Annotated in this window: 40 protein-coding genes and 1 pseudogene (1 of these 41 only partly in view); 19 read left to right on the top strand and 22 right to left on the bottom strand. The window is 62.8% G+C overall.

The features are described from left to right. Window positions 1-136: 136 nt before the first annotated feature. Window positions 137-1,930, bottom strand: coding sequence for a potassium/proton antiporter (locus JQ641_RS24030; RefSeq protein WP_211998366.1), 1,794 nt, complete (start codon window positions 1,928-1,930; stop codon window positions 137-139). Between the two features lie 274 nt (window positions 1,931-2,204). On the opposite strand from JQ641_RS24030, the gene JQ641_RS24025 reads away from it, so the two are divergent. From JQ641_RS24025 to JQ641_RS23995, 7 genes and pseudogenes are all read left to right on the top strand, one after another. After that, window positions 2,205-3,521 (top strand): mechanosensitive ion channel domain-containing protein, encoded by a 1,317-nt coding sequence (locus JQ641_RS24025; RefSeq protein WP_211998365.1) that lies wholly within the window; start codon window positions 2,205-2,207, stop codon window positions 3,519-3,521. Window positions 3,522-3,639: 118 nt separating this feature from the next. After that, window positions 3,640-4,464, top strand: a complete 825-nt coding sequence (gene map, locus JQ641_RS24020; RefSeq protein ID WP_211998364.1) for a type I methionyl aminopeptidase — start codon at window positions 3,640-3,642, stop codon at window positions 4,462-4,464. Continuing rightward, a complete protein-coding gene (locus tag JQ641_RS24015) occupies window positions 4,465-5,154 on the top strand; it encodes an HAD family hydrolase (protein ID WP_211998363.1) in 690 nt (229 codons plus the stop codon). It begins immediately after the preceding gene. A gap of 231 nt (window positions 5,155-5,385) precedes the next feature. Beyond that, window positions 5,386-6,345 carry an MBL fold metallo-hydrolase gene (locus JQ641_RS24010; protein ID WP_211998362.1) on the top strand — a complete coding sequence of 320 codons (960 nt, stop codon included), beginning with the start codon at window positions 5,386-5,388 and terminating at the stop codon, window positions 6,343-6,345. A gap of 124 nt (window positions 6,346-6,469) precedes the next feature. Then, complete coding sequence (gene radC, locus JQ641_RS24005) at window positions 6,470-7,183, top strand: RadC family protein (RefSeq protein ID WP_211998378.1); 714 nt, start codon at window positions 6,470-6,472, stop codon at window positions 7,181-7,183. 561 nt (window positions 7,184-7,744) lie between these two features. Next, window positions 7,745-8,914 (top strand): Y4kA family protein, encoded by a 1,170-nt coding sequence (locus tag JQ641_RS24000; RefSeq protein ID WP_211998361.1) that lies wholly within the window; start codon window positions 7,745-7,747, stop codon window positions 8,912-8,914. Window positions 8,915-9,043: 129 nt separating this feature from the next. Further along, window positions 9,044-9,343: pseudogene (locus JQ641_RS23995) on the top strand (JAB domain-containing protein). 59 nt (window positions 9,344-9,402) lie between these two features. Here the strand turns inward: JQ641_RS23995 and JQ641_RS23990 are convergent. Together JQ641_RS23990 and JQ641_RS23985 are read right to left on the bottom strand one after the other, a co-directional pair. After that, window positions 9,403-11,313, bottom strand: a complete 1,911-nt coding sequence (locus JQ641_RS23990; protein WP_211998360.1) for a serine hydrolase domain-containing protein — start codon at window positions 11,311-11,313, stop codon at window positions 9,403-9,405. Window positions 11,314-11,438: 125 nt separating this feature from the next. Beyond that, window positions 11,439-12,563 carry a helix-turn-helix domain-containing protein gene (locus tag JQ641_RS23985; protein WP_249150631.1) on the bottom strand — a complete coding sequence of 375 codons (1,125 nt, stop codon included), beginning with the start codon at window positions 12,561-12,563 and terminating at the stop codon, window positions 11,439-11,441. 144 nt (window positions 12,564-12,707) lie between these two features. On the opposite strand from JQ641_RS23985, the gene JQ641_RS23980 reads away from it, so the two are divergent. Beyond that, the gene (locus JQ641_RS23980) at window positions 12,708-13,040 is read left to right on the top strand and encodes a helix-turn-helix transcriptional regulator (RefSeq protein ID WP_211998359.1); all 333 of its coding nucleotides are present in this window, start codon (window positions 12,708-12,710) and stop codon (window positions 13,038-13,040) included. Here the strand turns inward: JQ641_RS23980 and JQ641_RS23975 are convergent. Continuing rightward, window positions 13,037-13,930, bottom strand: coding sequence for a substrate-binding domain-containing protein (locus JQ641_RS23975; RefSeq protein WP_211998358.1), 894 nt, complete (start codon window positions 13,928-13,930; stop codon window positions 13,037-13,039). The genes JQ641_RS23980 and JQ641_RS23975 overlap by 4 nt on opposite strands. A 95-nt stretch (window positions 13,931-14,025) precedes the next feature. Here JQ641_RS23975 and JQ641_RS23970 point away from each other — a divergent pair, with 95 nt between their 5' ends. Genes JQ641_RS23970 through JQ641_RS23955 form a run of 4 tightly spaced genes read left to right on the top strand, consistent with a single transcriptional unit; the run spans window position 14,026 to window position 17,099 of the window. Then, a complete protein-coding gene (locus JQ641_RS23970) occupies window positions 14,026-14,718 on the top strand; it encodes an ABC transporter permease (RefSeq protein ID WP_211998357.1) in 693 nt (230 codons plus the stop codon). Window positions 14,719-14,720: 2 nt separating this feature from the next. Then, a complete protein-coding gene (locus JQ641_RS23965) occupies window positions 14,721-15,443 on the top strand; it encodes an ABC transporter ATP-binding protein (RefSeq protein ID WP_211998356.1) in 723 nt (240 codons plus the stop codon). Between the two features lie 22 nt (window positions 15,444-15,465). Further along, window positions 15,466-16,293 (top strand): extracellular solute-binding protein, encoded by an 828-nt coding sequence (locus tag JQ641_RS23960; RefSeq protein WP_211998355.1) that lies wholly within the window; start codon window positions 15,466-15,468, stop codon window positions 16,291-16,293. After that, entirely contained in the window at window positions 16,293-17,099 is an 807-nt protein-coding gene (locus JQ641_RS23955; protein ID WP_283815212.1) for a molybdate ABC transporter substrate-binding protein, read from the top strand. Before JQ641_RS23960 ends, JQ641_RS23955 begins: the two co-directional genes overlap by 1 nt. 13 nt (window positions 17,100-17,112) lie before the next feature. On the opposite strand, the gene JQ641_RS23950 is transcribed toward JQ641_RS23955, so the two are convergent. The 4 genes from JQ641_RS23950 to JQ641_RS23935 all read right to left on the bottom strand — a co-directional run bounded on the left by JQ641_RS23950 (window position 17,113) and on the right by JQ641_RS23935 (window position 20,438). Further along, the gene (locus JQ641_RS23950; protein ID WP_211998353.1) at window positions 17,113-18,513 is read right to left on the bottom strand and encodes a serine hydrolase domain-containing protein; all 1,401 of its coding nucleotides are present in this window, start codon (window positions 18,511-18,513) and stop codon (window positions 17,113-17,115) included. Window positions 18,514-18,687: 174 nt separating this feature from the next. Further along, a complete protein-coding gene (locus JQ641_RS23945) occupies window positions 18,688-19,404 on the bottom strand; it encodes an aquaporin (protein WP_349628609.1) in 717 nt (238 codons plus the stop codon). 12 nt (window positions 19,405-19,416) lie between these two features. Continuing rightward, the gene (locus tag JQ641_RS23940; RefSeq protein ID WP_211998351.1) at window positions 19,417-19,911 is read right to left on the bottom strand and encodes a DUF3237 domain-containing protein; all 495 of its coding nucleotides are present in this window, start codon (window positions 19,909-19,911) and stop codon (window positions 19,417-19,419) included. 56 nt (window positions 19,912-19,967) lie between these two features. Continuing rightward, the gene (locus JQ641_RS23935) at window positions 19,968-20,438 is read right to left on the bottom strand and encodes an ester cyclase (protein ID WP_211998350.1); all 471 of its coding nucleotides are present in this window, start codon (window positions 20,436-20,438) and stop codon (window positions 19,968-19,970) included. Between the two features lie 139 nt (window positions 20,439-20,577). On the opposite strand from JQ641_RS23935, the gene JQ641_RS23930 reads away from it, so the two are divergent. The 5 genes from JQ641_RS23930 (at window position 20,578) to JQ641_RS23910 (ending at window position 23,781) form a co-directional block, all read left to right on the top strand. Continuing rightward, on the top strand, window positions 20,578-21,186 hold the full coding sequence (locus tag JQ641_RS23930; protein ID WP_211998349.1) for a TetR/AcrR family transcriptional regulator: 609 nt from the start codon (window positions 20,578-20,580) through the stop codon (window positions 21,184-21,186). A 12-nt stretch (window positions 21,187-21,198) separates the two neighbouring features. After that, window positions 21,199-22,167 carry a LysR family transcriptional regulator gene (locus JQ641_RS23925; RefSeq protein ID WP_211998348.1) on the top strand — a complete coding sequence of 323 codons (969 nt, stop codon included), beginning with the start codon at window positions 21,199-21,201 and terminating at the stop codon, window positions 22,165-22,167. A 103-nt stretch (window positions 22,168-22,270) separates the two neighbouring features. Further along, on the top strand, window positions 22,271-22,981 hold the full coding sequence (locus JQ641_RS23920; RefSeq protein ID WP_211998347.1) for an SDR family NAD(P)-dependent oxidoreductase: 711 nt from the start codon (window positions 22,271-22,273) through the stop codon (window positions 22,979-22,981). Window positions 22,982-23,016: 35 nt separating this feature from the next. After that, window positions 23,017-23,310, top strand: coding sequence for a tautomerase family protein (locus tag JQ641_RS23915; RefSeq protein ID WP_211998346.1), 294 nt, complete (start codon window positions 23,017-23,019; stop codon window positions 23,308-23,310). Window positions 23,311-23,469: 159 nt separating this feature from the next. After that, window positions 23,470-23,781: a putative quinol monooxygenase gene (locus JQ641_RS23910; RefSeq protein WP_211998345.1), complete on the top strand. Its 312-nt coding sequence runs from the start codon at window positions 23,470-23,472 to the stop codon at window positions 23,779-23,781. Window positions 23,782-23,783: 2 nt separating this feature from the next. Here the strand turns inward: JQ641_RS23910 and JQ641_RS23905 are convergent, their stop codons facing one another. The 9 genes from JQ641_RS23905 to JQ641_RS23865 form a co-directional block, all read right to left on the bottom strand. Next, the gene (locus JQ641_RS23905; RefSeq protein WP_211998376.1) at window positions 23,784-25,055 is read right to left on the bottom strand and encodes an RNA polymerase sigma factor; all 1,272 of its coding nucleotides are present in this window, start codon (window positions 25,053-25,055) and stop codon (window positions 23,784-23,786) included. 31 nt (window positions 25,056-25,086) lie between these two features. Continuing rightward, window positions 25,087-25,479, bottom strand: a complete 393-nt coding sequence (locus tag JQ641_RS23900) for a YciI family protein (RefSeq protein ID WP_192739250.1) — start codon at window positions 25,477-25,479, stop codon at window positions 25,087-25,089. A gap of 72 nt (window positions 25,480-25,551) precedes the next feature. Then, complete coding sequence (locus JQ641_RS23895; protein WP_192739251.1) at window positions 25,552-25,923, bottom strand: YciI family protein; 372 nt, start codon at window positions 25,921-25,923, stop codon at window positions 25,552-25,554. A gap of 191 nt (window positions 25,924-26,114) precedes the next feature. Then, a complete protein-coding gene (locus JQ641_RS23890) occupies window positions 26,115-27,188 on the bottom strand; it encodes a hypothetical protein (RefSeq protein WP_211998344.1) in 1,074 nt (357 codons plus the stop codon). A gap of 177 nt (window positions 27,189-27,365) precedes the next feature. Continuing rightward, on the bottom strand, window positions 27,366-28,037 hold the full coding sequence (locus tag JQ641_RS23885) for an AprI/Inh family metalloprotease inhibitor (RefSeq protein WP_249150643.1): 672 nt from the start codon (window positions 28,035-28,037) through the stop codon (window positions 27,366-27,368). 146 nt (window positions 28,038-28,183) lie between these two features. Further along, a complete protein-coding gene (locus tag JQ641_RS23880) occupies window positions 28,184-29,173 on the bottom strand; it encodes a 2-hydroxyacid dehydrogenase (protein ID WP_211998342.1) in 990 nt (329 codons plus the stop codon). Next, window positions 29,173-29,961 carry an ABC transporter permease gene (locus JQ641_RS23875; protein WP_211998341.1) on the bottom strand — a complete coding sequence of 263 codons (789 nt, stop codon included), beginning with the start codon at window positions 29,959-29,961 and terminating at the stop codon, window positions 29,173-29,175. The genes JQ641_RS23880 and JQ641_RS23875 overlap by 1 nt, the downstream gene beginning before the upstream one ends. After that, a complete protein-coding gene (locus JQ641_RS23870; protein WP_211998340.1) occupies window positions 29,958-30,758 on the bottom strand; it encodes an ABC transporter ATP-binding protein in 801 nt (266 codons plus the stop codon). The genes JQ641_RS23875 and JQ641_RS23870 overlap by 4 nt, the downstream gene beginning before the upstream one ends. Before the next feature lie 5 nt (window positions 30,759-30,763). Beyond that, window positions 30,764-31,783, bottom strand: coding sequence for an ABC transporter substrate-binding protein (locus JQ641_RS23865; protein WP_211998339.1), 1,020 nt, complete (start codon window positions 31,781-31,783; stop codon window positions 30,764-30,766). Window positions 31,784-31,918: 135 nt separating this feature from the next. Between JQ641_RS23865 and JQ641_RS23860 the strand changes: the two genes are divergently transcribed. After that, window positions 31,919-32,740: a creatininase family protein gene (locus JQ641_RS23860; RefSeq protein ID WP_211998338.1), complete on the top strand. Its 822-nt coding sequence runs from the start codon at window positions 31,919-31,921 to the stop codon at window positions 32,738-32,740. Window positions 32,741-32,957: 217 nt separating this feature from the next. On the opposite strand, the gene JQ641_RS23855 is transcribed toward JQ641_RS23860, so the two are convergent. Beyond that, complete coding sequence (locus JQ641_RS23855; protein ID WP_211998337.1) at window positions 32,958-33,845, bottom strand: DUF1194 domain-containing protein; 888 nt, start codon at window positions 33,843-33,845, stop codon at window positions 32,958-32,960. A 340-nt stretch (window positions 33,846-34,185) separates the two neighbouring features. Here JQ641_RS23855 and JQ641_RS23850 point away from each other — a divergent pair, with 340 nt between their 5' ends. Beyond that, window positions 34,186-36,186, top strand: a complete 2,001-nt coding sequence (locus JQ641_RS23850; protein WP_211998336.1) for a carbohydrate porin — start codon at window positions 34,186-34,188, stop codon at window positions 36,184-36,186. Between the two features lie 32 nt (window positions 36,187-36,218). On the opposite strand, the gene JQ641_RS23845 is transcribed toward JQ641_RS23850, so the two are convergent. The 4 genes from JQ641_RS23845 to JQ641_RS23830 form a co-directional block, all read right to left on the bottom strand. Further along, complete coding sequence (locus JQ641_RS23845; RefSeq protein WP_211998335.1) at window positions 36,219-37,523, bottom strand: hemolysin family protein; 1,305 nt, start codon at window positions 37,521-37,523, stop codon at window positions 36,219-36,221. Between the two features lie 112 nt (window positions 37,524-37,635). Continuing rightward, window positions 37,636-39,267 carry an FMN-binding glutamate synthase family protein gene (locus tag JQ641_RS23840; RefSeq protein ID WP_211998334.1) on the bottom strand — a complete coding sequence of 544 codons (1,632 nt, stop codon included), beginning with the start codon at window positions 39,265-39,267 and terminating at the stop codon, window positions 37,636-37,638. A gap of 201 nt (window positions 39,268-39,468) precedes the next feature. Then, window positions 39,469-40,341 carry a patatin-like phospholipase family protein gene (locus tag JQ641_RS23835; protein ID WP_249150630.1) on the bottom strand — a complete coding sequence of 291 codons (873 nt, stop codon included), beginning with the start codon at window positions 40,339-40,341 and terminating at the stop codon, window positions 39,469-39,471. A 216-nt stretch (window positions 40,342-40,557) separates the two neighbouring features. Further along, window positions 40,558-41,254, bottom strand: partial view of a ferredoxin--NADP reductase gene (locus JQ641_RS23830; RefSeq protein ID WP_192739262.1) — the 3' portion only. 77 nt of this gene lie beyond the right edge of the window; the window shows 697 of its 774 coding nt (coding positions 78-774); the start codon falls outside the window, past its right edge; the stop codon is at window positions 40,558-40,560.

Here is a 41,254-nt window from a genome sequence, read left to right as displayed (position 1 = left end):
CCGGCGTAAAATCAAGCGCGCCGGTTGGGACGACGCCTTCCTCTTGGCTACCCTCAGCCATATGCGATAGCCCTGCCCGCAAGCGGGAGAGGGAGCGCACCTGCGCCTGAGCAAATCGATTCAATCTCATTGGATCCTACACCCCCGCGACCTGCGACCATATCTCGGCAAGCTTGCGCCTGAACGCCTGCATGCGCGTCAGGGGCACGGCCACCTCGTCATCCTCGGGCAGTCGCAGGCCGATGACACTGACCCGGCCGCCACTGATGCTGCGCGCGACCAGGACGATGGGATCCAGCACCAGTTCGGCGCCTTCCTTTGGCGCGTGGTCGAGATGGATGTCGAAATGATCCGCCAGCGTCAGCTTGGCCTGCTCTTCACCGACCGCAACGCCGTAGATCGCAGCGAGTTCGCCCAGCGTGTGCTCGCCCGACACCGTGAAATCGCCGAGCAGATGCGGATCGGGCGCCGAACTCGGCGCCATGTCGACAAAGAATCGATCCAGCGCTTCGGCCTTTTCCGGCGGCGCCAGCAGGTAGATGTAATCACCGGGTGCGATCGGATCGGCCTCGGTGGGCGAGAGGATCCGCTCGTCGCGGATCACCAGCGTCGGCTTCGACCACGACGGAATCAGCCCGCGTCGGAAATACAGGCTCTTTGAGCGCACGGGATAGCCGACCAGCTGCTGCTCGAGCTGGCCGGGCAGATCCAGTTCAACACGCCGCGGGCCACGGTCCGCGCGGGGCAGCGCCACATGCAGCAGCCGCGCCGCCGGCGCCAGCGTCCAGCCCTGCAGCAGCAGCGAGATGAAGACGACGACAAAGGCGACGTCGAAATAGAGATAGGCTTTCGACAGCCCTACCAGCATCGGGATCGATGCCAGGAAGATCGCCACTGCGCCGCGCAGGCCGGTCCAGGCGATGAAGAGCTTTTCCCGCCAGTTGAAGCGAAACGGCGCGAGACAGAGAAACACCGCCAGCGGCCGCGCCAGCAGCATCAGCACCAGCGCCACCAGCACGGCCGGACCGATGCTGCTCACCAGCCGTTGCGGCGACACCAGCAGGCCGAGCATGACGAACATCACGATCTGCGCCAGCCAGGTCGCGGCATCGAGGAACGTCACCACCGAATTATGCGCGCGCGTCGGCCGGTTGCCGATGATGATGCCGGCGAGATAGACCGCCAGAAAGCCGCTGGCGTGCGCGATCTGCGCCGCCCCGAAGATCACCAGCGCCGCGGTGGCGACAAAGGGCGCATGCAGGCCTTGCGGCAGCGCCACGCGATTGAGCCCCACCACCACCAGACGGCCGCCGATCACGCCAACGACAGCGCCGAGCCCGGCTTCACGGACGAATTCCAGCGCGATATGCGCGGCCGAACTTTGACCGAGCGAAATATACTGGACCAGCATCAGCGTGAGGAAGACCGCGAAGGGATCGTTGGTGCCGGACTCGGCTTCGAGCGTCGCGCCGACACGTGGGCGCAGCCGCAGGCCCTGCGCATGCACCAGCAGGAACACCGCCGCCGCATCGGTCGAGGCGACGACGGCGCCGACCAGCAGCGATTCGCTCCAGTTCAGATCGAGCACGTATTTGGCGAACGGCGCCGTGACCAGGGCGGTGAGCAACACGCCGACCGTCGCCAGCACCGTGGACGGCGCCAGCACCGCACGGATGCTTTGAAACCGCGTTTTCAGACCGCCGTCGAACAGGATCAGCGCCAGCGCCACCGATCCCACCAGATAGGTCGAGCGCACGTCGTCGAAGCTCAGCTGGCCGGGCCCGGAATCGCCCGCCAGCATGCCGATCATCAGGAAGACCAGCAACAACGGAGCGCCAAAGCGCAGCGCCAGCAGGCTCGAGAGAATTCCGGCCATGATCAGGACGGCTCCGAGCAAAATCGCCAGACTTACTGAATCGAGAGAAGCCATGAATTGAGGGAAGCCTCGAATCTAGAGAAGATTTGCAGCCCTGCAACGTTGGGCAAATACTTGCAATTGCATCCTTATCGTCGCCACAGTTGAACGCCAACCCATTTCTCCAGATAGCGGCAATGTGCCCGGTTTATCGGCCTAACTTGCCCTTGCGGACGTCCGGTATCGATGGCATCCGCAGCGTGCTTGTGGGAATCTGCCTGCGCTTCGAATCAATTTTGCATGATGGGGCGGCTTGATAGGCAAGCTGGCCCCGAACGAGATTTTGCCGATGGATCCGAAAGAGATTATCGAGTTGCTGCACACCACCGCGCGGTCGCTCGGCGCGGAAGTCACCTCACCCTGGTTCTATCTGCAATTTGGCCTGATCCTCGCCGGCGCAGGCATCGCCTATGCAAGCGACGCGGCGATTCGTTCGCGGGTCGACATGACCTCGTTCGCGATGGGCTTGCCGCTGCCGCTCAGACACTTCGCCCGCGTGCTGGTCTTCAGTGCTTCCACCGCGGTGTTCGCCGTCCTGATGATCGCCGCCCGCATCACGATGTACCATTCGACCTGGCCGAGCCGCAGCTATCTGCTGGCGGTCTCCGCCAAGCTGGCGCTGGCCTGGCTGGTCATTCGCCTCGTGACATCGGTCATTCGCAACGAGTTCATCGTCCGCCTGGTGTCGCTGTCGGCGTGGCTGGTCGCAGCGCTCAGCGTCGTCGGCCAGCTGCAACCGACGCTGGACTTGCTGGATTCGGATGCGGCCTCAATCGTGCTCGGCGGATTGCGGCTGACGCCGCTGGTCCTGATCAAGCTCGGCGCCCTGCTGATCGTGGCGCTGTGGCTGACCAACATCGCCAGCAATTTCGTCGAAAGCCGCATCACCCGTTCCGCGGACCTGACGCCGTCGATCCAGGTGCTGCTGGTGAAGATGATCCGCATGGGCCTGATGGTGCTGGCGATCATCATCGCGCTCAGCACCGTCGGCATCAATTTGTCCGCGCTCGCGGTATTCTCCGGTGCGGTCGGCGTCGGTATCGGTATCGGCCTGCAGAAGATCGTCGCCAACTTCATCTCGGGCATCATCCTGCTGGCGGACAAGTCGGTAAAACCCGGCGATCTCGTCACCATCGGCGACAGCTCGGGCCGGATCAGTGCGATGAAGACGCGCTACATCTCGGTCGCCGCCGGCGACGGCCGCGAATTCCTGATCCCGAACGAGGATCTCGTGACGCAGAAGGTCGTGAACTGGACCTATACCGACAAGAACACGCTGGTGAAGGTGCTGTTCGGGACCAATTACGACGCCGATCCGCGGCTGGTCTGCAAGCTGGCCATCGAGATCGCCTCGGCCGCGCCCCGCGCCATCAAGAACAAGCCGCCGAACTGCATCCTGACCGAATTCGCCGAGGCCGGGATGAAATTCTCCCTGACCTTCTGGATCGCGGACCCCGACGGCATGGACACCGTGAAGAGCGACGTGATGCTGGCGCTGTGGGACGCCTTCAAGCGCGAGGGCATCCGGGTTCCCTATCCGGTGCGTGAAATCCGGGTCCGGGGCGGCGCGCTGCCGGTCGAATCCGTGGTGGAGGTTTCCAGCTGAAATCAAGCGTTTAGATGCCCTCCAGCCCTCCAACCTTGGCTTGCACTGCTGGCTGCGATCATTAAATTAGGCTGCAAATCAGCCTTTGACGCCCTCAATTCCGAAGCATGACCCGCCCATGAGCTATATCGAAGCAACAGATACCTCCTTGCGAAAGACCGGACAGATCAAGCTGCATGGCGCGAGCGGTTTCGCCGGCATGCGCAAGGCGGGCGCCCTGGTCGCCAAATGCCTCGACGAGCTCACCGACATCGTCAAGGAAGGTATTCCCACCTCGCGGATCGACGAATTCGTCCGCGATTTTGCTTTCAGCCATGGCGCCTATCCGGCGACGCTGATGTATCGCGGCTACCGCTATTCGACCTGCACCTCGATCAATCACGTGGTCTGCCACGGCATGCCCGGCGACCGCGCGCTGAAGGAAGGCGACATCGTCAATATCGACGTCACCTTCATCGTCGACGGCTGGTATGGCGATTCCAGCCGCATGTATGTGATCGGCCCGATCGCCCGCAAGGCCGAGCGGCTGATCGAGGTCACCTATGAGGCGATGATGCGCGGCATTGCCGCCGTAAAACCCGGCGCCACCACCGGCGACATCGGCCACGCCATCCAGAGTTTTGTGGAGCCGCAAGGCATGAGCGTGGTGCGCGATTTCTGCGGCCATGGCTTGGGGCGCATGTTCCACGACGAGCCGAACATCATCCATATCGGCCGGCCCGGCGAAGGCGTGGCGCTGAAGCCCGGCATGTTCTTCACCATCGAGCCGATGATCAATCTCGGCAAGCCGCATGTGAAGATCCTGTCCGACGGCTGGACCGCTGTCACGCGCGACCGCTCGCTGTCGGCGCAGTTCGAGCATTCGGTCGGCGTAACCGCTGATGGCGTCGAAATTTTCACGCTGTCGCAACGCCACGCCGAGAAGCCTTTAGCCAAGGCATAATTGGACCGGCGCGTAACCTTACCCCGCAGGCCGAAGGCCGTCGTCTTCGATATGGACGGCCTGCTGATCGACACCATTCCCGCCTATGTCAGCGCCATGGTCGAGGCCGGCCGTGATGTCGGACACGTCGTCTCGAAAGACTATGTGCTGTCGCTGGTCGGGCTGCTCGGCGCGGAGTTGGAGACGCAGCTTCGTGCCGACCATGGCGCGGCGTTTCCGCTCCCTGCCTATATGGCGGCAGTCTCGGCACGGCTTGGCCCGATACTGAACGCCGGCGTTCCCTTGAAGGCCGGCGCTTCAGAATTGCTGAAAGCGCTGGCACGGGCGGACATGCCGATGGCAGTCGGGACCTCGATGACGCGGAAGGAAGCGCTTCATCATCTGAACCACTGCGAGATCGAGCATTTCTTCCGCAGCGTCGCCACGCGAGACGACGTGGCCCGCGGCAAGCCGCATCCGGACGTTCACCTGAAGGCGATGTCGGCGCTGGGGTTCGAGGTCAGCGATTGCCTGATCCTCGAAGATTCCTTCAACGGCGTGCGCGCGGCGCACGCCAGCGGCGCCATGGTGATCATGGTGCCGGATGTGGTAGCGCCGACGCCGGAGATTGCGGCGCTTTGCATCGGCGTGGCCATCGACCTGCATCAGGTCGAGGAGATCATCGGGTGGATGGAAACCCCGGCCAACTGATTTCCTACCGTTGCGGCAATTCATGATTGCAACGGCACGAAATACTGGATGCCGACGCCATGAGGACGATGGCCACAATCCTAGTTGCAAATCGTTCTCAATATCCTGCGGCAAGATGCCGGTCCTTTAACTTGAATCCCTGCGGAATACGCCGCGCGCGACGGTGTAGAACTCACGCGGACGCTCTCGGTCAGGGCTTCCGACGGGCGATCAACCAAGGGAGCAAGAACAATGTTCGAGATTTCACGCAGAGATCTGATTCTCGGGAGCACGGGAGCCGCGCTCGTTTTCGGCCTCAAGGGACCGGTTTCGTTCATCGATGCGGCGCACGCGCAGCGCGCCGCGGACAGCCTCAAATACAAGGTCGGCGACATCGAGGTGTTCAGCCTGCATGAGGGCTCCGTCGAGCGCACCGTCACTGAAGCCATGGTCAAGAATGCCTCGCTCGACGACGTCAAGAAGGCGCTGACCGCGGCGGGCATCGGGCCGGACAAGATCGACAACCCCTTTACCGTCACGGCGATCCGGACCGGCGGCAAGGTCGTGCTGTTCGATACCGGCTTCGGCGGCAACGGTCCGGCCACGGTCGGCAAACTCGCCGACAACATGAAGGCCGCCGGCCTCGATCCCGCGACCGTCTCCACGGTCGTGATCTCGCATTTCCATGGCGACCACATCTCCGGCCTGTGGGTGAAGGAGACCAACGCGCAGGTGTTCCCGAACGCTGAAATCATGATGCCCGAGGTCGAGTTCAAGTACTGGACCGATCCGGCGCTGGTGGAGAAGGTGCCTGAAGCCAACCGTCCGATGGTCAAGCGCATCCAGGCGACGTTCCCGACCTGGAAGAACATCAAGCAATATAATGACGGCGCCGACCTCGCGCCCGGCGTCAAGGCGATCGCCACGCCTGGCCATACCGTCGGACACATGTCGTTCCTGGTGGCCTCCGGTGGACAGCAGCTCTTCATCCAGAGCGACGTCACCGGCATGCACCAGCTGTTCGTCAGGAATCCCGGCTGGTTCTCCAGCTTCGATGCCGATGGCCCGAAGGCGGAAGCCACGCGCCGCGCTCTGTTCGATCGTATCATCGCCGAGAAGGGCATGATCGCCGGCTATCATTTCGGCTTCCCGAATGTCGGTACCCTGACGAAGGATGGCAACGGCTATGCGTTCGCGGCCGTGAAGGCCTGATAGCGAGGTCGTCAGAAAACAGAGGGCGCCGCATTTCGTGCGGCGCCTTTTCTCTGTCCGAAATCCACCGCCGCCCCGCACTTCAGAGTTGCAAAAGCTGGCCGGCACGGCATGCTTGATGCCGATGCCCGCCAAGCCGCACGATCCCAATGCCGAGCCCGCCGAGACGCCGCATTACCACGGCCATCGCGAGCGGCTGCGCGAGCGCTTCTACAGCGCCGGGCCGGACGCGCTCAGCGATTATGAGCTGCTGGAGATGGCGCTATTCCCCGCCCTGCCCCGGCGCGACACCAAGCCGCTGGCCAAGTTACTCCTGAAGAAGTTCGGCTCGTTTGCCGAAGTCGTCCACGCGCCGGAAGCGCGGCTGCGCGAAGTCGATGGGATCGGCGATGCGTCCGTCCACCAGATCAAGCTGCTCGCGGCCGCCGCGAGCCGGGTGGCAAAAGGCGAGATCAAGCGCAGCATCGCGCTGTCGTCCTGGAACGACGTGATCGGCTATTGCCGCAGCAGCATGGCATTCGCCGACAAGGAACAGTTTCGCCTGCTGTTCCTCGACAAGCGCAACCAGCTGATTGCGGACGAGGTGCAACAGACCGGCACCGTCGACCACACCCCGGTCTATCCGCGCGAGGTGATCAAGCGCGCGCTGGAATTGTCCGCGACCGCGCTGATCCTGGTGCACAACCACCCCTCCGGCGATCCGACGCCGTCGCAGGCCGACATCCAGATGACCAAGGCAATCGTCGACATCGCCGCTCCGCTCGGCATCTCCGTGCACGACCACATCATCGTCGGCAAGAACGGCCATGCGAGTTTGAAGGGGTTACGGCTGATTTAGCCGCCGAAATTGTAACCCTCATCAGGGAGCTGCATTCTTTCAATCCAGCTGTGACTCTTACCCTTGCTAACCGAAAGGCGCCGGCATTGCGCGTGCTTCCCTCTTCATGTTGTTCGTCCGGACCGCCTCCCTTCAGGGTGCCTCCCCAGAGCTGCGGCGACCTTTTTTGTTTGCCTCCTTTCCTTCACCGGCTTCTTTGCACGAGTTGGCTTCGCCATCGGTGGCAGAGCTCGCTGACGCCTTGCAAACTACCGAAATCATCGCACGCTCGCGTGTGACCTGTCCGCGTTGTCCCAATGAAGCGTGTTAGTAATCCAGCCTGGGATCGCCTGTGGCCGAATTGCGACACGCCAAGCCAAACAGTCCGAGGAAGGCTTTTGAGCTTGACGCGTGAAGCTCGCATGGACACGCTATGGGTGCATTGCATTTAATTATCAGTTTCGCGGCGTGCGCTAGCCTGGCGTGGCGCACGCGAGAGCACGATCGCCCGTATCGAAGCTCCATGTGCAAGAGAGGTTGCGTGCACGACTACTGACGGTGTGACTGATGAGGGAGCGGCGTATGCGTATGCTCAACTGGGTCGGTTGTATTTTCGCTGGAGGGCTCGCCGGCTGTTCTCTTTATCCCATTCCTGACGACGTGAGCATATACAGCACCGAGAAGATCGTTCGCTACGGTCGTTGCGAGGTGAGAAATGCGGTTCTTCTTCATATGTTGGACAAAGGCATCATCACTCGAACATCTAACGAGGAGGATATCAAAAGGCTGATTAAAGAGGCGAAGCGACTCGAGAAGGCGAAGGCGGAGGAGAAAGATAAGGAAAAGGCAAAGCTCCCCTTGGACCGATGGGTAATAAAACTGCTGCGGTTGGCAAAGGTTGCGGTGGTTTATTCGTTTGACTTCAACATCACCGAGAACAACAAGACCGGTGCAAGTGCGGGATTCAGACTTCCCTGGTTGACGTCGAATGTGCTTGACGCTGAGGCTGCGGGGGCGCTCGACCTGACACGCCAAGGTTCGCGCGTATTCGGCACCGAGGACAACTGGGAAGACCTGATCACCGATACGGAGCTGTGCAACAAGCACCCTTGGCCGAGGTCAGAACACTTCGTCTATCCGCTGACTGGATCGATCGGAGTTGGTCGGGTTGTCGAGACATTCATCGATATCGACGATCAAGGTGGAGCCAAGGACAATTTTGTCGACACGATGACTTTCACGACACAGGCCAGCGTCGGCGCCGATGCCACCGTCAAACTGGAGCCCGTGTCGAACCAGTTTCGGGTCGTGTCAGGGACAGCTGGCGTCAGCGCTTCGCGTCTGGACATTCACAAACTGACCATTAGCCTTGCGTTTCCGCAGCAGGATCCACCTAGCGCGATCACAGGGGTTGTTCGTATCGATGGAGATCTGAATGCACCATTCGAGCGGCCTGCGCCTTGGCGAGCGCGTTACAACCTTTGCGTCCAAGATGCCCGATCGAGGGAGAACACATTCAAGCAGTTGCGTTTCACAGCTCCCGAAGTCTATTGCATCAGTTACGCTGATGAATTTGCACCTAAGTATGCGGACCGCCGGGTTGTGGTAACGACATCTCAAAGCGTCCCCGCACGACGTGGGACAGCAACTGTAGCGCCCGCCAAAGCGGCACCAGCCAGAGCGGCACCCGCCGGAGCGGCACAAGAGACACGACCAGTGCGTCAGAACCTGCGTCCGCTTATTTCTCAATGATGATCCAGGCGCCAGAGACAGCCGTGACGTCGGCGGCCTGTGCAGTCCGACGTTGATACGTCGACCGTGACCTGATTTCCAAGCGCGATCCCGTCTGGCTGCTCCGCGCGGCCAGGAAACCGCGGCCCAATGATCTACCTCCGTTCATGCACGCTTGCCCCGCACTTCAGGGGTGCAAAGCTGGTCGGGGCGGCATGCTCGGCGCTGATGCCCGCCAGGAACGATCCCGACAAGGAACCGTTTCGCCTGCTGTTCCTCCACAAACGCAACCAGCTGATTACGGACGAGGTGCAACAGACCGGCACCGTCGACCAGACCCCGGTCTATCGCGTGAGGTAATCAAGCACGCTGGAATTATCCGCGACCGCGCTGATCCTGGTGCACGACCACCCGTCCGGCGATCCGACGACGTCGCAAGCAGGTATCTAGATGACTAAAGCTATCGTCGACATCGCGCCGCCGCCATGTCACCAGCCTTCAGTGCGCCGCTACTGACCGAGCGCGCCGCGTTGCTCCCATGGTCCCGGGTTGAGAACCGCGCCGCTGACTTTGCCGGCGGCGTCTCTGACGAAGGCGATCCGCGTATGATCGCCACTCTCGACCTGGAATTCATCCTTTGAGCGGACCGCCACCGGCGTTGGCTGGCCCTTGTCGAAATCAAGGATCGACCAGGCGCCCGTTGCTTCAACCACAAGCTTGCCGTCGGCCACGCGCACCTGAAGCTCGACACTGTGTGACGGCACCGCTTCCCGGGCAAAGGTGATCACGAGTGGATCGACTTGGTCATATCTGATGATCCTGAGCTTGATCGGCGCGTTGAACGGACCCGAAATCCGTCGAAAGATCGCTTCCAGGCCGAGGCCCTTGATCGACCGATCGTCGATCGCAGTGATGAGATCTTGCGCCATCACGCCGGCTCTCGCGGCCGGCCCTCCGTTGGTCGGCTTGAGCACCCTCAGGCCATCTGTCTCCGCGACGACGGACTCAAGACCGGTCCAGCCGTTACCGTCGACGAGAAGCGCGGTCTGCCTGTCCAGTGAACTGACGGATCCGCCAAAATCGTAGCGTCCGGCAAATTCCGTGAGCTCGCGCGGGTTCAATTGCGTTGACGCGGCGGGCGTCGAAACTTCCGGAACCTTCAACGCCGCATAAGGCAGACGGCGGATTGCGTTGAAATAGAATCCGTTCGCACGGTGCTCCGGTCGCTGCATCATCATGACAAGGATCAGCTTCTCGGCCGGGTCGACCGAGAAGAACGTGCCCCAGCTTCCCTGCCAGTTGTAGCTCCCGACCGCGCCCGGAATCCAACTGAAATCCGGATTGGTGCGAACCGCGAAGCCGAGCCCCCACCCCGTCCCAAACGCGGGACCGGCTTCGTGTCCCGCCATGTGCATTTCTGATGGCAGCGAATTTGTCGTCATCAGCCGGACCGTTTCCGGCTTCAGGATGCGCGCGCCGTCAAGCTCGCCGTCGTTGAGCAGCATCTGGCAGAAGCGCAGGAAGTCCGGCACCGTGGAGACGATCCCGCCACCACCCGAAAAGAACGTTTGTGGCTTGGCGACGTCGCCAACCGTCAGCGGTGCGGGCTGCGCGCCCGGCACGGCGACGAGACGGGCGAGCTTGTCCTCCGGCACGTGGAAACCGGTATCGATCATCCGCAGTGGCGCGAACAGGCGGCTTTGCAGAAACTGGTCGAAGGTCTGGCCCGAGACGACTTCAATGACGCGGCCGAGCACGTCGTAACCGACCGAATATTCCCAGACTTCGCCGGGCTGGTGCAGAAGCGGGAGCGTACCAAGACCAGTGATCAGGGAAGCTATGGTCTTGTCGCGCCGGAACGGCGCCCTGACGCCATAAAGCGCATGGATCGCCGCATTGCCAAATCCGGGATCGGCATAGTCGGGGCTTGCATAGACAAGGCCGGACGTGTTGCGCAGGAGATCGCGGATCGTCATCGCACGCCTGGCAGGCTCGAGCTCGATCAGTGTTGCATCCCCGGTCGCCGGATCCTTCTTGACGACCTGCATGTCCCTCAACTCCGGCAGATATTGTGCGACGGGGGCATCGAGTTCGAGCTTGCCGTCATCGACCAGGATCATGGTGGCGACGCTGGTGATCTGCTTGGTCATCGAGCCGATGCGGAAGATCGAATCCGGCCGCATCGGGATTTTCTTGTCCTGGTCGGCAAAGCCGGTCGGCTGCAGATAAGCCAGCTTTCCGTCGCGGGCGATCGCGACCACAAAGCCGGAGGGATCGCCCCTCCTGGTCTGCTCTTCGAACCAGGAGGTCATGCGGGCCAACCGCCGCGCTGAAAATCCGAGGCTCTCGGGATCGCCGGCGGCGGTCTGCAAACCGTCGGCAAGCGCCGCACCCGCCAGACAGAGCGTGAGTGCGGCCATACATGATGCCTGGATGATTTTCATTGGGGAGCCCTTCAGACGATCCCAAATCGGGATTCGAAGGCAACCTGCCCGATCGTTTTGGTTCCCTCTCGCCAAAACTTGAAATTCGGTTGGCCGATTCCTCAGTCCGGCTTGCCGATTCCTGAAATGGCGTGCGCCTTCGGCGCCATCGATGCGTTCTTCGCCATTGCGAGACGCCGGAATTCGGTTGGGGTCAGGTCGGTGGCTGCCTTGAAGGCGCGGTTGAACGGCCCGATCGACTGGAATCCGGTGTCCATGGCGATCGTCAGTACCGGTACCTCCATCTGTTCCGGATCGGCCAGGGCCGCCTTGGCTTCCTCGATCCGGTAGCGGTTAAGGAACGCATTGAAATTGCGATGACCCAGGCCCTCGTTAATGAGCTGCCGCAGCCGGTATTCCGGCACGTCAAGCTCGGCGGACAGCACACCGATGGTCAGCCCCTCGCGCCGATAGGCGCGATCGACGATCATCAGGTGCTGCAGCCGGCGCAACAAGGGCTGGTCGACGACGGGCTTGTCCTCCGCGTCCGATGCGCCGGCGCTGATATCGCCGAGGATATCTGCCGCCGGGAGACGCCGGGGGCCTTCCGGCGTTCCAACCGCCCGCAACAGCATCCAGCCATAGAGAACCATCAACACGCAGAGGCCGAAAGCCTTGGCGACGCTCGCGATCGACGCCCCGGAAGGCGATAGCGGCGGAAAAAAGTTCAGCAATGTCACAATGGCGGTGTAGACCGACGCTCCGATCAGAATGACCAGCCGCTGCCGCCGTCGTCCCTCCACCATGTCCGCTCGCCATGTCACGAGCACCTGCACCACGGCCAATAGAGTCAGGCCAAGAGATGCGACCTGCACCGCACGGTCGAGCACCTGTCCGGGCATCGGCCAATCGATGGCCCCGCCGGCGATGAGCACTTCGGTGCCGGCCAACACGACCCACAGAGCGCCATGCCAGCGCCGCAGCACGAAGTCGTCATCGAAGGCCGCACGCGCCCAAAGCCAGAACAGGACCCCGCCGCCGGCCGCCAATGCCAGCAGAATCAGACCCCACCATTGCCAGGGCCGCGGAAAATTCGGCGCCGAACAGATTGCGGAAGCGGCCGCGCTGATCGCGACCGCCGCGCCAAGGCGTGCGACCGTGCTGTCACGGAGATCGCGCAGCCCTACAGAAGCGATCAGCAACGCTAACCCTGCCGCTGCGCCACGAAGACCGAGGTCGATCGACAAGAGACCGCTGCTGCCCACGACCGAAAACACTCCGGATGGTTTTCTCGATGCAATCTTACGCGTCTCGCCCGCTACTCAAGCTGCGCTGACGGAACATTTGCACATCATCGTTCAATCCGCCAAGCGGGCGCCAAACGCAGAATCGTGATCGAACATGAGTCTCGAACGGCCACCATCTCATTTCCGGCATCCAGCCAAATTGTGATCCGGGCCCTTGCCAGCCGTCTTGCAGGCTCGCTGCCGGACGACGAGCAACTGCAGAAGAAGTTCGGACTTACGCCGGCGGAAGTCGGGCTGATTCACGAATTAATCCGGGGCAGCAGCCTTCAAACCGCCGCGGACCGGCTTGGGATCAAGATTGCGACGGCGCGGACCCATCTCCATCGCATCTTTGCGAAGACCGGCACGACGCGTCAGGCCGAACTCATGCGTCTGATGCTGACCAGGGAGCATTGGTCCCGGCCCGGCAGAAACTAATTCACCAGCCGCACTTCGCCGACACGGTCGATGTCGTAGCCGGCAAGTTCTGTCGCGTGCTCGCGGAAGGCCGCCGACCGCAGGAAGCCGAACAGGCGCTGCGGCCCGGGCAGGAAATAGTCGCGCTGCCGCAGCACGAGATCAAAATTCTCCCATGTCAGTGGCAGGAATTCGAGCGCGGCGGCCAGCGCGACCGACCTTGTGGCGATTCCGCAATCGGCGCGGCCCGAACGCACCGCCTGCGCGATGTCGGTCCCGGTCGGACAAACCGGCTTCAACAGGCGCAGATCATGCGCTGCGAGGCCGGCGCGGGCCAGCAGCGCCAGCAGCAGCAGTTGCGCGCCGGCGCCGAGCGGACGCTGCGCCATGCGCGCGCCGGTCCGCGCGACCGAGGCGATGTCACTCAGCCCGAGCGGATTGCCCGGCGCGACCAGGATGCCTTGCTCGCGCCGAGCAAACGAGATCACGACGGCATCGTGCAACCCCGGTGCGCCGGCAACGGTTGCGATATTGACCTGCTCGTCATCTCCATCACCTTCTTGGGCGTGCAAATGAATCGCCGCGGCCATCACCTCGCCGCGCGTCAGCCGCCGCAATCCTTCTTCGCTGCCTTCCGGCAGGCTCGCGAGACCACAGCCGCTCTCGCGCAGCGCCCATTCCAACAGGGGATCATGACTGCCGCCAAGGATCGGAGGGGCTGCGACATGGGTGAGCGCCGCCGGCGCGATCAGGCCGGCCGTCACCCAGCGGTCAAGCGCCGCGCGCGGAAACAGCCACCGTCCCGTCACCTTGGTGCACGGCACCGCGCCCTGCGCGACCAGCTCGTAGAGCTTGCGCTCGGACAGCCGCAGGTATGTCGCGGCCTCGTCGGTGGTCAGTAAGTCCGCCATGGCAAACCAGCAGAGATATGCATTAATATGAATAGGTTACGAAGTTTGACCATACCCGCGGCTTCTGCACAAGATACGCAGAGGGATGGATTTCGATGCCGGGCGATGTTTCTGCGCTTCAACTGGTGCTGACCGGTGACCCAGCGCTGCTGGCCATCGTGCGGCTGTCGCTGATCGTCAGCCTTTCCGCCGTCGTCCTTGCCGCCCTGATCGGAATCCCCTTCGGCGCAGCGCTGGCACTGATCCAGTTTCCCGGCCGTCAGGCCGTCATCGTCGTGCTCAACGCGCTGATGGGCCTGCCGCCGGTGGTGGTCGGGCTGGCGGTTTTCCTGGCGCTGTCGCGTGCGGGTCCGCTCGGCTCATGGGGCCTGCTGTTCACGCCAAAGGCGATGATCATCGCGCAGACGGTGCTGGTGGCCCCGATCATCGCGGCCCTCACGCGCCAGACCATCGAAGATCTGTGGCTCGAATACCGCGACGAACTCACCGCGATGAATGTCGGCCCGGTCGGCCGGGTAGCGACGCTGATCTGGGATGCGCGCTTCAGTCTCGTCACCGCATTGCTTGCCGGGTTTGGCCGGGCAGCGGCCGAGGTCGGCGCCATCATCATTGTCGGCGGCAACATCGACGGCTTCACCCGCACCATGACGACCGCAATCGCGCTGGAAACATCAAAGGGCGACCTGCCGCTGGCCGTCGGGCTCGGCATGGTGCTGATCGTAATCGTGATCGCGGTCAACGCGCTCGCCTGGACCGCCCGCCGAGCGGGCGAGCGAATGGCGGGGTGACCATGCGAGCGCCAACTTCAGATCTGCCGATCAGGTTCGAGAACGTCACCGTCGCCGCGGGGGCGGTGACGATCCTCGACGGCATCAGCCTCACGCTGAACCCGGGGACGCCGACCATCCTGATCGGCCCGAACGGCTCCGGGAAGAGCACGCTGCTGCGCACGGCGATGGGACTGGTGCGGCCATCACAGGGGCGCGTGACGTGGGGAGGACGGGAAGATGTCCCGCCGACGCGGCGCGCCATCGTGCTGCAGCGCCCGGCCATGCTGCGGCGTAGCGCAAGCGCCAATATCCGCTATGCCTTGCGTGCGTCTGATGTCGCGCGGACGGAACAGCAAAGCCGGATCGATGAGCTGCTGGCGCTGGTCGGGCTCGGACAATTGGCGGATCGTCCCGCGCGCCGGCTATCAGGCGGCGAACAGCAGCGCCTTGCGCTGGCGCGCGCGCTCGCCCGCGATCCCGCCATCCTTTTTCTGGACGAGCCGACCGCGAGCCTCGATCCCGCCGCCACCAAGGCGATCGAGGACATCGTCCACGCGGTGAGCCAGCGCGGTATCAAGATCGTCATGGCGACCCATGACCTCGGCGAAGCCAGGCGGCTGGCGGGCGACATCGTCATGCTTCACCGCGGCCGCGTGATCGAAACCGGTCCGGCGGCAGCGTTCTTCAACACACCACAAACCGGCGAAGCGAGAACGTTCATCGCCGGCGAACTGCTCGTTTGACTGATCTTTGGGAGGACATGAAATGTTTACTCGCCGCTTGCTGATGGCGATCGCCGTCAGCGCCGTTTTCGCCGGCTCCGCCTTCGCGCAGGACAAATCGATCCTGGTGGCGTCGACCACCTCGACGCAGGATTCCGGCCTGTTCGGCCACCTGCTGCCGATGTTCAAGGCCAAGACGGGCATCGACGTGAAGGTGGTTGCACAGGGCACCGGCCAGGCGATCGATACCGGCCGCCGCGGCGACGCCGACGTGCTGTTCGTCCACGCCAAGGCGGCGGAAGAAAAATTCCTCAGCGAAGGCTTTGGCGTCAAGCGTTACCCTGTCATGTACAACGACTTCGTCCTGGTCGGTCCGAAAAGCGATCCTGCCGGCATCAAGGGATCAAAGGACATCGTCGCCGCGTTCAAGGCGCTCAAGGAGAAGGGCATCGACTTCATTTCGCGCGGCGACAAGTCCGGCACGCACCAGGCCGAGCTCAATCTCTGGAAGGTCGCCGGCATCGACATCGCGACGGACAAGGGCCCCTGGTACAAGGAGATCGGCCAGGGCATGGGCGCCGCGCTCAACACAGCTGCGGCCTCAAACGCCTATGTGCTGACCGATCGCGCGACCTGGCTTTCGTTCAAGAACAAGGGCGACCTCGTCATCGAGGTCGAAGGCGACAAGCGGCTGTTCAACCAGTATGGCGTCATGCTGGTGAACCCGGCGAAGCATCCGAACGTCAAGAAGGAATTCGGCCAGCAATTCATCGATTGGCTGGTCTCGACCGAGGGCCAGAAGGCGATCGCCGATTTCAAGATCAACGGCGAGCAGCTGTTCTATCCCAATGCCAGCGATCCCGGCGCCTGATGCGCATTCGCCTTCTTGCAAGCCTCGTGGTTCTCATATCGATGTCATCACCAGCCACCGCAGAAGACCAGGTGCTGCTTCATGCCGCCGGCAGCCTGCGCGGCGCGCTAAGCGACGTTGCGGCCAGTTTCGAGGCCGCAACCGGGACCAAAGTGAAGGCAAAATTCGGCCCATCCGGTTTGCTCAAGGATGAGATCGCCGGCGGCGGCAAGGCCGAAGTGTTCGCTTCCGCCAACATGGAGCACCCGCGCGCATTGGCGCTCGCCAAGCGCAGTGGCCCCGCGGTGCTGTTCGCGCGCAACAGGCTGTGCGCGCTGGTGAGGCCGGGGCTCGCAATCGAGCCCGCGACGCTGCTCGAGCGGATGCTCGACGCCGGGATCAAGCTCGGCACCTCGACGCTGCGCGCGGATCCATCAGGCGACTATGCCTGGGAGGTGTTTCGCAAGGCCGACAAGATCAAGCCCGGCGCCTACGCCCTGCTCGACAAGAAAGCCCTGCAGCTCACGGGTGGACCGACCAGCCCTCCGGCACCTCCGGACCGCTCCATCTATGGCAATTTGCTCGCACAGGGCGCCGCCGACATCTTCCTGACCTATTGCACCGGCGCGCTGGCGGCGCAGAAGGAAAATCCGCAGCAGCAGATCATCGCTCTTCCCGACGCGCTGGCGGTCGGCGCCGACTACGGACTGACCGTGACCAACGATGCGTCGGCGCCCGCGTACAAATTCGCGCTGTTCATTCTTTCGGCTGAGGGCCAGCAGCTGCTCGCCAAGCACGGGTTTGCCGCGCCGGGTGCGGCGCCATAGGGGTAACTTGAACCTAGCCGCCGGCTTCGCCATCGGCGGAAATCTCGCGGCCGGTCCTGTCCCTGCCGCGAAGGTGAAGCCTGTCGCCTTCAAACGACAGGGTCCACTTCTGTAGCTCGTCCATCCCCACCGCCTGCCGCTCAATCTCGAACGTGGAGCCGTTCAACCACTTCCCCTTGGTCGCAAATACGCCGCCGGCGATCGAGTCTGCCTTGCGATACAGACCATCAAGTCCAATCGGACCGATAAACCGGCGCGACGGCTGGCTCGGATCGGATGCGTATATCTCGAGGTCGTAGTGCGGGCTCGGATGAGAGAGGATCAGCGATATCGATTTCACGTTCAGCCCATTGGCCGAAAACTTGTAGGTACGTCCCGAGATCGCGGCTGCGGTCCCCGGCGTTTCGCCAATTTCCGTCGCCTTCTCGGTCGATATCTCGCGAATCTTGTCCGCGAGCCGATTTGAGGCGGCGGCGTCCGGGGCCAATGCCGTTTCGGATTTGACGGCACCGGAAATCAGATCAGCCAGCCTGCCTAACGGACAAAAATCCCTGGCGGTCGTCACCGCGACGATATCAAGCCGCGGGAGAACCATGATGAGCTGGCAATGGTATCCGTTCGCCATGTAGACGTGCTTGTCGGGAAGCGCCCAGAACAAATTGGAGTACCGCAGTTCAGGCGATCTCGGCATGTTCATGTTCACGGTGGCGTGGCTCACCTTGTCGATCCAGCCGGATGGAAGCAGCGATTTGTCCTCCCATTGGCCGTTGCGCAAATACAGATAGCCAATCTTCGCCATGTCGCGCGGCAGCAAGGCCAGACCGTATCCGCCGGTCGAGTTACCCTGGGGATCACGCCACCAATTCGAGACGGTGATTCCGAGCGGCCCGAACAGCTTGGCCTTCGCATAATCCGCGGCGCTCATGCCGGTGAGCTTGGTGATGATGCCGGACAACAGGTGCGTGCCGCCGCTGTTGTAGTTGAAGGCCTCTCCCGGCGCGCCCGACATCGGACGATCAAGAATGAACTTGATCCAGTCCCGTTGGCGGCTCATTTCGATGATCGACTCCGGACGCCCGTCCAGCGGTTCCTTCCAGTCGATTCCCGATGTCATATCCAACAGGTGTTGAACCGTGATGGCTTTCTTTCGGTCGTCGACATCAGCGATGCTGCGATCGCCAAAGAACTCCAGCACCGGATGGTCGAAGCTATCCAGCAGACCATCCTTGTGGGCAATCGCCGCCAACGTTCCGACCACCGCCTTGGTCGAAGAGTTTATCCGGTGCGGAATGTCTGATGTATATGGCGCGTAATAGGCATCCAGCACGATGCGTCCATGCCGAACCAGCAACAGGCTGTCGAGGCTGCGGGTTTTCCCGAAATCGAGCAGGTCGGCGAGCGCCACCGAATCCATGCCCTGCTCTTCAGGCGTGGACGTTTGCCATTGCCGGGTTGGCCAGACGCCTTCTTGAGCAAATGCTACGGGGCCGCAGATCAGAGTCGCCAGAGCGAGCATGCCGAGCGCGGTCCCTGAAACGGCAGATCGGATGCTTGGCATGAGCGCCTCGCCGCTTGATTGTGGGCCCAATCATTTGCGACCTGGGATCGGAATGTCAATCCTCTGCGCTACCTCCTTCGCTTTTGGCGAGAGCCACTGGAATGTGACGACCGCGGCCACCGCGCCGGCGATTTCCGCGATAAGAAAGCCCGGAACATCCGACGGCCGGATGCCGGAGAAGGTGTCGGTGAGTGCCCGCGCCAGAGTCACCGCGGGATTGGCAAAATCGGTCGGGGTGAACCAGAACGCGCCGCCGATATAGGCGGCGACGACGCCCGCGACCGATGACGGGCGCAACAACGAACAGGTCCAGACCGCGCCCAGCAATCCAAAGGTGGCTACGAACTCCCCGAGCCATATCGAAGCGCCGCTTCGCGCATGCGTCGAGAACGCGAAGACCGGCGCGTCGAACATGGCATTGGCAATCCCAACGCCGATCACCGCACCGGCGATCTGGGCAGGCACATAGGCGACCGCCACACGGCCAGTGATATCGCCACGGAAAGCCAGCGCGAGCGAAACCAGCGGATTGAAGTGCGCGCCCGACAGCGGCCCGAGCCATTCGATCAGGGCGAACAGGGCCGCCGCAGTCGCTAGCGCGTTGACCAGCAGTGTCAGCCCGAAACTGCCGCCCGATAGTCGCTCGCCGAGAATGCCTGATCCGACCACGGCGATCAGCAGAAAGCCCGTGCCGAGCGCCTCCGCCACCAGACGACGCGGCAGCGTCGCCTCGGTCGGCCCTTCCACGAATGACATCCGTCAGATGATCTGCGAGATGTTATAGGCGATGCCGCCTTCGACCAGATAACCCGATCCGACGCAGACGATGTCGTTCATCCAGGCATATTGCGCGGCGCCGGTTTCGAACAGCGGGTTGGTGCGGAAGTAATAGCTGCCGGGATCGACCTGTTGGCGCCTGGCAGGATCGGCAAGATCGGCCCGCAAGTTCGCCGGCGTAATCCAGCGGCCGCCATAGCTCATATGCACCAGCGCATCGTCATGCATGCGCAAGGTCAGCCGCACGTCCAGCGACATCGCGCCGTCGGTGCGGAACAGCGCCCAGTCGCCACCGCCGGCCAGCACGTCGCCGCGCAGTTTCGGGCCTTCGAACGATCCGCCCGCCGCTCCGAACAGGATGCGGCGTCCGAACGGGCCTTCCCCGAAATTCAGCCGCGGATTGAGATCGACGACGATGTCGAACAGTGGCGCCGTCTTGATTTCGGCGACGGATTTTACGCGCGGATCTGCGGCCATGGGTCGTGCCTCGATTTGCTGGAGGGATACGGGTGCGGATTCGGCGCCCGCCGATTTCATTCAGCCGCGAGTTGCCGGGCTGTCGTGTCGCCAAAGATCTTTCGCCTGACGGCATCGGTCGAGACGCCAGATTGGGCGCAGAGCTCCGACAGGTCGAAGAAGAAGCGCTCATGCGCGATCAGGTCGTCCCTGAAGGCGAACTGGATGAACACCGGAAGATCGGCTCGCTTGCCGTTGGGCACGACGCCGAAGCGGTCGCCGGTCATGGTCATCTGCACCCTGCCCCAGCACACCAGCGTGTCTTCGCCGGCGGCATGGCCCTGCAGCACGACATTGTAATCGGGAAACGATGCAAAGAACCGGCTCAGCGCCATCTCGTTCTCGGCGAGGCCGCGGGCGCTGGTGCCGAAGGCCGGGCTTTCCAGCAGCATGTCCTCGTGAAGCACCTTCAAGGCGGCAGGCACGTCCTGCCGGCTTTTCGCCACGGCCAGCGCCTGCGCCAGTTCAAACATCCAATTGCTGTTCATGTGAGGCTGCTCCTCGCCCAGATGCCCGGGCCTCCCTGCGAAACGCGGGATAGCCCAAATCCATACTGACTGTTTTTCACATACCGCATGTATGTCATATGTCGATAGGCTTCCAAACGTCAAGTGGTATGTCTGATCAATGCAGGAAGATGGACGCACGCGCACCCGTCGCGAGGAATACACCGAGGCGACGCGGCAGGCGCTGCTGGCGGCCGGCCTCGTCGCATTTGCCGGCGAGGGCTACCAGGCGGCCGGAATCGAGGCGATCTCGCGGGCGGCCCGGGTGACGCGGGGCGCCTTCTACCACCACTTCGAGGACAAGAAGGCGCTGTTCGACGCCGTTGTCGTTACGTTGCAGATCGAGGCGGCCGCGAAGATCGAAGCCCGCGCCAAGACGCAGCGCAAAGTGTGGGACCGGCTCACCGAAGGCATCGATGCCTATCTCGATGCCTGTCTCGAGCCGGCCTATGGACGCATCGTGATCCAGGAGGCGCCGGCCGTGCTCGGCAACGCCCGTTACCGGGAGATCGAGGAGGCCTACCCGATGGCGCTGCTATCGGCGACGCTGGCCGCGCTGAAGCGCCAGGGTGAGCTCGATTTCGAGGACATCGATCTTTTGAGCCGCATGGTCGATGCGATGATCTGCAAGGTGGCGCTGTTGCTGCCCGAGGCGGAGAACCCCAAGAAGCTGCGGGCGCGCGGGCAGAAGATCATCGCCAGCCTGATCGAAGGCTTTCGTACGGCGTAGCCGGAAGAGCAAATGGACCGCATCGACGCGATGAAAGTCTTTGTCTCCGCCGTCGACGAGGGCAGCCTCGCCGGTGCCGGCAGACGCCTGCGCCGCTCACCGGCCGCCGTGAGCCGCGCGATCGCCTTCCTCGAGAACCATGTCGGGGCTGAACTGCTTCATCGCACCACGCGGTCGCTGAAGCTGAGCGAGGCCGGCGAGCGCTACGTCGTTGCCTGCCGCCGCGTTCTCGTCGAACTCGAGGAAGCCGATCTCGTCGCCGGCAGCGAACGCTCGGCGCCACGCGGAACGCTGACCCTCACCGCGCCCATCATCACCGGTGAAGATATTCTGCGGTCGATCCTCGAAGCCTTCATGAACGAATATCAGGCGGTGTCGGCGCGGCTCGTTCTGCTCGACCGGCCGGTGAATCTGATCGACGAGGGCATCGACGTCGCGCTCCGCATCGCGCATCTCGCCGATTCGAATTTCGTCGCAGTGCGTGTCGGCGAAGTTCGCCGCGTGATCGCGGCGTCACCGGGATATCTGGCGCGGCATCCCGTCATCCGCGAACCGGCCGACCTGGCAAAGCACCGGATTGTCGCCATGACGCATTTCGGGCTGGATTCCTGGAGCTTCCCGCCGCTGAAGGGATCCTCCGTTCCACGGGTGGTCCAGTTCGCACCGCGGCTGGTCGTCAACACGGTTCGCGCGGCGATCGCCTCGGTGACGGAAGGGCACGGGGTCACGCGGCTGTTCTCCTATCACATCGCCGACGAAATCCGCGACGGACGGCTGCAACTGCTGCTCGGCAAGGACGAACACCCGCCGCTGCCGGTTCATTTGCTGGCGCCGCAGGGGCGTTTGTCGGTGCCGAAGGTGCGGGCCTTTGTCGATTTCGCCGCGCCGCGCCTGAAGCGGTATTTCACCCGGCTCTCGAACGAGGCCGACAAGAACGCCAGCGCCATTCGTTCGCGCAGCGGAAGAGTTCCTTCCGAATAGCGGGCATTCGCAACGAAATCCGGAAGAACTAGCCTGATCTCCATCGGCGCCACACGGCCCCGGGGCGGCAAACCTGCCGCTTCCCAGAGATCAGGAGGCTACCATGGGTAAGGAACAGAAAGTCGTCATCATCACCGGCGCATCGCAGGGCATCGGCGCGGATCTGGTGAAGGGATATCGCGATCGCAACTACCGCGTCGTCGCCAATTCCCGTTCAATCAAGCCGTCCAGCGATCCGGACGTTCTGGCTGTGGCGGGCGACGTTTCCGACCCGGCGACCGCGCAGAAAATCGTGTCGCAGGCGCTGGAGCGTTTCGGCCGCATCGACTCCCTGGTCAACAATGCCGGCATTTTCATCGCCAAGCCGTTCACCGAATACAGCGCGGAAGATTACGCATCTGTCATTGCGATCAATCTCGGCAGCTTTTTCCACCTCAGCAAGCTCGCCGCGGCAGAAATGCTGAAGCAGGGTTCGGGTCACATCGTGCAGATCACGACCAGCCTGGTTGATCATGCCAACAGCAACGTTCCCTCGGTGCTGGCCTCGCTGACCAAGGGCGGTTTGAACGCCGCCACCAAATCGCTTGCGATCGAGTACGCAAAGCGGGGCATCCGCGTCAACGCTGTGTCCCCGGGTGTCATCAAGACCCCGATGCACAAACCTGAGACGCACGAGTTCCTGGCCAATCTGCATCCGGTCGGACGCATGGGCGAAGCCAAGGACATCGTCGACGCCGTGCTGTTCCTGGAAAGCGCCGCCTTCGTTACCGGCGAAATCCTGCATGTCGATGGCGGCCAGAGCGCCGGTCACTGACAGCCATTCGGAACACTCCAGCAAGGACAATGAACATGCCCATCGTCACCATCCAGATCACCCGCGAAGGCACCGAAGACGGTGCCGACGCGGCGACAAGGGAAGAAAAGGCCGCGCTGATCAAGGGCGTCAGCCAGCTGCTGCTCGACGTGCTCAAGAAGCCGCTTGAATCAACATTCGTCGTTATCGACGAAGTCGACACCGGCAATTGGGGTTGGGGCGGGCTTCCCGTGCTCGACTACCGAAAGAAGCGTGCGAGCGCGCGCGGCCTCCGCAGGCTGACGGGAAGGATGTTCGAACCGGCGGAGACGGCGCCATCCTGTTGGTGATTGGCGCGGGGCGCTGTCGTCGCCTCGAATCCTCTCGCTGGTTCCGCACGCCGTGCTCATATAACAATTCGATTGATGTCGAAGCATTGATGTTGCGATCCCTGCCATGATGATCGCAGTCGCCGGATCGAACCGGCGCTGCATTCACAGGAGAACAACATGGCAGCAATCGACAACGCCAACCAAAGCCTGGTCGTCACCGCGTTCTGGGAGGTCAATCCGGGCGAAGAAGCGGCGGTCGCTGGTCTACTGAAAGATTTCCTGCCGCAGGCACAGCGCGAGCCCGGCGTGAAGGAATTCCAGATCCATCAGAACCTGGCCGAGCCGCGGAAATACTTCTTCTACGAGGTGTTCGCGGGCGAAGCAGCCTTCGCCGATCATCAGCAAACGCCCCACTTCAAGAACATCATCGTCGGCCAGGCCATTCCAAAACTTGCGAAGCGCGAACGGTCGCAGTTCCGCTTCATCTAGGCTCAAGCCGGCGCGCCGCTGCCTGCTTCGGCGGCGCGCCGCTTCAGTAACTCCTGCTCGCGCTTGTTGCCGGCGAGACTGGCAGCGGCCTCGAACGCGGCGCGCGCTTCCTCGAAGCGGCCGAGCTTGTGCAGGAGATCGCCGCGAACGCTTCCCAGCAGATGATAGGTCCTCAGCGCGGGCTCGTGCGCGAGACGGTCCACGATCGTAAGCGCTGCCGCCGGTCCCTCGGCCATGCCGACCGCAACGGCGCGGTTGAGTTCGATGATGGGCGAGCGAACCAACCCGGCCAGTTCGGCGTAGAGCTCTGCAATGCGCGGCCAGGGTGTCTCATCGGGCGCCGACGCCTGAGCGTGGCAGGCGATGATCGCCGCCTGTAACGCGTAGAAGCCGCCAGCGCCGCCGAGTTCGTGCGCGCGTGCCAGTGCCGACATGCCGCGGCGGATCTGGAGCTGGTCCCACAGCCCGCGGTTCTGATCCATCAGCAGGATCGGATCGCCGGCTTTATCGGTGCGCGCGGCGATGCGCGAGGCGTTTAACTCCATCAGCGCCAGCAGGCCGTGCGCCTCGGATTCCTGCGGCGCGATCGAGGTCAGCACGCGGCCCATGCGCAGCGCATCGTTGCAGAGCTGCGGCCGCAGCCATTCGTCGCCGCGGGCTGCCGTATAGCCCTCGTTGAAGATGAGGTAGACGACCTCCAGCACCGAGGCGAGCCGCTCGGAAAGCTCCTCGCCGCGCGGGGTCTCGTAAGCGAGCCCGGATTCCGACAGCGTCCGCTTCGCCCGCACGATCCTTTGAGCAATGGTCGCCTCCGGCAGCAGGAAGGCGCGCGCGATCTCGTCCGTGGTCAACCCGCAGATCATCCGCAGCGCCAGCGCGGCGCGGGCTTCGCGAGACAGGCGCGGATGGCAGGCGGTGAAGATCAGCCGCAGCAATTCATCGCCGATATCGTCGTCGAGCGCGCTGTCGAAATCGGGCATGGCCTGCTGTTCCTGCTCCATGTCCCGCGCCACGATCTCGTGCTTGCGGGTGAGCATCTGGCGGCGGCGCAGCTGATCCAGCGCGCGCCTTTTGGCGATCGCCATCAGCCAGGCGCCGGGCTTTTCCGGAACGCCCGTGACAGGCCAATGCTCGATCGCCGCCAGCAGCGCTTCCTGCGTCAGGTCCTCGGCCAGCGGCACGTCGCGCAGCATCCGCGACAGGCTGGTGAGCAGCCGCGGCTGCTCGATGCGCCAGACGGCGACGACGGTGCGATGGATGTCGGCGGCGGTCATCGCCGCCGACGGTGCTTGCATGGTGAGGACTTCAAGAGGCGGCCCGCGCACTGACCGAGCAGGCCGCCTCCCAATCCGCCGTCACAAAAGCGCGGACTTCGCACGTGCCTTCCCAACCCGGCATGTAGTCGCGGTGAACCTGCATGAACTCGACCGCCTTCTCGATCGCCTCCTGCTTGTCGCGGAGTTCGAAGATCGCATAGCCGCCGATCACTTCCTTGGCTTCCACGAACGGCCCGTCCACGACACCGAGCCTGCCGTCCGTGATCCGCACCTGCGCGCCCAATGTCCGAGGTTGTAGCGCACCGCTGGTGACCATGCGGCCGGCCTTGATTTCGCGTTCGGCAAGCTTGTGCACGGCCGCCATCAATTCGGGCGTCGGCGGTGTAGGGTGGACAGGCGTAACGATATACATGAAGCGCATGTGAAGAACTCCCTTGTGAGCTAGCCACCGCTATCGCTGGTTAGCGGCGGCCGGGATGGCGAACGGCGATGATCAGGAACACTCGCCCGGCGCGCCATCGAAGAACGCGCGAATCTCGCACGTCCCTTCCCAGCCCGGCATGTGATCGACGTGGAGCTGCATGAATTCCTTCGCCAGCGCCACCGCCTCTTCCTTGCTGCGCAATTCTGATATCGCGTAGCCGCCGATCACTTCCTTGGCCTCCACGAACGGGCCATCGACGACACTGAGCTTGCCGTCGGTGATGCGCACCTGCGCACCCATCGCGAGCGGCATCAACCCGCCGGTGTCCAGCATGCGGCCGGCCTTGATTTCCCTGTCGGCGAGCTTGTTCATCGCCTCCATCATTGCTGCCGGCGGCTCCGCGGGCGGATGGGACGACATGACGATCGACATGAAGCGCATGAAAAACTCCTGTTTGAGGCGAGCCGCAGGCACCCAGCCCGCGGAACTGTCCCGCTATTTCAGACGACGAACGGGATTGCCGGGAATCGACAGGGATTTTGAGAATTTTTCGAGAGGGCCAATGGACGCGGCGATCCGGGATCAGCGCGGGCTGATCCGGGATCAGCGCGGTCTCGGCAACAATACTGGCCTCAACCAGCGCAAAACAGCCGGTTTCGATCCGCGCCGCCGCGCAAATAGGTCGTCAACGCCAATATTTCCGGTTCGGCCAGATCCTGGCGCAAGGGGACGCCGGGGAATTCCCGTGCCATCATGGCCTTTGCCGCCTCGGGCTGCTCGCCCTTGACCACCACGGTGAGATATCTTGCAACCGCCTTGACCTCGCGCCGCTCCTGAACGGTCCTGGGCTGCGGCAGCTTTGCCGGCGACCCGGCCATCAGGTCCTCGAGCGCGACCCCGGCAAGCCGGCGCTGGTTGGGATCGGGATCATCGACCGTCGGGCGGCCCGCGTAGGTCAGTGCGGTCAAATAATAGTGGGCGGCCGCGATGTAGTCGCGGACCGCGGGCAGCATCGGCTTGTCATTGCGCAGCGGCATCGACCTGACGTCTCCGCCGGTGGCGGAAGCGAGATAGCAGCGCCAATGCTGCAGGGCGGAGAGCTCGGACACCATGATGCCCGCGCGCAGCCGGCGCAATTTCTCGGGCGCTATCTTGACGAAGGCACGAGGCTCCTCGCCTGCGGCCCGACGCAACAAAAGCATACCGTCGTCCGCATCCGCCCGACCCTCGACCATCCAGGCAGTTGTTGCGCTCACGCTGCGCGCGCGGATGATCGGATCGCCACGCGGCGAGTCAATTCGGTTCGCCGCTGTGCTGATTTCGCTGAGCAGGAGTTTGTTGCCGGACTCAAAAGTCTGTCCTGTGCCGGTGGCGCGGGTCGAACCTGAAAGCGCGAGCCGTCCGGTGGCCATCAGCGGAGCATCGCTGCAGAGGTTTTCCTTGGCGCAATAGCCGGGATCGACACCGTAAAATCCCATCATGCGGTTCTCGAACCGCCCGTCGCTCTCGATGATGAGAAGCTCCTCCATCGGCACGATGGTGCCGTCCCGCCACAGCGGCGGAAAGGCGACGTTGTCGACCGCGATCCACCAGCCCGCAAGATGGGGCGGAACCGATGACTGCGCCGAAGCCGATCCAGCAGCCGTCAAAACCAGGAGCGTAATGGGCGCTATCAACATGCGCCTGACATAGCGGAAGAGCGACATGACCGATTCCTACGGTTCCCGGCCCGCCGCGGCTCAGCTTCCACACGATTGGACCGCGTACGCGGGACCTGGCGACACCAATTGGTGATCGCTGTGGCTTGGTGGTTCGAAGAAAGGCGGCGACAGCGAAAAGGTTCCGCCGGACCCTCCTGTCGTCGTGGCCGGCGCGGATGGTGCCTACTGCCCCCGGATCATGATCAGGGGATCGGCGCTGTCGGGCACCCGACGCCATTGCGCATTGTCATCGGCCTCGAACTGCCAGGTCTGGCCGCTGGCCGACATCAGTATCATCCGGCCGTGATCGAGCCGCCACTGGTTGGGCGCGAACGCGGCCACCGCGGGATCGCAGCGCGGCTTCAAAAATACCTGGAAATTATCGCCTGTCGCCTCGGTGTTGGTGAGCGTCAGGCCGCAGATCGCCTTGCCGTTGCCGCGCACCATCGACCAGTCGCCGATCATCTGGTCCATCGATTTGGCGAGCGAGCGGGCGGCTGCGAGATTCTGCAGGATGTAGACGCCCTCGCCGGTCCGCAGCCCTTCGAAAATGCCACTCTCGACTTCGGTGAAATCGATCACCGGCTGGCCGGCGACATCCTGCATCCGCACGATGTCGCCGAGGCCCTTGATACTCCAGGCGGTGATATCCTTGGTGAAGGGCAGCGCCGCCGCGCAGTTCGGCTCAAGTTCGAGCTTCAGGCCTTGCGGCGTCGTATCGGATTTGAGCGTCACGACGCAGGTCTTGCTGCGCTCGGTAGTCGCAAGCTCCCACTGGCCGACCATGTCTTTCTGCAGGCTCGGAGCCGCCTGCGACCACGCGGGCGATCCAGGAACAAGCAGAACGGCGAGCAGCGCTGATAGCACCGCAACCGCGACACCTGGGCGGCAGGAGCCTTTTCCGTTTCGATTAAATCGAAACGGAGCTCTGGATTCTTTATTTTGACGCGTTTTCTTGACGCGAACCGGGACCACTTCGCTGGAAAACGCTCTGACTTGCATCAGCGCCCCTTCACCGGCGTTTCCGGTACCGGCGTCAGCGGCGCCTTGCCGGCAAACCAGTTCTTGATGTTATCGACCACGAGCTGATCCATCGCATTGCGCGTTACCACCGAGGCTGAGCCGATATGTGGCAGCAGCACGACATTTTGCATCGCCTTCAGTTCATCCGGCACGCTCGGCTCCTTGGCGAACACGTCGAGGCCCGCGGCCAGGATTGTGCCTGACTTCAGCGCGGCGACCAGCGCCTCCTCATCGACCACGGAACCGCGCGCGACGTTGATCAGCACGCCGCGCGGACCGAGCGCCTTGAGGACGTCGGCGTTGATCATCTTCGCGGTAGAGGCGCCGCCGGGCACGATCACGATCAGCGTATCGACCGCCTTCGCCATCTCCATCAGGTCGCCATAGTGCTTGTAGGAGACGGCCGATGACGGATTGCGCGAATGATAGGATACCGGCACCAGCGAGGCTTCGAGCCGGCGGCCGATGGCCTGGCCGATGCGACCCATGCCGACGATGCCGACCTTGCGGTCGCGCAGCGAGCCGACGCTGAGCGGATAATTCTGCGTCTGCCACAGGCCCGAACGCAGATAGCGGTCGGCCTTGACGAATTCGCGCAAGGTCGAGATCAACAGCCCCATCGCGACGTCGGCGACCTCTTCGGTCAGCACGTCGGGCGTGTTGGTGACCACCACATTGTGTTCGCGCGAATAGTTGCAATCGACGTGGTCGTAGCCGACGCCGAAGCTGGCGATGATTTCGAGCTTGGGAAAATGTGACAACGCCTTGGCGTCGGCCGGCACCGAATGATAGGTCACCGCCATGCCGCGGGTCTTGGCCAGCACGTCCGGCGTCAGCCGTTCGAGATCCGCCCGGCTCTCCGCCTTGTGCAGTACATATTGGTCGGAGAAGCCGTTTTCGAGGATCGGCCTGATTGGCCCATAGACCAGCAAATCGATCTTTTCGGACGAAATATTCCCGGCAGCCATCAGTTTTCCTTTCGAAGCGCGCTTTCATGCCAGCGCCGCAGTACCAGATGCGAAATTAGCGCCAGCAGGCCATAGATGACAATCCCGGCGACGGAGAGCAACAGCAGAGCGGCGAACATTCGGGGAATGTTGAGACGGTAACCGGACTCGGCAATACGGAACGCGAGGCCCGAGCCCGCGCCCGCCGTGCCGGCCGCGATTTCGGCGACCACGGCGCCAATCAGGGATAGTCCGCCCGCGATCCGCAATCCACCGAGAATATAGGGCAATGCTGCTGGCAATTTCAGGTACCGCAGCGTCTGCAGCCGCGACGCGCCATAGAGGCTGAACAGGCCGGCCAGATTGCGGTCGACCGAATTGAGCCCGAGCGTGGTGTTGGACAGCACCGGAAAGAAGGCGACGATCCAGGCGCAAACGATCACCGCGGTCTGTTGCTGCAGATAGATCAATAGCAATGGCGCGATCGCGATCACGGGCGTGACCTGCAGGATCACTGCATAGGGAAACAGCGAATATTCCAGCCATTTCGATTGATTGAACAACAGCGCCAGCGCGACGCCGCCGATGGCGGCGGCGACGAATCCTTCCAGCGTGGTCAGCAAGGTGACGCCGAGGGATTCCGACAGCACCGGCCAGTCCGCCACCAGCGTCTGGAACACCGCTGACGGCCCCGGCAGCACATAGGGCTGGATGTCGTTGACGCGCACCACCAGTTCCCACAACGCGATGCCGGCGGCGAGCACCACGACGGGTAGCAAAAAGCGAACAAAATCCCGTGAAGAACTCATGCGCTTGTTAGCCCCGAATAGGAGGGCACCAGCGCTTGTGAGACCTCGCGGCAATAGGCGGCATAGGAAGCCGACATCCGGAAGTCCTCGACCCGCGGCTCCGGCGTGTCGATGCGAAACTCGGCGCTGACGCGCCCCGGCCGTGACGACATCACGACCACGCGCTGCGACAGATACACCGACTCGAACACCGAATGGGTGACGAAGATGACCGTCATATTCAGCTTGCGCCACAGCTCCAGGAGATCGTTGTTGAGACGGAAGCGGGTGATCTCGTCGAGTGCGGCGAACGGCTCGTCCATCAACAGAATATCCGGACGGGTGACCAGCGCCCGCGCCAGCGATACCCGCATCTTCATGCCGCCGGACAATTCGCGCGGGTATGCAGCGGCGAACTCCGACAGGGCCACCTGCGCCAGCGCCTCGCTGATCCGCCTGTCCGCTTCCGTCGCCGGCATGCCGGCAAGCTTCAGCGGCAGCCGGACATTGTCCTGCACGCTGGCCCACGGCATCAGGGTCGGCTCCTGAAACACAAAGCCGATGGCATGACCCGCACGGGTTTCGTTCGCGCGTTGCGAAACGCCGACCACACCTGAACTCGGCGTGGTCAGTCCCGCAATCAGCCGCAAGGCGGTGGATTTGCCGCAGCCGGAGGGGCCGAGCAAGGAGACGAATTCGCCGCGCCTGACGTCGAGGTCGAGCGGTCCAAGCGCGGCCACACCATTGTCATAGACCTTGGTGACGGCACCAAGGCTCACCGCCATCGCATCGGCTTCAGACAAAGCGGGTCCGGCCATCACGCCTAGTTCTTCGGCCGCAGATTGAGGCCGACGCCCTTGTTGATGAAGCGCAGCGTATAGGCCTGGCGGTAGTCGATATCGCGGCGGACCACGCCGGCGCGCACCATCTTGTCGAAGAAGCTGGCGACGCGCGCATCGGTCATGGCGCCGATGCCGTCCTTCAAGGTCTCGCCGGAATCGACGATGCCGTATTCCTTCATCTTGGCCGTGGAATATTTCAGCAACTCATCGGTCATTTCCGGATTGAGCTTCTTGATCATGGCATTGCCCGGCGTGTTGTCGCCGTAGAGATAGTTGTACCAGCCGATCATGGACGCATCGACGAAGCGCTGCACCAGGTCGGGCTTCTTGTCGACGATCTCGGTGCGGGTCTCGATCAGGGTCGAATAGGCGTTGAAGCCGTAATCGGCCAGCAGCACCACGTTCGGCTTGAAGCCAGCGGCCTTTTCGACCGCGTACGGCTCGGAGGTGACGTAGCCCTGCATCGCGCTTTGCTTGTTCACGATGAATGGCTGCGAATTGAAGGTGTAGGGTTTGACCTTGCTCTCGCTAAACCCATACTCGGACTTCAGCCACTGGAAATAGCTTGCGACGCCTTCCTTCGACACCAGCAGCGTCAGCGGCTTGAGGTCTTCGAGTTTGCCGATCTTGAATTCCGGATGGGTCAGAAAGACCTGCGGATCCTTCTGGAAGATGGCGGCGACCGCCACCAGCGGCACCTTGTTGGTGACGGCATCGAAGGATTGCAGCGTGTTCGCGCTCATGAAGAAGTCGAGCTTGCCGGCGATCAGCAGCATGCGGTTGTTGCTGTTGGGGCCACCAGGCACGATGGTGACGTCAAGCCCGTAATTCTTGTAGGTGCCGTCGGCGACGGCCTGGAAGAAGCCGCCATGCTCGGCTTCCGCGACCCAGTTGGTTCCAAACGAGACCTTGTCGAGGGTCTGCCCGCGCGCTGGCGCCAGCGCGGCCACCAGCGCCAATAGGGCTGCGGTTAACGTTCGCGGCAAAAAGGCCGGGTTCATGGTTGGACTCCGTCGATCATTCTGGCCCATGATAAGGAGGGTGTGGACGTGGATCACGCCCCCAAGGAGGGAGATATCGTCCCTGGTTGACTAACAAACTACCCTGCAAATCCATTCAAAGAAACGCTTGGCTCGATGACTTCGCCTGTTCCGCCCCGCAACTGGACCGACATCCACTGGCCCGAGATCGCAGCCAGCGGCCCCGAGCGCTGGATCGCGGTGCTGCCGCTGGCGGCAACCGAACAGCACGGCCCGCATTTGCCGCTCGGTACCGATGTCATGATCGGCGAGGCCTATCTGGCGCGGGTCCGCGAGCTGCTGCCGGTGAGCGTTCCGGTCACGTTCCTGCCGCTGCAGCCGGTTGGGATTTCCACCGAACATATCGATTATCCGGGCACGCTGACGCTGCCCACTGAAATCGCGCTGAAGAGCTGGATGGCGCTCGGCGAAAGCGTCGCGCGCGCCGGCGTCAGGAAGCTCGTGATGGTGACGAGCCATGGCGGCAACAGCGCGGCGATGACACTGGTCGCGCAGGATCTCCGCGCACAGCATGGACTGCTTGTGGTCACCACCAGCTGGTCGCGCTTCGGCGTCCCGGACGGACTGTTCCCGGCGGAAGAACTGCGCCACGGCATCCATGGCGGCGCGGTTGAAACCTCGATCATGCTGGCGCGATATCCGCACACCGTGCGCCAGGAGGCGATCATCGATTTTCACCCGAGCAGCATCGCGATGGAAAAGGATCACCGCTGGCTGTCGGCGCATCGGCCCGTACCATTCGCCTGGCAGGCGCAGGACCTGCACGGCAGCGGCGCCGTCGGCGACGCTACCCAGGCTACCGCTGAAAAGGGCGAAAAGCTGCTCGATCACGGCGCCCGCGCGTTCTGCGAATTGCTTGACGATGTCGATAAATTCGACGTGAAGAGGCTGGCGAGTGGCCCGGATTTTATCCTCTAAGCGACTGTATTGACTGCCGAATAATCTCCAGTCCGGATTCCCCAAACTTCGTTCGAACCGGAATCGGGATGGCGCCGTCCAACTGGGTGCGGACCACGATGACCGCCTCACGGTTGCTCTCGTGGTTCCCTGTCCGGCATGGCGCCTCATCCACCCTGTGCCGAACCGACCCGCCCGGCTGTCCCCCCGGGCGGGTCATTTTTTTGGACCATTTCAGCTAGCCCCTTGGCGGGATCGTCCCGCACATTTTGGTGGGATCAGGGCATTTCGGGCTCTGCTCGAACGGGCGGCCCCAGCGCTCCTGCCACATCTGCTCGCCGATCAAGCAGGAGACCCGGGTTTGTTTCTCGGTGGCCGGAACGATCTTCTGATCCTGCGCCGGTCCCCTGATCTCACGAATGAGCTTGGTGCGGACCGCCTCCTTGAGTTCGTCCTCGACCTTGTTGGCGACGACGAACGCGCCCGGCCCGCCAATCACGCAATCCTCGTAATACAAATCGAGGTCGGCGATATCCATAACGTTCGGCTGCTGCTTGGCCATGATGGCAAGGCCGTTGATGGCAATGCCCTTCGCCAACGCCGCATCGCGCGCATCGGCGACCGGGCCGCCGACAGTGTTCGGCCCGTCTCCGGTAATATCGATCAGGCGCCGCAGCCCGCGATAGGGATTTGCATCAAATAGCGGAATCGCGAAATTGATTGCGGCGGAGATCGAGGTCTGCGTACCCCGCCGTATCGGCGTTTTCGCGATCTCCGCGGCCACCGCCGAGGCCGATTCCAGGCCATCGATCACCCGCCAGGGAACGAGAAGCCGCTGGTCGCGGAACGCCGACCATTCGAAATAGGTGATCGCAATCTTTTTATTCGGCCCTGCCGCGACGGATTCAAGGAATGCTTGCGAGACGATGGCCTCCGCGTAGGCCTCGCGTTGCGCAGCGAGCGCTTTCGTGTCCATCGAGTAGGAGACGTCGGTTCCGATCACCAGTTCGACGTCGACGGCAGTGTCGGTGGCGTCGGTGGCCTTGGATTTCAAATCCTGCTCTGCGATCGCCGCAGCTATCGTCCCGAACACAAGAAACACTCCGATCGAGACACTCAGGCGCATGGCATTTCCGTCGTTTCGGCGCAGCCTAGCAGGCGATCTGCCGGGCGCGAAACACCGGCGTCCGCCCTCACCCACCCCCGCTCCGAGAGCCGTTACAAAACTGTCACGTGAGAATGCCATCCAGTACCGACCTCCACTTGTTTCTGTTGCGAATTACTTGCAACTAGGAGTGGGGGTGTATGGTGCTTTTCCCCGATCTGGCTTTGAGCGGACGAATCGGGGAAGAAGCCGACCGGGGGCGGCGGGGTTGATGACTTCATTTCTTGGGTGGCGGCAGGCGTTCAAATTTGCAGTGATGGCACGAGACCGCAGCCCGCTTCGCGCTGGAACAGGCCGCATCATGGGTTCGTACCGCCAATCCCTGCAGCATGTTTTGGCTGGCGCCGCCGTCGGCGCCATGACGCTCGCCAGTCCCGTCCTGGCGGCTGATCTGTCTCTCAAGGCGCCTGCGCTCAGGGCCGTCTATAACTGGACCGGGTTCTATGTGGGCGGCCATGTCGGTTACGGCAGCGGCAGCCTCGGCCCGGGCACCAACACGGAGCCCTTGCAGGGCGTGTTCCTTCCGCACAGCGTCACGGGACTGACCGGCGGCTACCAGGCCGGCTACAACCACCAGCTGGCAAACAGGGTCGTGCTCGGTGTGGAGGCTGACGTTTCGTTCGGTAGCCCGGTGGACATTCCGCGGCTCGCGCCGGCTCCGTTCAACAGCACCATCGATTACATCGCAACCGCGCGCGGCCGGGTCGGCTACGCGATGGGAACGTGGATGCCTTACGTCACGGGCGGCATCGCTTGGGGAAGCACCCACGTCAACCTCAACGACACCGGGGTCATCATCCCGCCGAAGCGGTACCTCACGCATGTCGGCTGGACCGCAGGCCTCGGCATCGAAGTGGCGGTCGGCGGCAACTGGACCGCCAAGGCCGAATACAACTACGTCGACCTGGCGCGGCGGACCTACGACCTGACCGACGTCGGATTGCCGCGCGTCAACGTCGATCCCAACATTCACCTGTTCAAGCTCGGCCTGAATTATCGGCTGTGGGAGACACCGCCTTGGGCGGGCCCCAAACCGGTCGATGGACGCACCGCGCTTCCCGAGCCGAAAAACTGGAACGTGCACGGGCAGACCACGGTCATCGCGCAGGCCTATCCGCGCATGCGCTCGCCCTATGAGGGCACCAACAGTCTTCCGGGCGGCGGCCAGGGCCGCCAGACATGGACCGCGGATGTGTTTCTCGGCTGGCGGCTGTGGCAGGGCGGCGAGTTCTATTTCAACCCCGAACTGGCGCAGGGTTTTGGCCTCAACAGCACGCTGGGACTTGCCGGCTTCCCCAACGGCGAAGCGCAGAAGGGCGGCGCGCCCTATCCGAAATATCGCCCGCAGCGCTACGTCTTTCGCCAGACCTTCGGCCTCGGCGGCGAACAGGAAGATGTCGCCGACGGTCCGATGCAACTCGCGGGCAAGCGCGACATCGACCGCGTCACGGTCACGGTCGGCCGTTTTGCGGTCGGCGACTATTTTGACGGCAACTCCTACGCCAAGGACCCCCGCGTCGACTTCATGAACTGGGCGATGTGGTCATCGGCGGCCTACGATTTCCCCGCCGACCTGCCCGGCTTCACCCGTGGCGCCGTGGTCGAACTCAACCGCAAGGACTGGGCCATTCGCGCCGGCCTGTTCCAGGTCCCCAACGCGCCCAACAGCGACGTCCTCGTGTTCAAGTCCGGCGGTGCGGTGGTGGAGTTCGAGGAGCGTCACACGATCTTCGATCAACCCGGCAAGCTCAGGCTCGGCATTTTCGGCAATCGCGGCAACACCGGCAGCTACCGAAACGCGCTGGGGATATCAGCGGCGGACCCGACGCTCGAGATCAACGACGTCATCGTCGGCATCCGGCGCGACAACACCAAGTACGGATTCTACATCAACGCCGAACAGCAGATCGTCAGGGATGTCGGGATGTTCGCCCGCGCGAGCTGGAACGACGGGCGCAACGAAATCCTGTCGTTCACCGATGTGGATCGCAGCGTCTCCGCCGGACTGTCGGTCAAGGGCAGCTATTGGGGCCGTCCAAATGACACGTTCGCCATCGGTGGCGCCGTCAACGGGTTGTCATCTGACCATCGCGACTTCCTGGCGGCGGGCGGCCTCGGTCTCCTGATCGGCGACGGCCGGCTCAACTACCGCAATGAACGTATCTTCGAGACCTACTACGCGTTCGCGATCGACAAGACCTTCACCTTCACCGCCGACTATCAGCTGATCGCAAACCCCGCCTATAATGGCGACCGTGGCCCGGTTTCGATCTTCTCGGGCCGTTTGCACGGCGAGTTCTGAGCCTCGGCGTCAGAAAATTCGGCATAGCGCCATCAAGCTGGCGTTGTGGCGGCATCGTCGATGCGGGTCGCCAGCACCTTGTCGATGCGCCTTCCATCGAGATCGACGATTTCGAAGCGCCAGCCCTGCGCCTCCACGTGATCGCCGACGCCAGGTATCGCGCCGAACTGCTGGAGCAGGAAGCCGGCCATGGTTTGATACTGCCGCGACGACGGCAGGACGATCTGGAGCAAATTCGCGAACTCGACGGCAGGCATCCAGCCCGAGATCAGATACGAGCCGTCGCCCCGCTTCACCACGGCCGCTTCGGGCGGCCCCTCGTCGGTATGGAAGCCGCCGACGATCGATTCGAGAATGTCGGCGCTGGTCACGACGCCCTGGAACACGCCGTATTCGTCATGCACCAGCCCCATATGCACGGGGGAGTCGCGCAGCACCGCGACGACGTCCCTGGCATCGAGGAATTCGGGAATGATCGGCGCCTCCCGAACCAGCTTGCGAATATCAGGCGCCTGCCCCGACAAATAGCTGTCGAGCATGTCTTTGGCCTGGACAATGCCGAGCGCCGCATCCGGATCCTTGTCGAACACCACAAAGCGGGAATGGTTGCTGCCGGCAAGCGCAGCAAAGATAATTTCAGGCGGATCCGCCAGATTGATCATGCTGGCTTCGGGGCGGGGCGTCATGACGGCGCCGACCGGAAGATCGCCAAGCCGCATGACGCCCGCGATCATTTCCTTTTCGCCGGGTTCGAGCACGCCTGCATTCTCAGCCTCGACCACCAATGTGCGGATTTCGTCCTCACTGACCTTGTCTTCGGCTTCACCGCGGTGACCGAGCAGCCACAACAGCCCCTTGCCCGAGCGATCCAGCAGCCACACCAGGGGTGACGAAACTTTCGAGAGCAGCGTCATGTAGGGCGCCACGCGGACCGCCACCGATTCCGGGTCGCGCAAGGCGATTTGCTTGGGAACCAATTCGCCAATGATGAGTGAGGCGTAGGTGATGACACTCACCACGACGCCGACGCCGATCGCGTCAGCCAGGCCTTTGGATAATCCGGATTCGACCAGCAGGTTGGTCAGGCGCTGGCCCAGCGTGGCACCGGAAATCGCACCGGACAGCACGCCGATCAGCGTGATCCCGATCTGGACCGTCGACAGGAACTTGCCGGGATCAGAAGCCAGCGCGAGTGCACGGCGGGAACCGGTGACGTTCTTTTCGACCAGCGCGGCGAGCCGTGCCGGCCGCGACGAGACAATGGCAAGTTCCGACATTGAAAGCAGGCCATTGGTGATGATCAGGACCGTTACGATCCCGAGTTCCAGATAAAGCATTGTCTCCCTTTTGGCGGATGGTCATTCCAGAGAGAGGCTCTATCAGAGCAGCGGGCCTGCGGCGATAGCTTGTCGTCCCGGCCTTGAGCCGGGATGACGTAAGCGTGAAGCCCTACCCCGCCGGCCGGAACGAATCCGCCCGGGCCATATCCCAGGCGTCGCGGAAGCGTGGATCGCTGGTGCCGTCGATCAGTTCGCCCGGTCGCAGCGACGGATAAAGTTTCGCGAACGTCAATGTATCGTTCGTGGAGGATCGCTGCGAGAAGTGGATCGGCCGCAACTGCTGCGGATGATCGAGGCCGGCGGCGGCGAGAAGTTCGGACAGGGCGTGCAGGGTGGCGTGATGGTAGGAATAGACCCGCTCGCTCTTGAGTGGCACCACCAACGCGCGGGCGCGGAGCGGGTCCTGGGTGGTCACCCCCGTCGGACAACGGTCGGTATGGCAGCTCAGCGACTGGATGCAGCCCAGCGCGAACATGAAGCCGCGCGCCGAATTGCACCAATCGGCGCCGATCGCCATGGCGCGCGCCATGTCGAAGGCCGTCGCAATCTTGCCGGAGGCACCGATGCGGATGCGGTCGCGCGCATTGATGCCGACCAGCGCGTTATGGACGAAATTGACACCCTCGCGCATCGGCATGCCCAGATGGTCCATGAATTCCAGCGGAGCGGCGCCGGTGCCGCCTTCATTGCCGTCGACCACGATGAAATCAGGGTAGATCCCGGTCTGCAGCATCGCCTTGCAGATGGCCAGGAACTCCCAGGGGTGGCCGATGCACAGCTTGAAGCCCGCGGGCTTGCCGCCGGACAAGCGCCGCATCTCACCGATGAAGGTCATCATTTCGAGCGGCGTCGAGAACGCGCGGTGAGTGGCCGGCGAGATGCAGTCTTCACCCATCGGCACGCCCCGGATCTTTGAAATCTCTTCCGAGACCTTGGCCGCCGGCAACACGCCGCCGTGTCCGGGCTTGGCGCCCTGGCTGATCTTGAGTTCGACCATCTTGATCTGGTCGTCGGAAGCAATGCGCGCGAACAATTCGGAATTGAAGCTGCCGTCGCGGTTGCGGCAACCGAAATAGCCGGACCCGATTTCCCAGATGATGTCGCCGCCGTTCTCGCGGTGGTAGGGACTGACGCCGCCCTCCCCGGTGTCGTGCGCGAACTCACCTTTCCTGGCGCCCGCATTCAGCGCGCGCACGGCATTTGGACTAAGCGCGCCAAAACTCATCGCCGAAATGTTGAACACCGAGGCCGAGTACGGCCTGGTGCAGTCCGGACCACCGATGGTGACGCGAAATTGCTCGACGACGCGAGCCTTCGGCGCCATCGAATGGTGCATCCATTCATAACCGTCGCGATAGACGTCTTCCTGGGTGCCGAACGGCCGCTTGTCGAGCTGCATCTTGGCGCGCTGATAGACCAGCGCGCGGGTATCGCGGGAGAACGGCATGCCGTCCTTCTCGCTCTCGAAGAAATACTGCCGCATCTCCGGCCGGATCTCTTCCAGCAGAAAACGGATGTGCGCGGAGATCGGATAATTCCGCAGGACCGCGTGGCTCTCTTGCGTCAGGTCGCGAATGCCGAGAAGGGTAAGCCCGCCGAAGATCACGATGGGAATCAGCAATATTTCCCACACCTTCAAATTTTGATCGAAGATGCCGATGCCGATCAGCAGTGCCGTGACGACCGCGCAGATCGTCAGCACGATGTAGCGTGGCGAGAACGGCATCAACAGTGTTTCCATGACATCCCCTCGGCCGGAATATTCTTACGGATTGTTCTTGTCCGCCAGCAGCTTAATCCAACCATTGGAATAAGCACCATACGATATACGGTCTAGCCATCACGGACGTGACAGGGGATCGCAAAAGATTTTGCCGAAGCCGGCGGTGGTTGAATCAATTGATCGGAAGCTGCTTTTGCAGTGCAGCGAAACCGTCGTGCCTCAGTGGCTGTGCAGCCGCATTTCGCCGGGAATCCTGCCCTGTTGCGGCCCATCGTGGGCCAGCCACGCATCCGTCGTGGCAATCGCGCGGTCGATGTGATCGGCGGTGCGCGAAAAATCGTAAGGTGATCCCACCAGCGGGCACAGCGGTGGCACCACGAAATATTCGATGCTGGGGTCGAGGCCCTCCAGCTCAATGACCAGTTGTCGTGCGATCAGCAGCGTCAGCGCGTGCAGCGCATTGGCGACCGCGCCGACGGGAGGTGCCTGCGTGGCGCAGGCGTGTCCGGTCGGCAAGATGATCAGCCGTTTGGCGCCTTTCTGAACCGCGACCTGGATCGGCGTGTTGCTGGAGATCGCACCATCGGCAAGATAGTAATTCTTGTAGGGGATCGGCGCGAAAGCGCCGGGGATCGCGGTCGAAGCAACGATCGCCTCCGAGGTCGAGCCTTCCGACAGCACTACGCTGTCGCCGGAAATGATGTCGGTGGTGACGATATGCACCGGCACCTTGGCGTCCTGCAGATTGCGGTAGGGAATGTGGTCGTCGATCAGCTTGCGGATGCCGTCGTGGGAAATCAGGAAATCGCGGCGCCACAGAAAGCTCAACACCGTGCGCCAATTCATCGGAAACACGTCATGCCGCGTCAATCCGCGCCAGATGTCGCCGAGCCGCTCCACGCCCTTGAGCGTCGGGTCGCCGGCATAGAAGGCGCCGTTGAGAGCGCCGACGCTGGAGCCGACCACCATATCGGCGGAAATTCCGTGGGCGGCGAGCGAATGCAGCATGCCGACCTGAATGGCGCCAAAACTGCCGCCGCCGGCGAACACAAAGGCAGTTTTCACCGGGCCGATCTGATCGCGTACCGACAACACCTGGCTCCCTGATCGCCGCGTCGGCACAGGCCGCATGGCGCTGGGAGGGTTATAGCAGCGGGGGAATGGGATGGGCTACTGGCCCTACGTCGTCCCGGCCTTGAGCCGGGACCCATACGCCGTGCCGTATCGGCAAAAGCACGGCGTTAGATATCTCTTAAAACAATTGCGGCCGCGTAGTATGGGTCCCGGCTCAAGGCCGGGACGACATCGTTAGCGTTCCACGAACGCCTTTTCGATCACGAAGTGACCGGGCTGGTTGTGGCTGCCTTCGAGGAAGTCGCGGCTCTCGAACAGCTGACGCAGTTCTTCCAGCATGCCGGGGCTGCCGCACATCATGATGCGGTCGGTCGCGATATCGAGCGGCGGCTGGTGGATGTCGTTGAACAACTGGTCCGAGGTGATCAGGTCGGTGATGCGGCCGCGATTGCGGAACGGCTCGCGGGTCACGGTCGGATAATACAGCAGCTTCTCGGACAATAGCGGTCCGAACAATTCGTCGTCGCGCAGCTTCGCGACCAGTTCCTCGCCATAAGCGAGTTCGGAAACCTGCCGGCAGCCATGAACCAGCACGATGGTTTCATAGCGCTCATAGACATCAGGATCCTTGATCAGGCTCGCGAACGGCGCGAGCCCGGTGCCGGTCGACAGCAGCAGCAGGCGCTTGCCCGGAATCAGATTGTCGGTGATCAGCGTTCCCGTCGCCTTGCGGCCGACCAGGATGGTGTCGCCTTCGCGGATCTTCTGCAGCTTCGAGGTCAGCGGCCCGTCCGCGACCTTGATCGAGAAGAACTCGAGTTCCTCCTCGTGATTGGCGCTCGCCATGCTGTAGGCGCGCAGCAGCGGCCGGCCCTCGACCTCGAGGCCGATCATCGCGAACTGCCCATTCTGGAAACGGAAGCCGGAATCG

The sequence above is a fragment of the Bradyrhizobium sp. JYMT SZCCT0180 genome (genome assembly GCF_018130165.1).
Lineage (GTDB): Bacteria > Pseudomonadota > Alphaproteobacteria > Rhizobiales > Xanthobacteraceae > Bradyrhizobium.
Note: the sequence above shows the minus strand (reverse complement) of the source record. Positions and strands in the feature narration are given on the sequence as shown.

What these genes read in the sequence shown, in the direction of transcription:
- JQ641_RS23895 (WP_192739251.1), bottom strand. Translation starts at nt 25,923, where the DNA reads ATGCGCTTCATGTCGATCGTCATGTCGTCCCATCCGCCCGCGGAGCCG.
- JQ641_RS23920 (WP_211998347.1), top strand. Translation starts at nt 22,271, where the DNA reads ATGGGTAAGGAACAGAAAGTCGTCATCATCACCGGCGCATCGCAGGGC.
- JQ641_RS23840 (WP_211998334.1), bottom strand. Translation starts at nt 39,267, where the DNA reads ATGGAAACACTGTTGATGCCGTTCTCGCCACGCTACATCGTGCTGACG.
- JQ641_RS23930 (WP_211998349.1), top strand. Translation starts at nt 20,578, where the DNA reads ATGCAGGAAGATGGACGCACGCGCACCCGTCGCGAGGAATACACCGAG.
- JQ641_RS23970 (WP_211998357.1), top strand. Translation starts at nt 14,026, where the DNA reads ATGCCGGGCGATGTTTCTGCGCTTCAACTGGTGCTGACCGGTGACCCA.
- radC (WP_211998378.1), top strand. Translation starts at nt 6,470, where the DNA reads ATGCCCGCCAAGCCGCACGATCCCAATGCCGAGCCCGCCGAGACGCCG.
- JQ641_RS23900 (WP_192739250.1), bottom strand. Translation starts at nt 25,479, where the DNA reads ATGCGCTTCATGTATATCGTTACGCCTGTCCACCCTACACCGCCGACG.
- JQ641_RS23955 (WP_283815212.1), top strand. Translation starts at nt 16,293, where the DNA reads ATGCGCATTCGCCTTCTTGCAAGCCTCGTGGTTCTCATATCGATGTCA.
- JQ641_RS23935 (WP_211998350.1), bottom strand. Translation starts at nt 20,438, where the DNA reads ATGAACAGCAATTGGATGTTTGAACTGGCGCAGGCGCTGGCCGTGGCG.
- JQ641_RS23925 (WP_211998348.1), top strand. Translation starts at nt 21,199, where the DNA reads ATGGACCGCATCGACGCGATGAAAGTCTTTGTCTCCGCCGTCGACGAG.
- JQ641_RS23905 (WP_211998376.1), bottom strand. Translation starts at nt 25,055, where the DNA reads ATGACCGCCGCCGACATCCATCGCACCGTCGTCGCCGTCTGGCGCATC.
- map (WP_211998364.1), top strand. Translation starts at nt 3,640, where the DNA reads ATGAGCTATATCGAAGCAACAGATACCTCCTTGCGAAAGACCGGACAG.
- JQ641_RS24030 (WP_211998366.1), bottom strand. Translation starts at nt 1,930, where the DNA reads ATGGCTTCTCTCGATTCAGTAAGTCTGGCGATTTTGCTCGGAGCCGTC.
- JQ641_RS23850 (WP_211998336.1), top strand. Translation starts at nt 34,186, where the DNA reads ATGGGTTCGTACCGCCAATCCCTGCAGCATGTTTTGGCTGGCGCCGCC.
- JQ641_RS23865 (WP_211998339.1), bottom strand. Translation starts at nt 31,783, where the DNA reads ATGAACCCGGCCTTTTTGCCGCGAACGTTAACCGCAGCCCTATTGGCG.
- JQ641_RS23880 (WP_211998342.1), bottom strand. Translation starts at nt 29,173, where the DNA reads ATGGCTGCCGGGAATATTTCGTCCGAAAAGATCGATTTGCTGGTCTAT.
- JQ641_RS23870 (WP_211998340.1), bottom strand. Translation starts at nt 30,758, where the DNA reads ATGGCCGGACCCGCTTTGTCTGAAGCCGATGCGATGGCGGTGAGCCTT.
- JQ641_RS23860 (WP_211998338.1), top strand. Translation starts at nt 31,919, where the DNA reads ATGACTTCGCCTGTTCCGCCCCGCAACTGGACCGACATCCACTGGCCC.
- JQ641_RS23875 (WP_211998341.1), bottom strand. Translation starts at nt 29,961, where the DNA reads ATGAGTTCTTCACGGGATTTTGTTCGCTTTTTGCTACCCGTCGTGGTG.
- JQ641_RS23950 (WP_211998353.1), bottom strand. Translation starts at nt 18,513, where the DNA reads ATGGATTCGGTGGCGCTCGCCGACCTGCTCGATTTCGGGAAAACCCGC.
- JQ641_RS23990 (WP_211998360.1), bottom strand. Translation starts at nt 11,313, where the DNA reads ATGGCCGCACTCACGCTCTGTCTGGCGGGTGCGGCGCTTGCCGACGGT.
- JQ641_RS23845 (WP_211998335.1), bottom strand. Translation starts at nt 37,523, where the DNA reads ATGCTTTATCTGGAACTCGGGATCGTAACGGTCCTGATCATCACCAAT.
- JQ641_RS23965 (WP_211998356.1), top strand. Translation starts at nt 14,721, where the DNA reads ATGCGAGCGCCAACTTCAGATCTGCCGATCAGGTTCGAGAACGTCACC.
- JQ641_RS24010 (WP_211998362.1), top strand. Translation starts at nt 5,386, where the DNA reads ATGTTCGAGATTTCACGCAGAGATCTGATTCTCGGGAGCACGGGAGCC.
- JQ641_RS24000 (WP_211998361.1), top strand. Translation starts at nt 7,745, where the DNA reads ATGCGTATGCTCAACTGGGTCGGTTGTATTTTCGCTGGAGGGCTCGCC.
- JQ641_RS24025 (WP_211998365.1), top strand. Translation starts at nt 2,205, where the DNA reads ATGGATCCGAAAGAGATTATCGAGTTGCTGCACACCACCGCGCGGTCG.
- JQ641_RS23855 (WP_211998337.1), bottom strand. Translation starts at nt 33,845, where the DNA reads ATGCGCCTGAGTGTCTCGATCGGAGTGTTTCTTGTGTTCGGGACGATA.
- JQ641_RS23975 (WP_211998358.1), bottom strand. Translation starts at nt 13,930, where the DNA reads ATGGCGGACTTACTGACCACCGACGAGGCCGCGACATACCTGCGGCTG.
- JQ641_RS23960 (WP_211998355.1), top strand. Translation starts at nt 15,466, where the DNA reads ATGTTTACTCGCCGCTTGCTGATGGCGATCGCCGTCAGCGCCGTTTTC.
- JQ641_RS23940 (WP_211998351.1), bottom strand. Translation starts at nt 19,911, where the DNA reads ATGGCCGCAGATCCGCGCGTAAAATCCGTCGCCGAAATCAAGACGGCG.
- JQ641_RS23890 (WP_211998344.1), bottom strand. Translation starts at nt 27,188, where the DNA reads ATGTCGCTCTTCCGCTATGTCAGGCGCATGTTGATAGCGCCCATTACG.
- JQ641_RS23910 (WP_211998345.1), top strand. Translation starts at nt 23,470, where the DNA reads ATGGCAGCAATCGACAACGCCAACCAAAGCCTGGTCGTCACCGCGTTC.
- JQ641_RS23915 (WP_211998346.1), top strand. Translation starts at nt 23,017, where the DNA reads ATGCCCATCGTCACCATCCAGATCACCCGCGAAGGCACCGAAGACGGT.